This is a genomic window from Simiduia sp. 21SJ11W-1 (genome assembly GCF_024138675.1).
Classification (GTDB): domain Bacteria; phylum Pseudomonadota; class Gammaproteobacteria; order Pseudomonadales; family Cellvibrionaceae; genus Simiduia.
Map to the genome: position 1 here is coordinate 2,322,262 of NZ_CP090959.1, position 57,299 is coordinate 2,379,560.

The window sequence follows — 57,299 nt, forward strand, 5'->3', positions numbered from 1 at the left end:
CAAAGCCTTGCTTTGCCAGCGGGCGCTTAAACCCATGCGGGTGACGGTCACAAACTCCGCCCCACATTCCATGCCTGTAGCTTTGTGGGACAGCAGTGCCCTACACGGCCGCTTTAAGCGCTGCCAGGAAGCGCTTGATACGCTTGGCATTGGCGCCGAGATCGCTGCGTCCAACCCGCGATACCGAGCGCACATCTACCACCGTACCCGCCTCTGTAGTCATCACGCGAATTACCACATCATCTTTAAATCCAAAAAACAGGGTTTCTTCATAGGCTTCAATACGCCCGGCCGCTGCATCTGAGTCAATCAGGCTCCAGCCCAATTCATCAACCACCTCCAGGGCTTTGGCAAAAACCGCATCAGCGGGCGCGGCCAATACCAAAGGCGCAAGCTCCGGATAAAACTCCCGCTGTTGTGTACGAACATCTTCGGCCGGGGCATCCAGGCTGTTCTGGCTGTCGTCGCGCAAAGCATAAGCAGCTTCGAAAGACGGCGGGTTTTCCAGGTCCGTAGAAATGTTGTGTATGGCCGGCACCTTAAGCCCTTGGCCAATCAGCACAAACACCACGACCACAGGCAAGGCACCCAACGCAAGTGTATACAGCGCACTGGTTTTTTGGGTGTGCCAGTTTCGCCACCAGATTAGCGCGCTGGCAAGCACGGCAAAGCCCGTTACCCACATCACGGCTTTAAAGGCATACACAAAGGTCATAAACGCCGGCCGAAAGGGTGCCAATTCAAATTTATTGGCGAGCATGCCCGCCAGCATTACCACAAGCAATACAATCTGCAGAACCAGCACCCAACGCATCCAGGGCTTTGCCATAATGTTTTCCTTTACTTAGCTGTTTAATTGGTTAATCGAAAACCGTAAGCGACAGCATACGGCTGATGTGTGCCAGCGGTTTACCGGATTCGCCGTGCCACTGGTTAAAAGTGGCTTGCACCGCCTGTAAATCTCGCTTGGCCGTTGGCACTTTGGTAATCACACCATCATAAATGAGCCCGGCTACCACATCGTTGGTGAGAATGAAGGTATCTTTACCCACCATCCGTAAAAAACGTGCGGCCGAATGGCCACCCAGCTGGCTGCCCTGCTTTTTCAGGGTTGCCCACAAGGTCACTATGTCGGTCACCGGCCAATCGGCGACAAACGCCCCGAAACTGCCGTGCGCTTGGGCGATTTCCATCACCATGGCCGCGTTCGCCCGCACTGAGCGAATTTTCCCCAAGTGCCGGATAATTGCAGGGTTAGTGGCTAGCCGCTCCAGCTGCTCGTCAGACATCAACTGCACCTTTTCAGGCGCAAAGCCCCAGAAGGCCTCTTCAAAGGCGGGCCACTTGGCATCCACCATGGCGTGTTTGAGGCCGGCCCTGAATACGCGACGGGCCATATCAGAGAGATAGCGATCATCAGGCTTGGTTTTAAGCTGATCTTGGCTCAACACACTGGGCATCAGTGCATCTACCGCGCGAGCGCCACCCTTGTGGGTTTCTGCAATGGCCCGAAGCTCGGCAAAGGTGCGCATTACTTGCCCTCTGGCTGGTCTTGTTCGTGCACTATGGATGCCGAATTAATACAGTAGCGCTCGCCGGTGGGTTGCGGGCCATCAGGAAAGACATGGCCTAAATGGCAACCACAGTGGCGACAAGTAACCTCGGTACGCACCATACCGTGGCTTAAATCCATAATTTCCTTGATAGCCGATTTCTCAAGTGGCGCATAAAAACTGGGCCAACCACAGCCGGCATCAAACTTGGTATCTGCATCAAACAGCGGCTTGGCACAACACTTACACAGGTAGGCGCCAGGGCGCTGCTCATTCCAATAGCGGCCGGTAAAGGCGCGCTCAGTGCCCTTTTCGCGGCAAATGCGGTATTCCTCGGGCGTTAACTGGGCGCGCCAAGGGTCATCGTCATTTTTGCGTTCATCTGCCATAATCGCTCCCCAAACACAATAAGTGCGCTGTTAACGCACAAAACACACTATTTTATTTCACAGAATTGTTACGGGCAGTCTACTGCATATGGACCACATCTATAAATCCAACAAGCTCCACGGCGTGTGCTACGAAATTCGCGGCCCCGTGTTAGAGCACGCTCACCGGCTGGAAGAAGAAGGCCACCGCATCCTGAAACTCAACATCGGCAACCCCGCCCCTTTCGGCTTTGAGGCGCCAGATGAAATTATTCTCGATGTAATCTACAACCTGCGCAACGCCCAGGGCTACACCGAATCCAAGGGCCTGTTCGCCGCCCGCAAAGCCATTATGCAGGAATGCCAAACGCTGAACATTCCCAACGTGGAAATAGACGATATCTATCTTGGCAACGGCGTTTCAGAGCTGATTGTGATGGCCATGCAGGCGCTGCTAAACAATGGTGACGAAATTTTAGTGCCCGCCCCCGACTACCCCTTGTGGACGGCCTCGGTAAAACTTGCCGGCGGCAACCCTGTACATTATTTGTGCGATGAAGGTGCCGACTGGTACCCGGACATCGACGACATCCGCAAAAAAATTACCGACAAAACCCGGGGTATTGTCATCATCAACCCCAACAACCCCACCGGTGCCGTGTACAGCCAGCAAATGCTGGAAGACCTGGTAGCACTGGCGCGCGAACATAAATTGATCATTTTTGCGGATGAAATCTACAGCAAAATCCTCTACGACGGCGCCGAGTTTATTCCCCTTGGGCGCCTGGTAGATGATGTGCTGTGCTTAAGCTTTAACGGCCTCAGTAAAAACTACCGGCTGGCAGGCTTTCGCGCAGGCTGGATGGTGCTCAACGGCGCAAAACACAAGGCCAAGGGCTACATTGAGGGGCTGAATATGCTTGCTTCTATGCGGCTGTGCGCCAATGTACCGGCAATGTTCGCCATTCAAACCGCACTTGGCGGCTACCAAAGTATTAAAGAATTGGTAGCCCCCGGTGGGCGGTTGCATGAACAACGCGAAGCCGCCTACAGCGCGCTTGCTCAAATTCCCGGTATCAGCTGCGTAAAGCCCAAGGGCGCGCTGTATATGTTTCCGAAAATCGATTTGAACCACAAATCCATTAAAGACGATCAACAAATGGTGCTCGACTTCCTGCTGCAAGAAAAAATACTGATTGTGCAGGGCACGGCGTTCAATTGGCCCACTCCCGATCACTTCCGTGTGGTATTTTTACCTCGTGAAGATGATATAAGCGATGCACTGCAGCGCTTTGGCCGGTTTATAGGTAAGTACAGTCAAGACTGATGAGCGACATACACATCGATGATTTTTACAAAGACAGCGGGCTCATATTGAGCCAGCTGTTTGCGTTCTTCCCTCGCCCATGTGCCGTATACGTGGAAGATATTGCCGGGCCAGACACCCCCGACGACTTCGGACTGCACAGCCAGCGCCACATGGCAGCCTTCAGCGCCATGCTATGGCTGGCAACGGCGGGCTACCTCACCTACCAGGATACCGTGCGCCAGGAAGCGGTAGATCAAGCGGTGCTCAGCCACAAAGGTTTCACCTTGCTCTCGGCACTGTGTGAAGATCAAAAAAGTACCGAGCGGGTGCAGCAGTGGCGCGATGAAAACCCCGATGAGCTACCGGCGAGTGTTGCCCAAGAGCGATTTTCCAACATCAATGTAATGCGCCAACTCATCAAGCAAGGCACCTCCGGTGAGCTGCGCCATTTCATGCTGTATTTGTTCAATACCTCGCGGGCACAGTAGCAAGCAGCTATTGGGGCCGATAGGAAAAATGCAATAATTTTAACGCCCGCTCTGGCTCGCGATCCGGAAACTGCGCACTGGGCTGAAGCCTGCTAACAAGATGCGCGCCCGGGCATTCGCGCTCAAATACGGCCTGCAAAAATTGCGTATCCAGCTCCGGCGCGTTCAGGCAAGCCAGCACCTCGCCGCCGTTGGGCATGAGCTCCGGAATGCGGCGCACTGCCTTGGGGTAATCTTTTTCGGCAATGAAGCTGCCGCGCTGAAAACTGGGCGGATCTAAAATCACCACGTCATAGGGCCCGGGCCTGCGAATACGCCCCCAGGATTTCAAAATATTTTCAGCTAAAAACTTTACCTGCTCTACCGGCTGGTTGTTTAATCGGTGATTTTCTCTCCCTCGGGAAAGTGCGCCCCGGCTCATATCTACATTCACAACCGATTGCGCACCGGCGGCCAGGGCCACCACGGAAAATGCACAGGTATAGGCAAATAAATTTAATACCCGCTTGCCCTTGCAGTGCGCCTCCAACCATTGCCGCCCCGGCTCCATGTCCAAAAAGTAGCCGATGTTTTGATGCTCTGGATCATTGAGGGTAAAGCGCAACTCGCCACGGTGTGCGAAAAATTCGCCCTGGGATGCAGCCTTCAACACATCTGTAGGCCAGTGGCTTTCATAGCGATGTTGAATACGCACTTCATCTGCCAGCGCAAAAACCCCATGGCTTTGTATGAATGCCGTAAAGCCCGCAAGCCAGCCTGCCGGTGGCGCTTTAAACAATGTGACAAGCAATAGCGGATCAAACCAATCCACAGTAACAAAACCCAAGCCCTCAAAACACTGGCCCCGGCCGTGAAATACACGCCTGCTATCGCTGGGGCGTGTGCCACCCAGCTCTTCAAGCAGCGCATCCAGTGCACTCTGTATAGGTGTTCCAAAAGCTTGGGCGGTTATTTCTTCACTCATGGTTTTGTACATCTTCGTGATCAGGTTTGGCCTGTAAATCAGCTTCTGGGTTATTCAAAGCCGCATAGCCGAGCGGGTAAAGCACCGCATCTCGGTAGCCGGTGATAACTTTGATGTAGCCCTGCCACTGGTGGTCTAACTCGGCATCATTGGTGTCTATCAACAGCGGCCGCCCATTTAAGGCTGCGAGCTTGGTTTTAGTGGCAACCAGCAGTAAATTATCACGCCCAATGTGGCGCAGCAGTGCCGGGCGCAGCTGCTGGTTACCTCGGCCAAAAATATGGCCCTGCCCACCAATGGCTGTGAGCACAAGCTTTACCGGGCCCGAGTGGTTAAACACATGGGCCTCAAGGGTTTGCGCATCTGCATCGGCGGCAACCAAGGTGTTGTTCAATACCAGATCCACGCCCAGCAATGTGGGCGCCACGCCAAAAGCCTGCGCCACCGCAAACGTGGTAGAACCCGGTGCAAAAACGAGCAGCGTATCGGCGCTCACGCTTTCTGTGAGCTCCGCGGCTATGTCGTCTAGCGCCAATGCCTCCACTTCGCGCCCGCCCTCTTTCACCGCTTGCACATAGCGTGGCTCGGCAGGCACTAACAGTTCGCCATAGTAGCGCGACTGCACGTGCCCTTCGCGAAAAGCCTGCTCGTCTATATCGCGCACCTCGCCCATATCTAGTGCAACCAGCGCGCCGCTAATCAGCTGCTTTATCACCAGTGCCGCGGCCTCGGGCGCAATGGCGTATACACCCGAGTGCATCTTCACGCCACTGGGCAACCCCAACACCGGTTGATGAGGGCTTACAGCCTCAACCATGTTGCGGGCAGTGCCATCCCCCCCTACGAACAAAATCAAATCGCACCCTGCCGCCTCACACGCTTTGGCGGCTGCCACTGTATCTGCGGCCTCAGAGGGTGATGTTTTGGGCTCGCCTAAAATATTTACCGCTAAGCCCGCCGCATGCGCGATGCTCGCGCCCATTTCACCGGCAAAGCAATACACATCTACCGGCTCCCCCACCAACGCGGCCAATGCGCGTCTGGCACGCTCCGGGGCACGCAGCTCGCTTGTGGAGGCCAGAGCCTGGGTGCGAATACTTGTGCCATCGCTGCCCTTAAGCGCCGTGGGGCCACCTAAGCCCGCGTAGCTGTTAATCACCAGGCCCAATTTAAATCGCCGGCCCAGCGAAGAATATTTCTGGTTGCTCATATCAAAAAGTAAATTCCTGCTGCGTGGTTTTCTTGGCAAAACAGCCTAACACTGAAACCCAATGGCGCGAGCCATAGCGCGTGCGGGCTCAGACAACGCCTCTGTAACCGGTTGATAGAAACGGAACTCACGGCGCACGGGGTAGGTTTTGCGCAACAGGTCGAAACCTGTGGCAATGGCTTCATCAGGCGCGCCGGTTTTGAGCGCTGCCGCCACCATATCGCGCAAACGTTGATCATCAGCGGCTATGTCATAGGCATTGCACACAAGCCTGCGCACCTGCTGCCAATCGGCATCGCTTAATAGTGCAAGCTTCGGCTCGTATTCTGGGCACCCGGGAGCTTGCGTGTGCGCGCCATTAACTTGATGGGTTTTACCCCAATGGGATGCGAGCGCCTGAAAAACCTTTTCAGTACCGGCCACTTTGCCATCGTAGGAGTAACCGGCAATATGCGGCGTGCCAATGGCGGCGCGCGCAAGCAATGCCTGCGGCAACCAGGGCTCATGCTCCCAAACATCAAGCACCAAACGCAGGTCGGCACGGACATTGGCAAATGCCAGTAGCGACTCATTACACACCACGGGCCCCCGGCCTGCGCTGATTAATGTGGCACCTATGGGCAAATGCGCCAACAGTTCGCGCCCTATCATGTGCCGCGTAGGGTAAGGGCCGCTCGTGGTTAGCGGCGCGTGCAGGCAGACGATGTCTGCGCTGAAAACCTCTTCCAGGCTCACCAGATTGGGGAAGGCTCCCGGGGCAAGTAATGGATCGTAGGCTGCAACCTGTGCGCCTAAGCTCGCCAATTTTGCATATAAACGCCCGCCTACATTGCCACACCCCACAATGCCAACCCGTTTGCCCTGCCAGTTAATGTTCAGTAAGGCCAATGCGGCAAGCACATACTCCACCACACTATTGGCATTACAACCGGGCGCATTGGTATAGGCGATATCACGCCTATCAAGCCAAGCGGTATCCAGGTGATCAATACCAATGGTGCAGGTGCCTACAAAATTGACCTTGCTTTCTGCGAGCAATTGTTCATTAACCTGTGTTACCGAGCGCACTACCAACGCATCGGCATTTGCCAAGGTCTTGGCACTCACATTGCGGCCGGCAAAGGTATGCACCTCTCCCAGTTGGCCGAAGAATTCTTCCGCTTTCGGCACATTTTCATCAACAAAAATTTGCGGCTTACTCATAAAATTAGTGGTCAATAAAATTGTTTTGGTTTTAATTTAGTGCAGCCTGAACCTGAAGCCAGGTCTACACCCTAGGCGCCCACTGCGCGCGCCAATTTTTTCCGTAAACCGCCAATGCCATAAAATGCCAGCAGCTCTGCAACTTGCACCTCATCAATGGGTTTAGGCACCAGGCATTGGTGACTTTTGACGAGTGCCACATCGCTAACAATCGCTGCCAGTTGCTTGGCCAGCGCGATTTGCTCACGGTACTCGGCAAGCTTTTTGGCCATTGAGCGGGCGCCACGAAACGTCATGGTTTCAAACTGCGCAGGCTCTGCCAATAGCGTGTCCAGCGCCATGTTATTGGCAAGCATTTGGGCTGCGGTTTTCTTCCCTACACCGGCCACACCGGGAATATCGTCACTGGCATCACCCACAAGCGCGAGATAATCCACCAATTGCTCCGGCCAAACACCGAACTTTTCAAAGATGTCGGGCCGGTAGAGCGTGGTATCTGCGGCGTAGTCCCAAAGATAATCTTGTTCTCTTACCAGCAGCTGCCCAAGGTCTTTATCGCGCGTGAGTATGGCAACGGGCGCAGGCTCTTGTACCAAACACTGCAATAGGCAGCCTATCAGGTCGTCTGCCTCATATTCTTCACTGGCAAAACAGGCAAATCCCAGGGCCTCGGCCATGGCTCGGCAAGCGTTTAACTGATAGGCCAAGGCCTCATCGGGCAAGGCCCGGCTGGCCTTATAGTCGGGGTACAAGCGGTGCCTGAAGCCTGTTTCCAGGCCTTCATCGAAACACACGCCTACGTGGCTCGGCTGCTTTATGCGTAAATCCAGCAAAAAGTTGGTAAATCCGTACACTGCCTCGGTATCAAAGCCGTCACGGCTTTCCCAGTTTGGGGGCAGCGAAAAATAGGCGCGGAAGATGTAAATAGAGGCGTCTACCAGCCAGCGTTTAGCGGGCGGCTTAGATTTTTTTGTTATAACCATGAATTTTCAAGCGTAGACTGGGAACTGTAGGTCTTTGCCGGCCTGGCAATACCCACGCGTGTGCCCATTTTTTAAGCAGCCCGCGCGCGAGCACGGCTTTTATGGGCGCCTAACGGCCAACCTTTTAACTGGTTATAAAAAGTTGGAATAACGCAAGTATGGCGCAATCATCGCCACTTGTGTAGCGCCCAATGAAGCAGTACCGTTACCCAAGGTGCAGTCTGAAAAGACCTGTATTCTGCCCGATCAGCCAGGCACTGCGAGTGGCCCTAGCCACCCAAGCGCCGACTCAGGAGGTGGTTTTATGCGATGCTCACCTGACCGACCCAATGGCAACGTCATTGATCTCTTTACTGGCAAGCCCTTACTTGAAGCCCAACGCGAGCGCATTATCCGGCTTTCACCGGAACTCGACGGGCTGGAAATGCTCTACGCCAACGACACCGACAAACAAAAACTGTTTAGCCTGAAAATCCTCTGCTGGGCACTGCGTGAAAACGGTGAGGTAGTGGGCCTGGTACCCTGGCTGAACAAAGTGATTGCCTGCCCCGCCATCAACGACCCGCTCAACGGGAAATTTGAAGGCTACTACGACCCGGGCCTTGAAGAGATATTTTTCGACCCGCCCATCCACAAAATCGTTGAGCTGGAATCTGCTGCAGAATATTACGAAAGCAGCGCCGACTCACCCGATGCGGTAGTGCAGGAAATTCCTGATACCATTGGCACCCACGCAGTGCTCTCTGAACGCGGCTCACACAGCATGACGCTCTCTGAGGTGGTGAGCTGGCAGCTCCATTACGACGGGCAACTCAGCGGCATGCTGGTAGACCCAGACAAAGTAGCCAGCACCCCGGTTTTACCCGGTGACGACTGTTTGTTTGCCGCTGAAACCTGCCCCATTTTCCGGTATTACTTCCAGCACCAAATCGCCAACAAAATAAAATCGCAAGATCCGGAAGCCATTGCCGCCATTTCAGCACTGGTGGATGAAAGCAGCTCCTAAAATAGCGCTAAAAGCCGCTAAGTGGTATTGCGAACGCGCAACAGCTTCAAGCGCACCTGCGAAATGCCTGCATTTTGCGGCCGTGCTGCTTGATGCCCCAGTAAGCTACCAAAGATTGGGCTAATTAAATTTTTTTGGGGGGGTTAAGAAGCTAGGTGGCCGCCTTTACCAACAAATACACATACTGATCGCCCTCAACGGCCTGTGCCTCGAGAGCATGGCCAAGAAACTGGCAAAATTTCGGAATATCGCGCTCGGTGGATGGGTCTGTGGCAATCACCAGTACCCGCTCACCGGGGGCGGCTGCGCGCATGGTATTGTGTAACATCATCACAGGCTCCGGGCAGAAAAGACCGGAGGCATCTAATTCATGCTGCGCAAGCGCCTTCATTTGTGCAAGCTTTTCCACTGCAACTCCAATTTAACTACAGCCCCTTGAAATCACACTTAGGGCACCGTTTAATGGCCGGATAATTTAATCAAAGCCACACGCTGAGTCACACTATGATACACGTTTTAATTGAGCGACTGATCGCAGATGACATGGAAGAAACCTACGAACACGCGGCCCGCTCAACCCTGCACCAGGCCTTTTCTGCCCCGGGGTTTATTCGCGGTGAATCCTTTGCCGATATCAACAACCCTATGCATCGCTTTGTTATGTGCAAATTTCGTACAGCGCGCGATTGGCAACAGTGGGTGGAAAGCGATGCGCGCCACCACATGATGAACCTCATCAACCCGACGCTCGCCGAACCTGAAAAAGTCACCTTGCTTGAAAACTAAACCCCACTAAGCCCTGCGCTGTGCCATGACGGTGATTTCTTCGCGGTCGTGGTAGAGCTGGCGGGCGCGTAGATTTACAGGTTTGCCGGCAGCATCGCAGGCCTCGGCCAAGCGCTGCAACAGCTTTTGCACCTCTTGATAACGCTGCTTCATTGGCAGCTTGAGGTTAAAAATTGCCTGCTGGCAAAAGCCTGCCTCAAACCAACGCGACACCATGGCCACCACGCGGGCAGGCTTATCTACAATATCGCACACCAGCCAATCCACAGGCTTGCGCGGTTCAAATTGAAAGCCATCGGCCTTGTGGTGGGTAACCTGGCCGGTTTCCATCAAGGCCTCTTGCATAGGGCCGTTATCTACGGCCTCTACAAACATGCCGCGCTGCACAAGTAGCCATGTCCAGCCGCCGGGTGCGGCGCCCAAATCCACCGCCCGCTGGCCGCCTTGTAGCTGATGATCCCATTGATCGCGCGGAATAAACTGATGCCAAGCCTCTTCCAGTTTCAGCGTGGCACGGCTGGGAGATTCCTTGGGCAACTTGAGCCGCGGAATACCCATGGGCCAGGGCGCCGAATTTTCGGCCGGGCTCACGCCCACAAATGCGGTATCTGTGCGGGTGAAAAGTATGTGTAAATTGTATTTGGCCTTGGTGCGCTGTAGCCCGCGCTTATCGAGCTGACGCTGTAGGGGGGTGGCGAATTTTTTGGCCAGCCCCGAGAGTTCCTTACCTTCGTTGGTGTCTACTGTTTCCATAACCAACGCACGGGAGTGTGGCAGCTGGCCAATTTCGGCCAATATTGGCGTTAGCCGATCATCAACGGGCAAGTTGGTGAGCGGCTCACCACACATAAACCATTGGCGGGTAAAAATTAAACGCCGGAAATCCAGTGCGCTGATGAGTTGCTCTGCATTTTCTGTAACAAAAATCACATGGGCAGAATGGGGCTTGGCTTTGGCGTATCCATAAATGCCCTGCTCTGCGGCTAAATCTGTAATTTCAGCGGCACACTCGCCCTCAAATCCACCACGGCAATGTAAAAAAAGTTGATTCATAAAAATTCTCGGCTAAAGGTGCGCGTGGATAAACTCGACGGCTGCACGAACAGATTCGGCAATATGGGCGGCTTGATCAAAGCCAGAACGCTTGCGTGGTTTTAAATCGTGATCGCCATCGGCAAACCATTGCACGCTCACAGACGCTGGCAAGGCAAGCTGTTCAAACATTGTACGGTTTCCCAGTGCATCGCGCTCGCCCTGCAGCACTAGCAGCTCGCAGGCGCGCGCCTGCAAGGGCGCTAACCGCTGCTTTTCAGGTTTACCTACTGGGTGCAAAGGGTAACCCCATACCAACGCGCCCTTTACGCCCGCGCTGTTGATTACTTCCTTTGAAAGTGACGCACAGGCTCGCCCGCCCATGGATTTGCCGCCCACAAACAGCGGTAGCTCCCCGGCCCATGCCGCTACGCGCGCTTCAAAATGGCTCACAATGGTGGCAAAGGGGCTGGGCGGACGACGTTTACCCGTTGTGCGGCGCAGGGCCATATAGGGGAACTCGAAGCGCACCACTTCTACATCAAACTGGCATAAGCCCTGTGCCACGGCGTTCATAAACTCGCTGTCCATGGGCGCACCGGCACCGTGCGCCAGCAGCATGCGCGCCTTTGGCGTGCCTGGGGTGTTGATCAGGCAATCATGCAAGAGATCTGCGTGTTTTAACGTCATCGCATTTTGGGGAAAAATAAAAAAGAGAGGCATTATAGCCTCTCTTGATGGTTAGATCTTGATAGAGTCAGATCCGGCAACGGCCGCTAGTCTTCGCCCCCGGCCGCCTTTAGCTCTGCAAGCCGTTGCTGATAATCCTCTTTGGTCATCAGGTTGGCCTGCTCGGCACCCAAGTCAAACACAATGAGCACCTGTTTGCGTTGCAATTGCAGCTTTAAACTCGCCACTTTCGATGCCAAGTCCACCTCTTGCTCACCGTAATCGGTGCCATCGCGGGTGGCAAACTCCTCCAGCAAGGCGTCTAGCGTGTCTGCAGGTAACTGTTCAGGTGCAATAACAATCATCGGGTTTACTCTGGTTTACGGAACTTCAAGGTCATGCGGTCACTTTCGCCAATCGCCAGGTACTTTTCGCGATCTTCATCTTGCAGTGCCAAGGTGGGCGGTAACGTCCATACGCCTTTGGGGTGCTTGGCGGTATCTTTAGGGTTGGCATTAATCTCGCTGCGAGATTCCAACACGAAGCCCGCGGCCTCAGCCAGGCGAATTACCTCGGCCTCGGTAACGTAGCCCGAGGTTTTCATGGTTTCCATGCTGGTGCCGGGCTTGGCTCTGTGCTCTACCACACCCAGTACGCCGCCGTCTTTCAGCAACGCGTAAAACGCACTGAAGGCCTGCTCGCCAAAGCCGCCTTTAATCCAGTTGTGTACGTTACGGAAGGTCAAAACCTGATCAACTTCGCCCACAGGGCCCATGGCAGAAGGCGTTTCAACAACAAACTCAGTGACCTTTACCTGATCAAAAACCTCCGGTGTTGCGGCCAGCTTTTCCAAAAACTTCTGGCGTGAGCGCTGGTAGTAGCCCACATCGGATTTGGCAGGAAAGTGTGCCGCGTACAAGGTGCCCTTATCGCGCACATAGGGTGCCAGAATATCTGTGTACCAGCCGCCGCCCGGGGTCACTTCAACCACGGTGTGAGTGGGCTCAAGGCCAAAAAACGCCAAAGTTTCAGCGGGATTACGGGCGCTGTCGCGGGCAACGGCTGCCTCTGCGCGGTGCTCGCCTTTTAGCACATCCTCAAGCTCGGTGGCAAACGCCACAGGGCCGCACGCCATCAACAAAGCGGCAACACAGGATTTAAAGACATTTTTCGACATGGAGTTAGCCTCGTTTATTGGAATGAATTAGCAGGGTGCACAGTAAACCGTGTGCCAGCGGGCAAGTCAAAGCCCTGATTTGTGTCTTATCATAAGGTACACTCAACTCATCTGTTTGAGGATCACATCATGAAACAACACTTGATTGTTACCGTTATAGCCAAGGATCGCCCGGGCGTGGTAGAAACGCTGGCGGCAGTGGTTTGCCAGCACGAAGGCAACTGGGAAGAAAGCCGCATGGTAAACCTGTGTGGCAAGTTCAGCGGCCTGATTCTTATCACCGTAGACGACACCAAGCTGGAAGATCTCAAAGCTGACTTGAGCGCGCTCAGTGAAAAAGGCATCCGCACCCTGGTAGACCTGGCAGATAGCACCGAAGAACCCCAAAGCCTGCGAGAAATCCGCTTTAACCTGGTGGGTAACGATCGCCCCGGCATTGTACGCGAGGTAGCCCAGGCACTGGCTGCGCGCAACATCAACGTAGAAGAGCTCGCCACAGATTACTCAAGCATGCCTTGGTCTGGCGAGCCCTTGTTTGAAGCCAACGGTATTTTGCAGATTCCGGCAGATAGCGATCTTGACGAGCTGGCAGACAAACTTGATCAAATTGCCGATGAACTTGCGGTAGACATCGAACTGGAAATCCCGGAGCCCACGGTAACCCACTAGCCAAACTGCCCAGGTGCGGCCAGGGCATCGCTTGCACTCTACATTGCCACTGGCCGCAACCCATGTATACGACGTTTAACCCAGCTGCTGTAGATCACCACAATCGACTCAAGTTGAACGCGTAATCGCCTCAAAATTTCCAAATCGCTGCGGGCTTTCGCAGTTAAACCCGTAGAACCTTTGCAGCCACCCTTGCACTTTTGGCGTTAATTTGGGCCGCAACAGTGCGCCTACATTCCCCAAGGGCTACAGGCGTTCGCGCCAGAAAATCACCCGGTCGTGGCCACGGTAGGTTTCAAAATTTACGGTAAAGCGCGGCAGGGCTACATCGCTGTAATCGCCGTCTGCATCCCAATCGAATCGCAAATGCGGATAGTTCGCAAGAGACACCTCAATGGGGTAGCTCACAGTCACCCCCGTGGCTCCATAGGCAACACCGGCTCGCCCCTGGCAAAACCCCACCGCCAGCGCGCTGAAACACACCTGTGAACCTAATGGGTCTGAAAAATCAAAACGGCTGGTTACACCTGCGCGGGTAACGTCGATTGTTTGTGCGGCAACATCCAGACTTGTGGTGGCGCCAATAAAGTCAATTTGGCTCAAGGCAATGGCCGTGCAGTTGTCGTTTGCCGAAACAGTAAATTGTGCACCATCGTACACCTCCGTTTGCCAGAACATCGGTATTGCCGCCGACTCAGGGCCAAAAGCATCTTTTGCCCGCAAGCGGCCATAACGCTGTATGGAACGGCCAAGCAAGCCGTGCTCGAAGCTGCCATCATTGTCTACATCCAAGTCGAGCGCCGCGCTTGCTAGCGCTACACCGTCGGCATCTTGCACCTGCAATCCAAAATCCAAATCCGTGAAAGGCCCATCAGGCGCGCCACCTGCCTGACGCGTAAACGTGGCCGGATCAACTTGCACAGCGCCCACGCCCGCACTCCAGCTCACACTGGTTTGCCAGGCTGCCAGCCGTGCACTTAAATCGTCACTTGCGCTGCGTGCACCGTAGGCAAAACTCCCGAGTGACGCCCCAAGCTTTGCAAAACTGCCTTCATAGTTTGTGGTAACGGCAGGTGTGGGGCGCGCGTTCAAGGCAGTCAAGGTGTAATCCAATGCAAAGGCCTGCTCCATATAGGTGAAACCCGTGCACCCCTCTGCAAGGCTACCGGGCTGTAGCGCAAAGGCTGCAGGGTAAAACCGGCCCACATACGCCGAGCCGCGAATCTTTTGTGTGCGTGCGCTCCCCATAGCCAGGTAATTGCCATCGGCAATTTGGCTGTTAAGTTCAATGGCGCCTACCTCACCAAAATAAAGGGCGCCACTGGTACCACTACCGCCGGTGAAGCTTGTGAGCAGGCGCCCGTCGCCTGCACTTTCACCATTACCCAGGCCCGGGTCTGCCCCACCGGCTGGCGCAATTAGCCGCGAAGTAAGCTGCACGCCCTCGGCGCTGCTTTCCTGCCCGAAAGCCGGCGCTGCCGCATTATCTTGTAACTGGGCACCTGTACTCGGGTTACCATCAGCGTGGCCATCGGCTACACCGTCGTCATTGGTGTCGTCCAGAGCCTGCCAAAGTACCGCGCGCGCCGTTGCCGAAAAGTTTTGCCCAGCCGGTACAAACGCAGGGCCGCTCGCACTTACCCCTGCGGGGTTAGCTGTGGCACGCACATCAAAGGCAAAAGGGCGCACAATTTGTTGCGCAGTGGCGCCGGTGATGGGTTGGTCTGAAAAGCTGCCCGAGGCATCTTTAAACTGAGTGATGTACTTGCCAACATCAGTGGTTAACAACTCAAAGCTCGCAGTTCCAGCCACAAAAGGCAAAGTTACATTGGCCGTGGCGGGCTCGGCATTTGGCAATGTGTAAACGCCGCTTGCCGTGCGCAACTGTGGCGCACTGCCTGCAGGGTCGTCTGTGTTGCGCGTAACCCACGCCTTGACATTAGCTACCTGGTAATTAGTGGCTTGCCCACAACTGCCGGTGGCCGGATCTCTACGCAGCATATCAATGCGGTAATCGTGATCGCGCCCGGCCACGATGTCTGCACCCAGGGTATCGGTGGTTTGAATATCAAAGGCGTTTTCCGAGAATGTGAGCGACGCACTGGTTGAACTCACACCTGAATTGCTATCTGCCACTGTAATGGTGAGTTGCTCTGCGTGTTGGTTGCTCAAAAAAAGCGCCACCGCACCGCCATCATTACTGCCGCCAAAGGCGTAACTCGCGCGCCCGCTATCATTAGCACCGGGCACAACGGCATTAAACGGAGGGTCTGAACTGGGGTTGCCATTACTTGTGGCCGACCAATCGCCATTACCAGTAGACGTAGTGAGCGCGACGTTGCCACTGTAATAAGGGATAACCGCGCCTGTTGTATCCCGCGCGATGATCGAAATTTCTTTGGGCGTACAAACACTGGCAGTACCGCCACCGGTGTTAATTTCAAAACTGCCGAGGCTTGCCACGTTTATACAGGGGTGGGTTTGGTTCATGAGCAATGAAACCTGGCCTGCACTCAAGGTTTTATCGTACACCACCACCTCATCAATACGCCCAATGAAATTGCGGCTGTTATAATTTAGATCTGTGCCAATGAGCAAAGGGTCATTATTCAGCGTCATACTACCGTTGTAGTTAGTCGCCGCACGCTCAACGCCATTTATATAAATTTTTTGTTCACCCACGGCGTAGGTAATCACAATGTGGTGCCAGGTGTTTAGCGCAAGTGCGGTGCCCGTAGTGGTAAGTGACCGGCTGCCACCGCCCCACCACCAATAGACTTCCCGGTTGGCATTTAAATGAAATTCGAAATTTTCATCTTTTGAAACAATGGTGCGTAAGCCGCTACCTGCTACAAACGTTGGGTATATCCAAACGCCTACACTCAAGGCACTTGGCAAATCCAGCAGGCTGTTGTCTTCAATTCGCAGATGCCCGGTATTCGTGCCGTTGAAAATGCCGTAGCGGCAGGTGCCCGGGTCGCCGGCTATGGCAGGCGATGCGTTACTGCTGGTAGGGTAACCGGAATTGTAATAGATAGCGCGGCCATGTAGGCCATTGGGGCCTGAATCGGTTACTTCACCACCCAAGCCCGTCCAGTTCGGATTCTCCAACCGATACTCTGCAACGGGCACAGGTAAGGTTTGCGCGCCTGTACAAAATGTACCAAAGTCTATTGACGCCACTTTGCTGGCATCAAAGGTAACGAAGCTCGCACTCACCAGAAGAATGTCATTTTTCGCGGTAGCGGCACCATATATATGGGCCAGGTTTGCTAGTGTCACATCACCCTCTGCATAGAGCGCGCCGTAGAAAGTAGAAGGCGATCCGAAGTTAAATGACTTGACGGAATACATAAAAAAGTGACGGAATGTTGATGCCGTACCGATTTGGGTTTGGGAATTAAGTGTTAGATTATCCTTGAACCAAAGTCTTACCGTACCATCGGAAGAAAGCCTGATGGCGCTTTTTGAAAGCAATGATGATGACTTGCTAAAGGTGTAATCGCCCGGCGAAAGCAACAGTACCGCCTCGCTATTTAACTGTAACTGGCCGTAGTTACCCGGCGCCAAGCTGAGTGTTTGCTGAAAACCCACAGTGACATCCGAACCATTGGGTATAGTAAGCGGATTACCGGTGGGTACTATGCTGTCAGATTTTGTACAAATCTGGCCATTACAGCTTAAATTATTGTAAGTTGGCACACTGAGAGTGCGGGTATCAAGAATATTATCCGGCGAATTAAAAATAGTAGAACTGTCTGCCAGTGTGATCTTCCCGCCGTTGTCGCTGTTCGATACAGCATCCGGAAATATCGCAGTGCACAATTGCGCAAACGCCGATAAAGAAACCGTGCTTAACAATACAAACACCAAAAAACGCAACATTTTCTTCATCGCATAAACGCCGATACTTGCACGGAGCGCTGTGAATTGATCACCCCATCACCACAGCTGGCATCACTGCTTAAGGTATAGTAGCTCGTTACATTGGCAGGCCCCGCACTCACACTGCAACTTAAACTGGCACTGCAATTATTCAAGCCTTGCGCGCTATAACTTACAAGCTGCCCGTTTATCGCGTTGCAGTTAGCATCAACCTGGGTGCGCGTAAGCTGTGCTGACTGGGAGTAAAACAGTTGATTCATACCAAACTGGGCACCGGAATCTGCCGCGTAAAATGCCTGTATTGCCACCATTGCTTGCAGAGTAGAGTTACTGGACTGTGCAATGTTTCTGGAAACCGCGATAGCCAACACGCCCATTGCGATCACAATAAAAATCGCAAGGGGCATTAAAAACCCCTGCTCACGGGTTAATCCACGGTGGAGTGCAGGCGAACTAGGGCACATTGCGTAATTGCACCTGATGATTTACCGAGAGGGTCTCGCCATTACGGGTTATGCCAAAGGCTATGGTAATTAATGAATTGCGGGTTTCTGTGGCCGGAGACAACACAAAAGTAGGCGAACCGGGTACCACGTCATTGGCCATAAGTGCGCCCACGCCGCCTGGGTCTGCGTCATTGACACTGCCTGTAATTAATCCATAGTTGCTGAAATGTTGCATTTGATTGGCCAACACACAAAACCGCTCAGGGCTTTCTGTTACATATACCCGCTCATTAATTGAGTTACGTATAAAACGATGGTTAGCCGCCAGGTTAATTCGGGTAACGGGGTTACCAACGGTTGCGGCCACAGTTGCTCGAGAGGCCGTTGTACTTGTGGTATACACCTCGCCTGGTGCCATAGCCCCCACGGCCACATGCACCGCTCCACCGAGGTTAAGGCTAAAAGGCGCGGTATCAATAGTCGCTACTGCAGCAGCTCCATTATTGGTGTCTGGCAAGTTGCCAAAATAGTTGGAGCCGCCGGTAATCTGCATAAACTCCATACACTGGCCACTGCTACTCACCCGTACCGAATAAGGCAACGCCATGTGCAATTGCCGCGCTATTCGTTCGATAACCGCGCGACTTTCATTCACCAGCCGCGTGCGCTCAACCGATTGCGAATAGGATTCAAAAGAGCTCGCCACAAAGCCCGTACCCAGCGCTGCAATTACGGCAAACACCACCAGTACGGCAATAAGCTCCACCAGCGTAAAGCCACGGGCGTTCAAAAATTCACCTTATAACTTGAAAACTGAAACGTTTCGCCATTGGGCATGGCTACCTGCACGGTTATGCGGCGGGCCTGATTGGCAGCCAGCCCTATCTCACCGCCCGCCTCTACCACTTGGGTAGTTACTGTGTAACCTGTGACGGAAGTATCTACCTGGCCTGAAAAATCGCCCACATCATCAAGGCCTGCCTCGGGTGAAATACCTGCACAGGCCACGGCCCCAGGTTCGGCAGAGCCACACGCGGGCACCCCGCCGGTGGGTGTGTTTTCATCGAATTTTCGGGCAAGAACTTCGTCGAGCTTTGCCTGCGCAAGCTCCATTGCCGTTAAACGCACAATTGGGTCAACACTGTTGGCCACACTTTGCCCAAACACCGATAGCAAGCCCACCAGTGCCACGCTGATGATCACAATAAACACAATCAGCTCCACCAGTGAGACGCCGGTTTGCCGCGTTGCCGTATTAACCGTGTCAGTAGGCATAGCCTGCCGCCGACACAGTAACCGTGGCGGTGTTGCCTGCCCCGGTTAATACAAAACTTACAGCACTGGTTTCACCCAATCGGTTAAAGCTTAAGGTGGCAGATGGCGAGAGTGAAACACTGGCGGGAAGATTCAAAGGATATTGCACAGCACCCTGTACTACCGGTTGGCCATTGCGGTGCACGGCAATACTGCTGGAAGATGCAATAAATGTAATGGTTGCGTTGGTATCCATGGCCATCTGCTGCGCTGTGCGCAAGGCACTTACCACATCGGATTTACTGGCAAGTACTGCGGTACTTGCATCATCAAAAAAGCGGCTGCTGACTGCGGTACCAATAATGCCAACAATAATCAGTACCGCAATCAGTTCAATTAACGTAAAGCCCCGGCAAGGCCCAATCACGGCGTGGCGTATACCAGAGAAAAGTTAACAGTGTTTGTGGTGGCATCCAGCGTTAAGGTGCAAACCGCCGTGTCGCCAATTGTGGGCGTGCCCGGGAATGCCGTGGTTTCTGAGATCACATACTCACCCGTTGCGGTGGTATCGGCTGCCACCAAATTGGCAATGGCATCTCGCATCAAGGAATTCACCACCGCTACAGTGCAGCCTGCCGAGGTATCAACAATGGTGGTGGTACCCGCCGACACGCCAGCGGCTTTTACTCTGGCAGCGGCTGCGTTTAAGTCGCTACTGCTGGCCACCGCGCCGGCAATGCCCTTCATGGCGGCGAAGCTTGCATCATCTTGCAAGTTTATAAATTTGGGCACGGCAGTGGCTGCCAAAATCCCCAAAATAACAATTACGGCAATCAACTCAATTAAGGTAAAACCCGATTGCGCCTTTTTCATGGAATGTCTCCAAAACGTTTCAAACACCAAAAGCCCAACTAAAAATTATAAAAAATATATTTTTATAACCCTCTGTAAAGGCATATTCCCCAGTGATCTCCCTCAAGCTCGCACAATCACGCGATTCTTCACTCAAGCATAGTAAATATGGCCAGTTATTCCATTTCAATTGCGCCATACAGTAACAGCTATCGGCCGGTTATCAGATCTCTTGACCCCGCATTATGGGCCTTCACCACTTCAGCGCGTGGCGTGGGTGGTCACCTCTCCGGTTTTTACGTCGTAGTCAAAATAGTGCAGGCCAAAACCTTTGGCATGCATGGCAAACCGGCAGCGGGATTCGCCAACCACCTTCACCTGCAACGCCCGTGTGTCTTGCCAGGCGCCGGTAACCACAAGTGCGGGGCCAGGCTTTTGCATCACCGCATTCCATACCGCCAGGCAGCCGCGCGCTTGCAGAGGTTTGCGGCTATCAGCTGGGTCCAGATGCGTGGGCCAACCGTAGCGATTTACAAAGATAACCTCACCATCAAGCGCCACGCCCGATGGCTTGTTACCTTCCGGCGCGCGGTAATTTACCCCCCGCTGCGCCCAGCTCCAGTGCAACAAGCCCACGGTTTTGGCAAAGGCCTGGGCTTGCGTTTCAAGGCTCACGGCCCAGGCGGCATCAGTAATTTGCGCCAGGTAGCGCATGAGCGCTGCACCCAATAGTGCAATCACTATAAGCACAATCACAAACTCGAACAGCCCGTGCTTGCCGGGCTCGCGGCGCGTCATCGCTTTTGAACGTCGTACATACTCCACATCGGCAGGAATATGCCCAACGCCAGTATCATCACAAATACTGCCATGATGACAATCAATATTGGCTCAATGCGGTCGCCGATTTTTTTCAGATCGTAATCCACTTCACGCTCGTAAAATTCTGCCATTTCCTCAAGCAAGGCATCCACCTGACCGCTTTCTTCACCCACGGCAATCATCTGCATAACCAGCGGGGTAAACATTTGGCTGGCCTGATGGGTGCGCACCAGAGATTCCCCGCGCTCAATACCCGCGCGAATGTTATTGATTTTTACCGCCAAGTAAGGGTTATCAATGGCTTTGGCGCACAGGTCCAACGCTTGAACAATGGGCACGCCGGATTTCAACATTAGCGCAAAGGCCCGGCAATAACGGGCAACTGTGGCGCGCTCTAAAATATCGCCCACAATGGGCAGGCGCAGTTTATACCGACCCCAGCCAAGCGCACCCTGCTCCGTTTTTAAATACTGGCGCACGCCTACAATGGCAATGGCCAGAGCCACCAATAGATGAGGCCAGAAACTCACAAAAAAATCAGACACAGAAAGTAGAATTACCGTAGGCAGCGGCAACTCGGAATTAAACTTGGCAAACATGGCCGCAAAGGCCGGAATCACCCAAATGTTAATTGCCACCATGGCCACGGCCAGTGCAATCATCACAAACATAGGGTAACGCAGCGCCGCCTTAACGGATTTTTGGGTTTCCAGGTCGCGCTCTAAGTAAAAGCTCATCTGGTCAAACACCTGCTCAAGCTGGCCACTGCTCTCGCCCACTTTCACCATCGATAAAAAAAGCGAGCTGAATATATCCTTATGAAAGCGCATAGCCGTAGACAAATCGATGCCCGATTCCAAGCGCTCTACTATGTCTTCCAGCGCGCGCCGAAAATGCCGATGATTCATGGATTTCGCCAGCCCCTGGAGGCCCTGCATCAAAGGGATACCGGCTTTGGTAATGGTGTACATTTGCCGGCAAAACATCACGAGATCTGCTGTATCCACCACCTTGCTGGCCAGGCTTTCGTTAAGCTTTTCTACCCAGCTTTCAAATTGCGCCGCCTCTTCCACTTGCAGGGGTGTAATGCCTTTATTAAGCAGGGCCGCTGCTATGGCATCACTCGATGCCCCCTCAAGCATCCCTTGTACTTTGCCGCCGTTGTTGTCTCTGCCGGTAAATTTGAAGGTTGGCATTAACCGCCCTCTTTATCTACTGGCGCCACTTGGGAAGCGGCAAGCTCTATTTCAGGCTTTTCATCTTCAACCTGGGCCGAAACTCGCATCACCTCTTCAAGGGTGGTGATGCCCTGCAATGCATATTCAAGGGCTGAGAACATCAGGGTTTTAAAACGAGGATCTTTGTGCACCACCTCGTTAAATACACGCACGTTGTTATCGCGCAGTGCATCGGCCATGGCGTTATTCACTTCCAATAGCTCAAACACACCTATTCGCCCGCGATAGCCCGTATTAAAACAGTGGGGGCAGCCCTGGCCTTTCATTAGTTTGATTTGGGTGCCGGGGAAACGGCGCTCGCCCAGGGCCACCAATTGGCGCTCATTGGCATTTGGCTCATAGGGCAAGGTGCAACTTTCACACACCCGCCGCACCAGCCGCTGAGCCACAATGGCCTTCACCGAGGCCGCCACCAAATAGGGATCTACCCCCATGTCGATCAATCGCAAGGCCGAGGAAACCGCATCGTTGGTGTGCAACGTAGAAAGCACCAAGTGGCCTGTCATGGCGGCCCGTAAAGCAATTTCAGCCGAGCCGCTGTCGCGGATCTCGCCCACCAGCAAAATATCCGGGTCTTGCCGCAAGGTGGCGCGCAGCACCCGCTCGAAGGTGAGGCCGATTTTTTCATGTAGCTGCACCTGGCTAATGCGCGGCAGCTGAAACTCCACCGGATCTTCCACGGTAATAATTTTTTTATCGGGGGTATTTAGCTCACCCAAGGCACCGTAAAGGGTGGTGGTTTTACCACTGCCTGTAGGGCCTGTTACCAATATCAAGCCGTTCGGGCGCTTGATGAGATTGCGAAAGGTGGCAAGTAGCGCCGGTGGCAAGCCCACTTCATCAAGCGAGCGCACGCCCTCCGAGTGGTCAATCAAGCGCATAACCACAGATTCACCAAACTGCACCGGCATGGTAGATAAACGCACATCAATGCTGCGGCGCTTAACCTTGAGGTTAAAGCGGCCATCCTGGGGCAGGCGCTTTTCGGAAATATTCAAGCCAGACATCAGCTTTAGCCGCACCACCAACGCGCCCGCAATGCGACGCTCGTTCATCACTTGTTCGGTAAGCACGCCATCTATGCGCAAGCGGATGCGCAGCACCGTTTCATCTGGCTCTATGTGTATATCAGAGGCCTTGGCATTAATGGCATCTTCAAATATGTGCAGCAACAGTTTAACAACAGGCGCTTCTTCCTGGCCTGCGTCTGTCACTACATCGGCAAGGTCTATGGCGCTTTCTTCAAGCTCTGTGTCCAGCTCTTCAGCAAGGCTTGCGATTTGATCCTGGTGGCTATAGGCGATGTCCAGTACATCCAGCAGTTCGGCCTCGCGCACCACCGCCGGATGTAACGGCTTCTTGAACATTCGCTGTAATTCATCCAGCGAGAAAATGTCGGTTGGGTCTGCCATACCCAACAAAATGCCGTCTGGCGTTTCTTTCAGAGGCATTACCCGAAAACGGCGAGCCTGGGTTTCCGGCAGGGTTTGAATCAATTCTTTGTTGAAGCGAAATTGTTTGAGTTCAACGAACGGGATTTTAAGCTGGGTGGAAAGCAAGGTCAGCATGGCATTTTCATCCACGTAACCCAGCTCAACCAATGTGCGGCCAAGCTTGCGCCCGGAGAGTTTCTGCTCGGTAAGCGCCTGCTCCAACTGGGCCTCGGTGATCATGCCCTTGGATACCAGCAAATCCCCTATGCGTATTCTTTGGCGCGTTTCACTCACAATACTTACCCCTAACTTTGGCCAAGTTCACGCAACCGCTGTAGCGCGTAATCGCGCGCGGCATCTTGCTTGGCCAGCGTTTCTGTTGCCCGCTCAAAAGCTCTACGCGCCTTTTCATCCCCTTGGGCATCCAGCGCTACGGCATAACCCAGCCAGTAGCTACCGAATTGGGGGTTTAACGATAACAGCCGCTCATAGGCTTGTTCGGCATCTTTAAAACGCTGGGCTTTGTAATAGAGGCCCGCCAATAAACCGTAGTAGTCTGGCGCTTGTGCGTAGCTGGGTAAGTTGCGCTCAAGTATTTCAATAGCCTGGGTGAGATTGCCGGCACCCAATAGCTCGGCCGCCTGCATGCGCGCCAAGTGAAACCCCGGCACCGTACCTTGCAAGGTTACCCGTAAGTTGACGGCATCTTGTGTGCGGTTGGCGGCAAGATACGCTTGGTGCAACACCTCTACCAATTCACCGTGAGTGGGCGCTGCGGGCAATTCAGCCATCAGCATACTGATAGCAGCCTCCGGGCGCTGGTAGCGAATTTCACTGCGTGCTTGCTGAATTACTTCGGCAAGCCTTGCCTGCTGCGATTGGGTAACGTGGCTCGCCTGTGAGCCTGCGCGCTTGGCGGTTGCGGCATTAGGCTGCGCGGGTTTTTCACCTATCACACCTTGCACAGCTGCGTGCGCGGGTTGCGAAGCGGGGGCAACTGGAGCTTGATCAGCATCTGCTATGGATGCAGCGTTGCCTGTTTCAATGTAGTTTTTCCAGGTCAGCCCCGCAGGATCTAACGCTTGGGCTTGCGCGAGCATGGTTTGCGCCCTGCCCGTTTCGCCGCGCGCCATCAGGCGCTGGTAGAACTCCGCATAGCGGCTTGCCACGCGCAAGATTCCCGCGCGCGCTAGCGGATGGTCCGCTTGTAGCGCGAGCATATTTTGGAAGTAGTGCACGGCATTGTCATTTAAAGGTGTGGTGAGCCTGTCGCGCGCAAACGCCGCTTCTGCCTTTTGTAGCAACAGCTCCAGTTGTAACTGCTGCAGTGTTTGCTCTTGCGGTACCTGTGCCAAAAGCGCCCCAGCCTCTGCGCCAGGTGCGCGTGATAGGCGGTTTGCAGGCATCGCTTTCCCAGTGCCTGCGGCAGGCGGTAATTGCAACGACTCTGCGATATCAGCCTCCCAAGCGCTACCAGTAACAGCCTCGCCTAGCGGGCTTTGGCTTGGCGTTGCTTTGCGGTTCGGGTGCGCGTCACCCACTTCGGCAAGCGCTGGCAACTGGTTTGGATTACCGGCCAGCGTATTTTCATTGCCAGCGTTCAAGGCAAGTTGGGTACTTTGCGCTGCCGGTTTTAACCCGGCAACACCCTCTGTTACCTCGCTGGTAATGTCGCCGGGCGCTGTTTCGGCCTGCAATCGCTCAACCTGGCTTTGTGCACTTATAAAATGCTGGTGGGCTGCAAAGCTCAGTGCAAAGCAGCAAAGGCCACTGAGCATCAACCATTTTGGGCCGCGGTTGCCGGGATTTATGGCCAACACCTGTGCACCCTTGCCGGGCACAAAGGGTTGTAAATCTTCAGGCTGCAAAGATGGCTTGTTCATAAGGCGCCCCCGGCCATCAGGCTCGATGCCAAAATACCGCCTGCGCCCCCGAGCACCGGCCACAACCAATGGGCACCCAATGCACAGGCGCGGCCGGTGCGGGTGGCCTCTGGGGTATCTTGCAATGCTGTAGCCAGGTGCCGGCGCTGTACTTGGGTATCGCCCGCGTTAAACGCCACCAACATTGCCTTGTGGGCAAGTAAATTTACAAGCCTTGGGATCCCCGCCGACCCCACATAGAGCAAGAACAAACTGGCACTTGAGAATAACGGTGCCGACCGGCCGGCCGAGCAAAGGCGAAAGGCTACGTATTCATTGACCCCGGTGCGCGTTAGCGGTGTGAGCTTCGCTGAAAATACAATGCGCTGCGTAAGCTGACGCAGATCGGCCCGTGCAAGGGTAGTGTCCAGCTCCGGCTGGCCGATGAGTACTACCTGCAAAAGCTTGCGCTTATCGGTTTCAAGGTTGGTGAGCAGCCGCAGCGCCTCTAAAGTGTCGCGCGGCATGGCCTGGGCTTCATCAATGATTAACACCACCTGTTTGCCAGCCTTATTCAGCGCCAGCAAGCGGCGATAAATTGCACCCATCAGCTGGTATGCGGGCATAGACTCATGAAAATCCGCGCCCACTTCCACCGCCACAAAGCCCTTGAGTTCATTGGGTGTGAGGTAAGAGTTAGGGATGTATACCACCTGATAGCGGCTATCAAGTAACGAGAGCAGCTTGCGGCACAGCAGGGTTTTACCGGTACCTACTTCACCTACAATTTTTATAAAGCCCTCGTTATTTTGAATGGCGCCCTGCATGGTGTTGAGCGCGTTTCGATGGCTCAATTTATTGAAAAAAAACTGGGTGTCTGGCGTGAGAGCAAAGGGCTTTTCGTGCAGGCCAAAAAATTCGGTATACACAGGCTACTCCTTGTCGAATATTTCGCGGTAGGTGGCCCCTAGCGCGCGTACTCGCTCGTTGGATTGTTCTACATCGCGCTGATAGGTAGAGGCATCCACCACCGTGGGGCGCAGCAGTATTACCAGCTCCGTTTTAACTTTACGGTAATTTTTTTTGCTAAAAAATGCCCGCACGCCCGGCACACTGCCCAGCACCGGTGTCTTGCCGTCTACCTCTTCCAATGCCTCTTGCATCAAACCACCCAACACCACCACCTGGCCGCTTTCCGCGCGCACAATGCTGTCGCTTTCGCGAATATCCCTAACTGCCAATGGCAGTGAGAACTTTTCATCACCAATGGTGAGGTTTTTTTCCTGGTCTTTTACCTGGCTTACCACCGGGTGAATATGCAACACAATATCACCGGTGGCGGCAATTTGAGGGGTTACATCCAGAGCAATACCACTGAAGAAACTGGCCAACTCAATATTGGGCGTACTGGTGGTAGAAGATGCGTTAGAGGTGGTGTTACTGGAAAGCCCGGTTACGAAAAACTCATCAGACCCAACCCGAATCACTGCCTTTTGGTTGTTGACTGTAGAAATGCGCGGGCTGCTCAATACCTGCACGTTACCTTGCTCTTCCAACAGGTCTAGCAGTTGCGAAATATCATTCACTTTTATGAGCGAGGAGAACAACTCACCGGTTTCAGCAGCCTGGGTAATATTTGCAGGCGATTCAAACTCAGTAACATTGCGCGCCAGTAGCAATTGCCCGCCAATGGCATTCCAGTTAATACCGGCATCGAATTGATCACGCAGCCGCACCTCCAGGATTTTCGCCTCAATCACCACCTGGCGCTTAACGGTCATTTCCGAACGCTCCAGAAATTCGCGCACAGAAAATAGCTCGCCCGGCAGGGCCTTTACAATTACCATGCCCGCCTGGGGTGAAATCATCACGCGGCGCTGTTCGGTTTCGCCACCAATTATGGCCACCAGTGTTTCCCGCAGCGATGTCCAGAAATCTGTTTTGGAGAGCGTTTGCACCTGTGAGCCAGCCGACAGGTTGCCACCCTGCCCCTCACCGCCGAACATGCCCAACAGGTTGGGATTGGTAGAACCGGCCTGATTAGACGAGCCACCACTGTTATTTTGGCCATTGCCGGAACTGGAATCCATGCGGCCTACGGGCACAGAGGTATCCGAAATACCCACACGGCGTATATCCAAATAATTTATGGGAAACATTTCCGTGCGGTATTCGAGCGGGTAAATGGTATAGATACCGCCGCGCTCTTTAAATTCGTAGCCGTAAATATCGCGCGCCACTTCCAGCACTTCATGCACAGTCACGTGTTTAAGATTTAAACTGAGTGTGCCCTCAACACCCGGGTGCACCACCACATTGGTTTGGGTTCCGTCTATCAAGCCCAGAAAAAAATCCCGTGCCGGCACATTGCGCACAGACACATCAAAGCGCGGCTCCGTTGGCGCGGCCACACTGTGCTTACCCAGCAGCGTATCACTCACACTTGCAGGCACAGCTTTTGGGGCAGTTTTTTGTTGGGCTGCAACCACCGCTGCCATTTCCGCCTCAACGGGAAAATGCTCTTGCTTGGCGGCAGATGTACAACCCACCAGCAGCGCCGCGAGCACCACATAACCACCATAGAGCCCCCTGGCACCGGCTGATTTTGACGCAGTTGTCGTATTTCTAATCACCGTTCATCCTATGGCGTGGAATTCGCACGCTTTACCTGTTGATGTAATCGCAGCAAGGTTTCACCTTTGGCCGTTTGCAGGCGCACAAAATTGGGCTCAATGCGCACTACCCGGGCCTGGCTTACCCGATCACCTTCTCCCACCAGCTGGCCATTAATAATTGCACGCTTACGCTGTTGAGATATGAATATAGAACTTAACTGCCAGCCCTCTGCAACGGGCTTTGCAGGCTGGTAGTGCAGTGGTTGCGTGGGGTCTGAAAGCGCTGCCGCCCAAGGGGTTGATGGCAATACAACCATCGCAACCATCAACGCCTGCATACTTACCTTACGCACCGAAGTTGCCTCGTTCCGTGGTGAGGGTGTACACCTCAAGCTCTACCTTGGCGCTGGGGTAGCCTTCAACCACATAGCGCATTTCAGACCAAAAGAAACGCCAGTCGAGGGCCTCAAGGGCCACCAGATAATCAGCCACCTTGAAGTAACTGCCCGCCAAGGTGATTTTTACGCGATGTTTAAATACGCCGGTCACCAAATCTGCATTGGCATCTACAGATTCATCGTTGAGCTTTAGTTGCTCAATGGGCAGTGTCTGTAAACTCACAAGCCTTAATGAATCGGTTTTAAGCAGTACATTTTCCAATACACGGGGCAAATCCGCAGCGGCAATGAGCCCTACGCTGAGATTGGCCAGCTGATCATCAACCTGTTTTAAATCAAGCCTTGCCTGTGCCAGCTGGCGGCGCATTTCTGCATCGGGATCTTGGCTTTGTTTATTTTCAAGGTTGCGAATTTGCACAGTTTGGGATTGCAAGTCGTTTTCCAGCTGCTGCACCTGGGTTTCGAGACTTACAAATTTCGCTGTTTGGCTGCTGCCAATGAGCAGGCTCCAAAGGCCGTAGATAACAACCAGCGCCACACCCAATACCAATGCGCGTTCGCGCTGTGAAAGGGCTTCAAATTTGGCGCGATAGGATTTAAGGGCGTCCATTAGCGCCTCCTGCCAAGCTCACCTGTGCTTCGTGGCTCACCTGAAACTGCACAGCTTTGGGGCCGGTTCGTTCAATCAATAAATTGCCAAACACCGCCTGCTTGAACGCCGCCTCAAATTGCAGCCGTTGCAAATATTGCGGCACCGCCTCAGGTGTTTTTGCATTGCCCGCCAGGGCCACTTTCTGCCCGCCCATTAGCAGGCCAAACCCGGTTAGTGAAAGCTCGGGCTGGTGCTGGCGGGCCATGGCCATGAGTTGCTCTGAAAACCCCGCGCTATTGCCAAGGTTCTGGCGCTGAATAAGTTCATAAATGCGCTCGCGCCGGGCAAGCTCGGCACGGGTTTCATCCAGCTCACGCTGTAAGGTGGCAGCCTGGCTACGGGGCATATTCGCCAACAGCTCGTCTATGTGTTGTTGCCCTTGTGTAAACTCCGCCTGCAACTGGCCAAGCTCTGCTTTCAGCCGGTTGGATTCGAGCCAGTCGAACCCGCTCACCAACGCACACAACAGCACCACTGCAACCAAAGACGAAACCGCAGCTTGAGTGGTAATCAGTTCACGCTCTGGCTGTAGCTCCGGCAAATAAAGGTTTACTTGCTGCCAACTCATTGCACGGCCTCCCGGCGCAAGCTTGCACCAATCACAGACGCACAATGCTGCAAGATTGCCTCGTCGTACTGCTCATCTGGCGCTACCAAGTCCGCGATAGAAAGCACACTGAATTCAACGCCAAAAAAAGCCTGCCGCAGCGATTGGGTAATTTTGTCGGCCGTTACGTGCTCGCCATACAAACAAATTTGCGCTGGCGGCACCTGGCCAAGCTGGCGTTCGTAGTAATCAAATGAGCGCTGCAGCTCAAGAATGAGCGCATCTACGGGGAGGTCATCCAGCAGGCCACCGCTGTAGTTGAGCGCAAAGTTGCGCGACAAATACAGGCAGTCGTCTTTCACCAGCGTCATGGCGCCGCGACCTTCATCTATGTGTACCAATGCCACACCACGCGGGCCAGGTGCAGCAGCAAGTGCCAGGTTGCGCGACGACATTTCATCAATATCAATACTCGAAAGCTCGAGCTTCGCAGCCAGCACGGTATCAATAGCGGCGGTAATAAAATCGCGCTTGGCTACCACCGCATACACAAGCTTTTGCCCGGCCCGGCCGCAATCATCCGGCAGAGGCATCACGTCGATCACGGCATCTTCAAGGGGGAAGCTGATTAAATCTTTGACCTTCCACTTGATGGCGTCACGCAGCTCGTTGCCGGGCACCTTGGGTGCTTCCATCATAAACAGTTGGTAGCGCTCGGGCTCCAACACCAAATTACAGCCCACGCCGCCAAGGCTCAGGCCTTTCACGCGCTCGCTTAACAGGCGGCGACGCGCGGGCCAGTCGTCTTCAACCTCCAGGGTTTCACACACCTTTAGCCGCGCATTGGCGCCTTCGCCCATGCACAGCGCAAGATTCATTTGGCCTTCACGAAATTGCAGCCCGGCCAAACCCGGCGGCTTTGAGCGTGTCCACAAAGATTTCAGCAACTTGCCCCCAACCCTGTTAGTGGTTTATTTGGCAGGTTATCGGCGTGAGATCAAAAACTTGATGTGCAAAGGCAGGCTGGCCACCGATGACACACACCCAAACAAGGCCTGGGTTCATTCACCATCAGCGATGGCAACAACACTGGCAAAAGCCAGCCACGGGTAACGACGGTGAGAAAAGGTGCCGATTACCGTAAAATATTCACCAATTCGTTATAACTGTAGTTTTATCAATAACTTCCCGCAAGTTGGTCAGGTAAAAACTCAAGCCGCCCTCACCAACTGCCAGCTATGGCCCTAATAAGGCCGATAAAGAGACATAAATGCTAAATATTGTGCTTTACGAGCCAGAAATCCCCCCAAATACGGGCAACATCATTCGCTTGTGCGCAAACATGGGCGCGCAACTGCACCTGGTTGAACCCTTGGGCTTTGAGCTGGATGACAAAAAGCTGCGAAGAGCAGGCCTGGACTACGGTGAGTGGGCAAGGGTGAAGCGCCACGCAAACTGGGCCGCACTCTTGGCGGAGGCGCCATCGGAGCGGATGTTCGCACTCACCACCAAAGGCCAGCGCGCACCCAGCCAGCAGCAATTTGCGCCCGGTGATTGGCTGGTATTCGGGCCGGAATCGCGGGGGCTACCCGCCGAGGTGCGGGCGCAATTTCCCGCCGATAACCTGCTGCGTATCCCCATGGTGGCCGAGTCGCGCAGCCTCAACCTATCAAACGCGGTGGCCATTGTGGCCTATGAAGCCTGGCGCCAATTAGGTTTTACCGGAGCGCAATAGGCTCTAAAATGCCCGCCTTTAAAACCGATAGAGAAGCGAGATGGCCAAAGTAATTGTATTTGTAGGCACCGTCATGGGCACAGCCGAAGGTGTGGGCCTTGCCATGGCAAAGCAGCTGGAATCTGAAGGCCATAAGGCGCGGGTAGAAATGAGCCCGCGCGCGCAGGACTTGCTGGAAAACAAAGACGCGCTGTGGATCTTCTGCACCTCCAATACCGGCGCTGGCGATCTGCCAGACAACATCCAGGATTTTTACGTGCAACTTACCCAGGAGTTTCCGGCCATCGCCGGCCAGCACTACCGGATGGTGATTTTAGGCGACAGCTGCTACCCCACCTTCGCCGAGGCCGGGCATCGACTGGATGCAGCCCTCGCAGACATAGGCGCAGTGCGCGATGGTGAGCCACTGGTGCTTGACGCCATGACCGGCGAAGACCCGCAAGAACAAGCGCTCACCTGGCTTAAGGGCTGGGCAGAAACCCTATGACCGACACCCCCATCGGCCTGTTTTACGGCAGCTCAACCTGCTACACCGAAATGACTGCAGAGAAAATCCAGCAGCGCTTGGGCGCAGATTTGGTAAGCATATTTAACATTGCCGACACCCCCATCGAGCAGGCCAATGATTACGCCTACCTGATTTTAGGCATCCCCACCTGGGATTACGGCGAGCTGCAAGAAGATTGGGAAAACATCTGGCCAGAGCTTGATGCCGTGGATGTGGCGGGCAAGCACATTGCGCTGTTTGGCCAGGGTGATCAAATTGGCTACCCCGAGTGGTTTTTGGATGCCATGGGCTACCTGCACGATAAACTGGTGGCCGCCGGCGCCCTGCCCGCGGGCTATTGGCCGGTAGCGGGTTATGAATTTGAAGGCTCTAAAGCGTTAACCGAAGACGGCCAGTTTTTTGTGGGCCTGGCGCTCGATGATGAAAACCAGTTTGAAGAAAGTGCCGCGCGCATTAATGCCTGGTGTGATGACCTGCGTGAAACCTGGGCGCTCTAGGCGTATTGAATGCTGGGCGTCTGCAAATATGGGTATTTGAAGAAAAGCGTTTGAAATTACAGGGGCGATAAAGCCCGGCCCGTGAGCTACCCCGTAAACGCAAAAGGCCCGCACGCGGCGGGCCCAGAGTGGCGGTAAAGCGCTGTGCATTGCGCAGTTTTACAAACCCACCAAGCGCCATAAAATCAGCACCGAGCACCCAAGCATCATCAGCCAGTTGATCAAGATGCCAAGCTGGCGGGGTTTGGATGGCCCGGCACTGCTGCCCAGGCCCCACACGTGTAGCAAGCGCGCCACAAACAAGCTGCAACCAAACAGGTGGATTAACCAGTCTGCGCCGCCGGTCACCTCAAGGGCCACCAGCAGCAGTAATGAAATAGGCACATATTCGGTGGCATTGCCATGCACGCGAATCACGCGCTCAAGTTCCGGATGGCCGCCAGCGCCCACACCCACGCGGTGCTTTAGGCGATAACGCACAACCATGGCCGCCAGCACGAGAATCAGCAGGCCGCACAGGGCGATGTACAAGGGTGAAACAAGCAATGGGTAACTCATAACGTTGGGTCCGATCTTCTTAGTGTTATCTTGGCGGGCTCACACCCGGGGCATAAACCAAAATCTACCCCATTAAACGAAAAAAAACAGCGCTTGCACACTGTTGCCGCGTAATTAAACCCACAACTTGATCAAGGTCACTAAGCGCAGGCTGCCAACGTGGAAAAAACACCGCCCGATTTACACACCCATACCACACCAGGCCTATGCTGGCGCGATGGCCAACCCTTCTCAACGGCCTTTGATGATTTCTACTTTTCATCCACCGATGGCCTGGCAGAATCGCGCTACGTATTTTTACAGCACAACCAGCTGGCCGAACGCTGGGCCGCACTCACAGAGCCCGCCTTTACCATTGGCGAAACAGGGTTTGGCACGGGGCTTAATTTTTTAGCTGCCGCCACCTTGTGGTTGGCAACGGCACCTGCAAGCGCCACCTTGCACTTTGTAAGCCTTGAGAAATACCCCCTAAGCCGTGCAGAACTCGCCCAGGCGCTGGGCCTGTGGCCGGAGTTGAATGAATTGGCCCAGCAGCTCGTTGCCGCCTACCCCCATCAACCGGAGCAAGAGATCTACGCCCTGAGCCTGGCCGGTGGCCGGGTGCGGCTTACACTGATGATTGGCGATGCCGAGCTGGCACTGCGCTACCAAATACACAACCAGCACCCGCAATTTGCCCACCCCAAAATGCAGGTAGATGCCTGGTTTCTTGATGGCTTCACGCCGGCACGCAACCCCGAGATGTGGTCTGCCGCGCTCTTTGACACGCTTGCCGCGCTTTCCGGGCCCAGCACAACACTGGCCACCTTCACTGCGGCAAGCGCTGTGCGCCGGGGCCTGCAGGCTGCGGGCTTCAACATTGCCCGCCACAAAGGCTTTGGCATAAAGCGCGAAATGCTGAGCGCGCGCTTCACCCCAAGTGCACCCAATCTGGAAAAGGCCACAGAGCCACACGCAATTACAGAGGCTAAGGCCCCAATAGAAAACACCATTAAACCCGTTGCCAGCGCGGAACCGCAGCCTGCAAAAACGCCTTGGGCGCTATACACCCAAAAACCCGTCGGGCGCAGCTTGCTGGTAATAGGTGCCGGTATGGCCGGCTGCCACACTGCCCGCGCCTTCGCACGCCGTGGCTGGCAAGTTTTGGTGGTAGATGCAGCAAGCAAGCCTGCCAGCGGTGCCTCGGGCAACGCCCAAGGGGTGGTGTATGCCAAGCTCTCCCCCAAGCGTCACCTGGCAGCGCGCTTTAATTTAACGGCGCTGCAATATGCACTGAACGTGTACCGCGACTTCTGGCAGGCGAACCCGGCGCACGGCCAAGCCTGTGGCGTTTTACAACTCGCCCATGAAAAAGATACCCCAGAGCAACACCAAGCCGCTCTTGCCACCCTGCCCCAAACCTTTGCCCGCTGGCTTAGCCAAGCCGAGGCCGCTCAAGTGGCCGGTGTGGATGTCTCTGGCGGCGGAACCTGGCTGCCCGAGGCCGGCTGGCTTGACCCCGGGGTGTTGTGCCAATGGTTGTTGACGCACCCGGGCATTAGCACCCACTTTAACGAAACCCTGCACACGCTCACCCCGTTGGCCCGGGGCCGCTGGCAGGTAACGGGCAGGCAGCAGCAATGGCAGGCAGATGCTGTGGTAATTGCCTGCGCCCACCAAAGCCTGCAGTTCGAACAATGTAAAACCCTGCCCTTAAAGGCGATTCGCGGCCAGGTTACGCGGCTGCCAAGCAATAACACGCTGGCACCGCTGCGCTGTGTACTCACCCGCGAAGGCTACCTGGCACCCAACTACCAAGGGCTGCACAGCCTGGGCGCCACCTTTAATCTGGGCGATACCCGCACAGAACTGTGCGAGCAAGATCACCAGAGTAATTTGCAGATGCTGGCCCACACCCTGCCACGCCACGAGCGCCCGCAGGCTGCATCACTCGGTGGCCGTGTGGGGTTTCGCTGCACCTCGCCGGATTACCTGCCCATCGTAGGGCCAATGCCCAATATAGAGGCCTTCACCCAAACCTATGGCGCCATGCGCCGCAATGCCCGCGCAGCCATTGCCCAGGCACCCGGCTACTGGCCCAACCTGTTTGTGAACCTGGCCCACGGCTCGCGTGGCTTGGCCTACAGCCCCCTGTGTGCAGAGCTGTTGGCAGCCTACGCAGATTCAAGCCCATGGCCCATGCACCCGGCGCTTGCCGAGGCACTGAACCCCGCGCGTTTTGTTATGCGCGATATAGCCCGCAACAAGCGCTAAGGCACAGGGCGCGCCTACGCCCTGCGGTTACATCTTCTACACTCTGTACACCAACCACAGAGGATAAAGCCATGCTCCTACACGCTGGACGCCGCAGATCGCAACTGCCCGCAGGCGTAGACTCCATTCACAATTACTATGAATTGCAGGTGCTGGATGAAATTGCCAATCGCAGCAGCCGCGCATTGGAAGATGCAGACTTCATGGCCGATGTGGCCTGCGTGGCGCTCAATCACCTGCCGCCGCGCTACATCCGCCACGATGTAGACATGAGCTTTTTTCTCTCGCCCCAAGAGCAGGAAGAAATGCAAAAAAAGGTTCGCAAAGCCGTGAAAGATGCCCTGAAATATGTGCAGAAACGCGAGCAAGACAAAAGCGAGGCAGACGCAACCGAGGCTTAAGCCGGCCGGTAACCGGCGCGCATCAGGGCGCGCCGGGTGTCGTGTTTGCCTGTGGCATCAACACCTGGGAGCCGGCGCCGCAGGAAATAATGGTACGCATGGCAGCCTCAACACTGACCGCTGGCAACAGCTCTATGCAGCTGGCCGGCAAGTGGTACACCACCCCAGAGGTAGGAATGGGGGCGGTGGGCATAAACACCGTGAAATCGCCGTTGGCGTGCTTGGCTGTAACAATCACGGTTACCGTAATGGGAACGGCTGGCCCGTAGATGCGCGCCAACGCCACTTCGCCAGCCAGTAGTGAGCTGGTAGAGCCACCGCCCAAAAATTGCCCCACCACATCGCTGATGGTTTTATAGCCGGGCGCTATACGTTTAAGCACCCGCTCCAACTGGGTGTGAACCCACGCACCCACACTGGTTTTTACCAACAAACCAATCACGCAAAAGCACAGCAGCAAACCCGCAATCACCAGCACATCGGCAAGCCAGCCGTAGGCGCCCAAGCGCGGAGCCAAATCGGCACTGATGGGCGCCAGAAAATCACTTAACAGCGTATAAAACCAGTGCGCCACCAACAACAAAATACACAGCGGCAGCACCACGGCCAACCCACCTAGCAAGGTCAGCCAGATAAATGATTTAATGCGATTCAAAGTCTCACTCCTAAGGAAATTCGCGTGCCTAATGTACTGGCTATTGCCTTGCTTGTCATGACATGCGTGGCAAGCGCTGCGCCGGAAAAGCTGCAATACACAGAACGCGGCACGCGCGCGCACCCAAACCTTGCCTTTACCCAGGGGTTATTTATCCATCAGGCGCAATTTTGGGAAACCAGCGGCGGCTACGGCAAATCTTTCATTCAGCGCTACCCGCTTTCGGCTGGCGCAAATCAAACGCAAGTGCGCCACCTGCCCCGGCGCGACTTTGCCGAGGGGCTCGCGCTTACCCCCAATGGCCTGTGGATGCTCACCTGGCAGCAGGGCTTGGCCAAGCGCTTAAATACCGAGGATTTTGCCGTAGTTGGGGTCGCGCACTACAAAGGCGAAGGCTGGGGCCTCACCTACAACGGCACCCACCTGATCATGAGCAACGGCTCCAACGAGCTTGCCTTTCGCAACCTGGCGTTTGAGCAAACACACACACTGGCCGTCACCTTTAACGAACAACCCCTGCACCGGCTGAACGAACTGGAATACGCCCATGATTTTATTTGGGCCAACGTATGGTTTGAGCCCATTATTGTGGCCATTGCCCCCGCCACAGGTAAGGTAGTTGCCTATTTGGATTTGTCGGCCATTGTGGAAAAAGAAGCAGCGCTACACCCGCGCGGGCTGGCACCGGAGGCCACCCTAAACGGCATAGCCTTTGATGCAGCGCGCAATACCCTGTGGGTAACGGGTAAAAACTGGCGCAACCTGTACGAATTGGCACTGCCCAAATGGCCAGCAAGCAGCCCCGGCGCCTAACTGTTTCATCACAGGCGGCGGCTAGTGAAGCTGCAAATAGAAGCGGTAAATTGAAACGGTGAATTGAAACCGTGAGCGGCTGGCAGCAGCGCTATTGCACAACCAAAGGCTGCCAGCGCACGCCGTTGCGGCCGGCTTTTTTCACCAGGTACATAGCCGCATCGGCCTGACGCAACAGCGCCTCGGCCAGCGCTTCAACGGGAATTTTGTGCTTGCGTGGCTCCCAGCTGCACACCCCGATGGAGGCCGTAAGCGGCACCGGCTGGCCCTGGGAGGTTTCCACCCGCATGGTGGCTATGGCCTCACTCACCCGCTGCGCGGTTTCCATGGCTTGCTCTGCATCGCACACCGGCAACAACACCACAAACTCCTCGCCGCCAAAACGCGCCAGCACATCGGTTTTGCGCAGCTCTTTTTGCAGCACCGCGGCCACCTCGCGCAGGCACACATCGCCCACCGAATGGCCGAAGTTATCGTTAATCTTCTTAAAGTGATCCAAATCCACAAAAAAACAGCTCACCGGCTGATGATTGCGCTCAGCGCGTGCAAGCTCCAGCGGTAAATCCTGCTCAAAGGCGGCGCGGTTGCCCACTTTGGTGAGCGGGTCTTGGCGGCCCTCGCGGCGCAATTGCTCCCGGGCGACACAGTGCTCGATACACAACGCCAAAATAGCCCCCAAATGCTGAAGAAAATCTGCCGCTTTGTCTGGCGTGAAGCGCTCAGGCTGCTCACTGGCCAAGTGCAGGCTGCCCTGCAAGCGCCCCTGGGTGCGCAGCGGCAACAGCGCACAGCTGCCTATGGGGCCAGCCCCCGGAAACAACCGCCCCAGTGACAGCGTATCCACCTCGCCCAACACCGGCTGCTGGCGCTGGCCGTAGAGCTGCTCGAAAAACTCCTCGCGGTGGCGCAGCTGCACCTTGGGTAGCCAGCGCTTGAGGTTTAGCGCGTCAAACAGCTGGGCCAGCACATAGTCTTTATCAAACAACACCAGGCTTACCGCCTGCAATTGAAAGTGCCGGGGGGCCTGATCTATTAGCACATCAAACAATTCAGGCAGGGAGGCAGCTTCCAAAAGCTGGAATTCAAAGGCCTGAAACCGCTGTGCGATGCGCTGATTGTCATCAATGCGCGCAACTAATCGGTCAATTAAGCCCTGTAGACGCTGATTTTCGGCTGCTAAATCCAATTGCTCTCACTCATAAACCACCACATCAGGAATATCGGCCAAAGCACTGCCCCCTCAAGGGGATTCGGTTAGAATAGCGCCGATTTAGTATTAACGTATGAGTTACCCCATGACCGAACTACTCTCCCCCGCCGGCACCCTCAAAAGCATGCGCTTTGCCTTCGCCTACGGCGCCGATGCCGTTTACGCAGGCCAACCGCGCTACAGCCTACGGGTGCGCAACAACGAGTTCAACAAGCTCGAGAATCTTGCCGCCGCGGTAGAAGAGGCCCATGGCATGGGCAAACAGTTCTATTTGGCCTCCAACATCGCGCCCCATAACGACAAGGTCAAAACCTACCTGCGCGATCTTGAGCCGGTAATAGAGATGAAGCCAGATGCGCTGATCATGTCAGACCCGGGCCTGATCATGCTGGTAAAAGACAAGTGGCCAGAGCAGCAGGTACACCTCTCTGTGCAGGCCAACGCGGTGAACTGGGCCTCGGTAAAGTTCTGGGGCAAGCAGGGAATCTCGCGGGTGATTCTCTCGCGGGAACTGTCGCTGGATGAAATTGAAGAAATCCGCAGCCAGGTGCCCGAGATGGAGCTGGAAGTGTTTGTGCACGGCGCCCTGTGCATTGCCTATTCCGGCCGCTGCCTGCTTTCGGGCTACATGACCCACCGCGACCCCAACCAGGGCGCCTGCACCAATTCCTGCCGCTGGGAATACAACGCCCACGAGGCCAAGGAAAACGAGCTGGGCGATTTGATTGCCGTAGACAAACCGCAACTGTTCGACCCCAACGACGAAGTGCAACCGGTGCTCCTGCAGGAAAAGAGCCGCCCCGGCGAATACATGCCCGCCTACGAAGACGAGCACGGCACCTACATCATGAACTCCAAAGACCTGCGCGCCGTGCAGCATGTGGAGCGGCTGGTAAAGATGGGCATTCACTCGCTCAAAATTGAAGGCCGCACAAAAAGCCACTACTACGTGGCCCGCACCGCGCAGGTGTACCGCCGCGCCATCGATGAAGCCCACGCCGGCAAGCCCTTCGATATGAATTTAATGCAAGAGCTGGATCACCTGGCCAACCGCGGCTACACCGAAGGCTTCTACCGCCGCCATGTACCCAGCGAATACCAAAACTACACCCAAGGCAACTCCGCCAACGTACACCAGCAATTTGTGGGCGAAGCGCTAGAAGTAAAAGACAATTGGCTCACGCTGGATGTAAAAAACCGTTTTGAACAAGGCGACCAGGTGGAATTGATTACGCCTAACGGCAACCAACGCTTTCACCTCACCGCCATTGAAAACAAAAAAGGCCACGCCATAGACGCAGCCCCCGGCTCCGGCCACCAAGTGCGTATTCAATTACCCGAAGGTGTGCAACTGGGCGATACGGCAGATTACGCGATGTTAATGCGGTATATGTGAGCATGAATTGCGTGGGTGGTTGAGGAATACCTACGGGAGATATCCGGGGAAGTCTTGCCATGGCTACATCCTTGTCGGCAATGAAGTGAGAGGTGAATGCAACACAGGGGTTAAGGCGGTATTACCGAAAGATGAATGATGCGCCTTAATTCTTATCTGACCCCGATTATTCACCCCGATTATTCGATGTTAATGCGGTATATGTGAGTGATGTAGCAAGTATCAGCCAGGTGCCCGCCACCTCTACTTTATGAGCTGGCACCTAGCCACTAGGCACCTAGCCCAAAAAAGGAATTCAATAGAGCATATGGACACAAAGCATACAGCCATTAAATTTTATGGCATTTACCTCATCGTCGCAGTCATCACAATTGCGTGTTTGCTCATGAATGGCCCCATGCGCGGTGGCCTTCCCCTAGATACAACAGTTGTTGAGCGAATTGCTTTTATCTCTGAGCACCGCGGGATTTGGGCGCTGTCTTGGTTTTGCTGGATGCTTTCAGCACTGGGGCTTTTTGTATTCTGCGCAATTCTTGCCGATGAACTGAAAGCCAGCCTCGCGCGCACTGTAGGTTTATCATTTGTTGGCATGGGCATAGCACCAGATTTAATTGCGGAAGTTATCTACGCATTTGTAATCCCCAAGATTATCGCCCAAAGCCAAGACATTCCTCTCATAGAAGCACTAGAAATAATCGCCATGCATCTTACGGGCTATCTTGGCAACGGCTTATACAACCTCGGTGGCCTGGTGCTTACCTGCGCAGCCTTGGCACAAGGCCGGCTTGAAACCTGGGTAGCCATTTGGGGCATCTCGGCCTGGATATTAGGATTGCTACTCTCGTGCGCCATTGCTATTGGCGCACTGGGCGCTGCAGAATTTTTTACGGCCACCGCCATGGTATTAAGTACCAGCTGGATGCTGATTTTCGCCCACCGGGTACTTAACAAGTGAATGACTACGCCATTGTAAAAATTATTCACCTGGGGGCACTTATATTTTGGATTGGGCCGGCGCTTGGTGCCTGGCTTGCGCTAAAACTGGTATCAGACCAAAGCTTTCAAGCACATTCTGATGCAGAGAAAGTAAGCAGGGCCTTCTTTATTTGCATTACGCTGGAACACCTGGCTTTTGCCCTGCTATTGGCCAGCGGGCTTTACCTGGCAATCAACTATCAAATGTTAGGTTCCCCTTGGCTTGAGCAAAAACTGCTTCTCGTACTGTGCATTGTTGTGCCATTGGAAATTGCAGATATTGCACTTGGCAATTGGTTAGCAGCCAAGGTAACGAAAAAGCTTTATGCAGGCAATAAAACCGCCTCTTGGGAAAGAAGGTGTCTCAGCTTATACCACGGCGCCTTTACCAAATTGGCGCTGGCGGTATTGCCCTTAACGCTGCTCGTCATTATGTACCTTGCCACAAGCAAAACTGCCATTAGCTTTTGAGTTGCTTACACGCGATATATTATGAAGCATACTCTGCGCAAACCGCATGGGCCTAACCTGCACCCGAGCACAGTGACTCAAGGGCACTTCAGAACAGCTGCCCTACCGCCGCAACAGCCCAAACACCTTATAGCCCCGCCAGCCCATCATGCGCACCGCTGCCATAACACCGCCCATCAGCGCACCGCCTACGCCTGCGGTGACTACATCAGCACCGGTCAGGTAGAGGTTTTTAATGGGGGTTTGTGTGTGTAATTGCGGTTGGTCAAATCGTGCGGGGGTGTGATCCAGCCCGTAAATCTCGCCTTCCTGATTCCATTGAAACCATTGGGTGGAAAGCGGTGTGGAAAGCTCATAAAAATCGAGCGCCGCGCGCAGTTGCGGGCGGTGTTTAAACAGCACCGCCAACAATCGCTCACCTAACTGCTTTTTAAGTGCATTGTAATCTTCACCACGCTTGCTCCACTGGCTGCCTAACCAGGGCTCAAATTGTTTTATGCTGCCAATGGTGACAATTTCCACGGTAGATTTATCCGGCGAGTGCTGGGCCCACTCCGGGTCTTTGGCAGAGGGGAAAGAAATATACACCAGCGGAAAATCGGCATCGGGATTTTGCTGGTGGGTGTGTACATTCAAATCGTGATTTTCGTCCGGGTAGATCCACAGATTAGTGGTATCTAAGCCTAAGCTTTTGGCATCGCCTTTAAAGCCTGCATACACACACAAATGCGCCGATGAAAGCGGCACGGCCATTTGTTCCAGTGCGAACTTCTGACTTTCACATTCTGGCAACAGCTTATTAACCGTGGGTACAAAGCCCACATTGCTCACCACCTGGGCTGCGGTTATTACATCACCATTGTGCAAACGCACCCCGTGTGCACGGTTTTTTTCTACCAGAATTTCACGCACTGGCGCGTAGGTGAACACCTCGCCGCCGGCGGCCTGTATCACCGGAATAATGCCCGCGGCAATTTTCCAGCTGCCGCCCACCGGGTATGCGGCACCGGCCAGGTAGTGCTTGGCCACCATGGCGTGCATTAAAAAGCTCGATTGTGCTGGCGGCAAACCGTAATCACCCCACTGCCCGGTAAGCACGGAAATGAGTTCTTTATTTTGGGTAAGGCCATTGAGCACGTCACCCGTGGTTTGAAAGGCGCAGGCAGGCAGCAACACCTTGCGCAGCCTGCGGTAGAAACCGGCAAACCCGCGCGGCATGGCCTGGGCTGCAAAAAACAACGGCACCTTGCGGCTTATTTTTTGAAGCAACGCCAGGTAGGCATCAATGGCTTGGGTATCTTCGGGGAAGCGTGCCTTTAAGGCTTGGGCAAATTGTTCGCGCCCGGCGGGGAAATCAAACTGCCGCTCCCCCAGCACTATGCGGTCGTAGCAATCATCCATGGCCTTCCACTTGATGCGCTTATCGCTAATGGCATCGAATATGCGCCGCAACACAGACCAACGCTTGTGCACCTCACCTATGTAATGCACGCCTACATCCCACTCGTAGCCCGCGTTTTCATAGCTGTGGGTGTAACCACCGGCGGTGTAGTGCTGCTCCAGTACACACACGCGCTTGCCAAGCTTGGCAAGCAGCGCTGCGGTGCACAGGCCACCAATGCCCGAGCCCACCACAATGGCATCGTAGTGATTCGCGGCGCGCCCGGTGCGGTACCGGCGGCCCGTGCGAATGTTGCGCTTTGCGGGTTGCGTTGCTGCGTTCATAGGGCTCTCCAGCCGTAGCATTATTCTGGGTAGGGCTTCGTGCCCGTAATTATTGCAGGCCACAAAGCCTGGCATATGCAACTTTTTGCATAAAATAGCGCTTGCGTGTGTGATATGCAAGAATTTGCATACCTTACGTTGGCCAGAGCCTTAAACCTATGTCGTTAAAACACAGTTTGTTGGTACTACTGGCCGATAACCCGGCCACCGGCTACGACCTAAGCCAGCAATTTAAGGGCTCGGTGGGGTTTTTCTGGAACGCCAGTCATCAGCAGGTGTACAAAGAGCTCAAGCAGATGACAGAGGCCGGCTGGCTGGCCTGCGACACCCAAGCGCAAACCGAGCGCCCCGATAAAAAAATCTACAGCGTCACCCAGGCCGGGCAAGCGGCATTGCAAGCCTGGCTAAGCCAAGCCGCCAAACCCCACAAATACAAAGATGCCTTTTTAATCAAACTCTACGGCGGCCGGCACATTCCCCGCCCTGCATTGGTTAAAGAGCTGGATGAACACATAGCCCATCATAAAAAGACCCTCCACAAGCTACTGGAGATTGAAAGCGAGTACCATGCACTGAGCCACAGCCAGCAAAAAAAATTCGAACTGCCCTACCTCACCCTGAAGCTCGGTATCAGCAACGAGCGCAACTGGTTGGACTGGGCGCAAGAAACACGGGAGGCACTCAATGCCTAAAATTGTAATTCTCACAGGCGCGGGTATTTCTGCGGAATCGGGCTTGAAAACCTTTCGCGATAACAACGGCCTGTGGGAAAACCACCGCGTAGAAGAGGTAGCCACACCGGAGGCCTTCGCCGCCAACCCGGATCTGGTGTACCGGTTTTACAATTTGCGCCGCGCCTCGCTCGCCGAAACCCGGCCCAATAGCGCACACGCAGCACTCGCCGAGCTGGAGCAACATTTAGGTAGTGAAGATTTTTTGCTGGTTACCCAAAACGTAGACAACCTGCATGAACAGGCGGGCAGCCAGCGATTGCTGCACATGCATGGCGAGCTCACCAAAGCCCGCTGCACCGCCTGCCAATCTGTGCACGAATGGCCCAACCCTCTCGATGCCACCAGCCGCTGCCCGGCATGCCACAACACTGCAAGCCTGCGCCCGCACATCGTGTGGTTTGGCGAGATGCCGTTGTATATGAGTGAGATTTATCAGGCGCTGGCTGAATGCGATGTGTTTGTGTCTGTGGGCACCTCGGGCAACGTTTACCCGGCGGCAGGCTTTTACCAAGAGGCCAAGGCCTTTGGTGCCCGCACAATTGAGCTCAACCTGGAGCCCTCCGCCAATGCGCGGGATTTTGATGAAGGCCACTATGGCCCTGCCACAAAAGTGGTGCCTGAATTTGTGGCAAAGGTGAAAACCGGCGCTTACGGTTAGAGCGCAAAAGCTTAGCGGGCAGAGGATTACTGCGGGGGCTAGTGGCCTTGGGTGACCAGCACGCGGTGTAGCCTGTCTGGGTAGTCGGTAATGATGCCATCTACACCCAGGGCGATGAGCCTTCGCATTTCATCTATGTCGTTAATCGTCCACACATGTACTTTCAAGCCTTGGGCGTGCATGTCCGCTACAAAACTTTCGTTCACAATTTCAATGCCGCCCGATGCCACCGGCACCTGAAGCGCCACACCCGGCACATCGTACAGGTGCGCCAAGCGCAGCTTTTGCAGCAACACAAGATTGGTTACTTCATCTTGCGACATAGAGGTCGCCACTTCCGGGCAGGCAGCCCTAAAGGCTGCCAATGGCCCGGTAAAAAACGAGCCCACCAACACCTGCGAAGAAAGCTTGTGCGCGCGCACCAACTCACACAGCTGCTCTGCAATAGACGGGGTGAGCTGCTTTATTTCAATGATGTAACGGGCATGGGGCAATGCGGTAAATACATCGGCAAGTGCCGGAATTTTTACACCCGTGCCTGCCAGGGGAGCGCCTTCATCGCGCCTGAAGCCTTGGGCGGCATCCAGCGCTTGCAGTTCGGCAAAGGTTTTTTCACGAATGAGGCCGGTGCCGTTGGTCATGTCGTCAACTGTGTCGTCGTGGCTTAACACCAGCACACCATCAACACTTGCGTGTATATCGATTTCAATAATATCGGCGTCCACGCGATCTGCCATGAGCGCGGCTTCCAGCGTATTTTTGGGCTGCAAGCCTTGCCCTGCGCCGTGGGCAATCACTTCAAAGGCGGTGTTATCAAAGTAGCTGTGCGAAACGGCCGCCACGGGCACCATAAACCGCAACACGCTGTATACACATGCCAATACAGCCAGCGTTACTACAAACCCTTTGAGAAAGCGCCCCATGAGCCCACCACCGTGATCGAAAGGCGCAATGCTAACCCGTCACAGGCACGCTGAACACCCCTGCCCGCGTCGGCACACCGTGAGTATTAAATTTTGATAAAAATTTTGCGCTTGTGCAGCCACCAGGCAAGCCCCCACAAAGGTAGAAGATGTGCCAGCGCAAACATCAGGCTCGCAGCCTCAAGGCTTGCAAAGCCTGAAAACCATTGGTAAACCGTTTGGTACAAGGTGCCCTCTTCGGTGGCTATCAAGCCGTAGCTACGCACCCACACCCACGCCAGAATATAAATAAACAGCGGATTTTCCCCAAGCACCACCAAGGGCTTTTGCAGCCGGGCACCAACCCACCAACGCTCAAGCAGCAGCAATGACGCCAAGCACACAAGCCCCAGGCCACCGGTAAGTAGCACGTAGCTTGAAGTCCAAAGGGATTTGTTGATTGGGTCTGGCCAGAGGTAGGCACTCCCTGTTAGCACTAACCCCACGCCTGTAAGCCCTGCCATTAGCACCCAAAAGCGCTGCCCCGAGCGCAGCCAGCGGGCGGCCTCGTAACCGATCAACACCGTGGCAACGGCAGGCAATGTACTTAATAAACCCTCTGGATCAAAGGCAACGCCTGCGCCCGCCCACAGATGCGGGGCACCCAAGAGCGCCACATCCAGCGTGCGCACAAGGTTGCCCTCCAGGCTAAAGGGCTCGGCTGCAGTGCGCAGCAACACCGAATAGCCCACAACAATCACGGCGATGAGTGTGGTATTGGCAAACATCTGCGCGCGTGCAGTCATCGGCTGCCAAGCCAATTGCGCACAGGCCGCCAGCCCATAGGCCAAACCAATGCGTTGCAGCACACCGGGCAGGCGCAAATTCTCGAGTGGTTGCTGAAAGGGGTAATACTCAAGCAGCACGCCAATTAACACCAACAGGCCTGCGCGCTTGGCGATGCGTAACAGCTGATGGGTTAATGGCACCTGCACTTGGGCTGCGCGGCTGAAAAAAAGCGCCGCGCCCACAATAAACAGAAAAAACGGGAACACCAGATCTGTGGGCGTCCAACCGTGCCACTGGGCGTGGCGCAGGGGCGCGTAAATATGCGCCCACGAGCCTGGTGTATTCACCACAATCATCAACGCAAGCGTAAGGCCACGCATTGCATCCAAAGCCAAATAGCGCTGCTTCACTATATTTCACCTGAAAAAAAGGCCGGTGATTAACCGGCCAATAATATGCAATTAAATTTTGCTGGCAGTTTGCGCTAGCGCCACTGGCGCAACTTGTGGCCTTTCAACGCGTAGAACAAAATAAACAGGTAGCAGGGAATCATTACCCAGTAAGCCACTTGGCTGCTGCCCGAGGTATCGGCAAAGTGCCCATAGGCCAGCGGTAAAATGGCGCCACCGGCGATACCCATAATCAACAGTGCACTGCCGGTACCGGTGTATTTACCCAGGCCTTCCAATGCCAGCGGCCATACTGCAGGCCATACAAGTGCGTTGGCAAAACCGAGCAATGCTAAAAAGGTGACGGTATCGGGCACGGTGGGAATGCCCATCCAGCCAAACATAACGGCGCTGATTTGATGGGATTCACCCGAGCCGAACATCACGCCTGCGGTAAACAACAAGCCCAACAAGGCAGAGCCCAAAAGCGCACGCTCTTGCGATAAAAAGCGCGGAATAGTAAGCACACCCAGGCCATAACCTATAACCATAAACGTCATGGTGTAAGAGGTGAGCGCACCAAAGTGCGAGACACCCAGCGAGCGGCCATACAGGCCGATGGTGTCGCCGGCAATAACTTCTACACCCACGTACATAAACAAGGCAACAGCACCCAGTATCACCTGCGGGAATGCAAGAATGCCGAGCTTGTCGTCTACTTCACTATCTGGCTCTTCAAGCTCCAACTCCTGCAGGGGCGAGAATTTTACAAATGCCGCCAAGCCAACCAAGGCAATGGCCATGTAGATGTAAGGCATTACCAACCGGCCAGACAACTCGGCCAAACGGGCCTCGCGCTCGGCAGCACTGAGTGCAGCCAACACGGGTTCTTCAAATTGATCCATACCCGTGAGAATCCAGGTTGCAAACAGCACCGGCACCACAATGCCCGCGCCCTTGTTAACCAGGCCCATCACACTGATGCGCATGGCGGCACTTTCACGGGGGCCGACACACACGATGTAGGGGTTAGAGGCGGTTTGCAGCAAGGTTAAGCCCGCACCCAATACAAACAGGGCCACCAAAAACAATGCATAGTGGCTGGTTTGGGCTGCGGGAATAAACATCAAGGCGCCCACGGCCATCACAATCAAACCCAGCACCATGCCCATTTTATAGCCGGTACGCTTGAGCACCGCAGCCGATGGCAAGGCCATAAAGGTGTAGGCAATGTAGAACGCAAAGGTAACAAACAGCGCCTGGAACTCGTTGAGTTCACAAACAATTTTCAAAAAAGGAATGAGAGATCCATTCAGCCAGGTAACAAAGCCGAAAATGAAAAACAATATGCCGATGATCAGCATAGGGATTAACGTGCCGCCACGGGACTGTTCAGATACTGCGATTGAGCTACTCATAGCAATCTACCTACATCGTTATTATTGGATAATCAGTTCATCTATATAGAGCGTTGCAGGCACGGGTTTGCTTTTCTCGGTTGAAAAGCGCTCGGCCCGGTTTTCAGCAATAACTTTGAAATACTTGGCAGCCACGGGTGCAAACTCCAGTGTAACCGAGTTGCCCAATTGAGGCTTTGCATCATTGGTGAAATCTTGGCTGGCTACCGGCTGCCAGGATGATTTGTCGTCTGAGGCCAAAACCACCAACTTGGTTGGCCCGAAGAAATCGCGAAAGCGCCCGGGGTTAAAACCCAAATTTAGCCGCTGCACGGTTTGTGCGGTATCAAAAGACACAATGGCCTCAAAATCTACGCCGTTGAAGGTTGCCCAGTCGTCAAGCTGGAAAATTTGATCGCGAGCCAGCACGCCATCTACCAGGCTCAACTCCGGGTGAGTATTCCAGGCGCGGTCTGCCTCGGTGAGCACCTCAAGGCTTGCGTGCAAACCCAAATGGTCCACCAGTGTTAAGCGACGTTCGGCATACAGCTCACCCGTTTCGGTATTCAAAGCGCGCGCGCGCACTACGCCGCCGTTTTTAAGCAGCAACGGCTGTTTGTACACGGGGCTTGTATGATTGGGTAGCGAGCCATCGGTGGTATAACGGATTTTCGTGTTCGGCATATCGCTGGTTAAAATCACCTGAAAGCCCTGCTGGGTGTGCGCCACTTCAGAGGTCACGGCATACACCGTTTTCGCCACATTCAAACCTTTTTGCTCAAAGCGCTCGATCATGGCGGGTAGACGCTTGGCGAAATCATTCCAGCTGCGGCCTTCATCGCCCGTCCACACCACTTCGGCCAGTGCCGACATGCGCGGCAAAATCATGTACTCGGCTTTGGCCGGGGTGCGTACATACTCCGTCCATAAATGGCCTTGGGCGCCAAGTATGCGGTTGGCGGCCTCGGTGCCTTTTAGCTCATCTGGCATCACCTGAAAGGCGTAGGTTTCCTGCACAGGGGTCAAACCATGAATAGCCAGGGGTTCATCTACCGAGCGCGATTGGTAGTGATCAAAATACAGGTGCGAGCCGGGCGCCATGATGGCATCGTGGCCGGCCTTGGCGGCGTGAATGGCACCCTCCACACCGCGCCAGGAGGTAATTGTGGCACTTGGCGCAACGTCACCTTCAAGAATTTCATCCCAACCGATGATCTTGCGGCCCAACTTGTTAATAGAGGCTTCAACGCGGCCTATAAAGTAGCCCTGTAGCGCGAAGTAATCTTCAAGGCCTTCACGCGCCATTAATTCATTGCAATAAGTGCAACTGGCCCACTGCTCTGTTTTTACTTCATCGCCACCCACATGCAGGTAAGGTGATGGAAACAACTCCGCCACTTCGGTAAACACTTTTTCCAAAAACGCGAAGGTTTCTTCTGTGGGGCACAACACCTCGGGGAACACACCAAAGTGCTGCTGCACATCGAAATCTTTCTCAACGCAGGCAAGCTCCGGGTAGGCTTTTAAAATGGCAGAGGCGTGGCCTGGCACATCAATTTCGGGAATGATGGTGATGTTTCGTGCTTGGGCGTAGGCCACTATGTCGCGTATTTGCGCCTGGGTGTAAAAGCCGCCCAATTGCTGATTGTCGTTCAAATAGGTTTTGTCGTAGGTGTGGCCCACTACGGTGCCACTGCGCCAGGCACCCACCTCGGTTAAGCGCGGGAACTGTTTAATTTCAATGCGCCAGCCCTGATCATCGGTTAAATGCCAATGAAAATAATTGAGCTTGTGCATGGCCATTAAATCCAGGTACTGCTTAATGAACCACACGGGGAAGAAGGTACGGCTTACATCCAGGTGCATGCCACGGTATTTAAACGCCGGGGCATCTTTTATGGCAACACCGGCTACCGGCCAATAGGCGCGGTTAATGGGCGCATTGGTTTCAATATCTGCCGGCAGCAATTGACGCAGGGTTTGTACACCCCAAAACAAGCCCACGATATTTTTGGCGCGCAGGCTTATCTTGTTGGGTGCTACTGTCAGCTCGTAGGCTTCATCTTGCTCAATGGCTGGATCTATCACAAGCGCAATCACTGAAGGCGCGCCATCACCTTGTGCCAGTGGCAAAGTGTAGCCTGTGGCCGGGCCAATCAATTCACGCAGGTATTGCGCAACAGGCTCTGCACCTGCAGCAATGTGTAACTGCGTTGCCGCGGTTAATTTAAACTCACCGTCAAGGGGGCTTACCGATACAGGTTTGGGCACAATGGCAACGGGTGCCGCCGCTAAGGGCTGGGTGTAATCGGCATCCAGCGAAAGTACGGCTTGCGATTGCGCCTGGGGCTCAGGTTCGCCACAGGCCAGTAAAAATAAAAATGACAGCGAAATACCGGCGGCTTTTATCAATTTATTGTGCATGGGTAATCTACACCTAGGCCGTTTTAACTAATTGCTTAAGCTGTTGCTTGGCGTAAAGCAACGCACCAAACTCAGGCGAGAACTGTACCTCACTTAAGCGCACGACAATTTCCGGCGCCATCCATTGCTGTAAGCGCGGGGCCAAGCCGCCCAGCATCGAAAGCCGTTCAGGCCCCTGTGCCAGCAGCTTTTCAGCAACCTGTGAAATGTAATTGGCGCCGTCTTTGGCAATGGCAAGGCTCACCGGGTCGCCGGCTTCGGCAAGCTCGAGCACCAGGGGTGCCAGGCGTGCGTAGCGGCTGGAGGTGGCGGTAGCCATGCGGCCTACCATATCGATGCCCTTGGCATCCAAATGCTGCTCAACACGTGCTTGCAGCGGGCTTTGGGGCGCCAGGCCGTCTGAGGAAAGCAGCGCATATTTCAATGCTTCCAGGCCCATCCAGGCGCCGCTGCCTTTATCACCAAACGGGAAGCCGTGAGCGCCCACAATCAAGGTGCGATTTTTAACGTTGGAATAACCACAGCTGCCGGTTCCGGTAATGATTACCGCACCATCACCACCACCGTGTGCGCCCAGGCACGCGATGTGTAAATCTGTGGTTAGAAAGAAATCCGCAAAGGGATGCTCCCATTGATCTACCACCTGATAGAGGTCTGGCAGATTCACGCCCGCAAGGCCTGCGCCTACAATGAGGTTTCTGATGTGGCTACGGGGCAGGCCCGCATCTTCAAGGGCCAGCTCGGCAGATAATCTGATAGAGGTAAAGGCCTGCTCTACGCCGTGCAGCGGGTTGGAAGGCCCGGCGAGCCCGGTACCTATAACTTCATTAGCTTCGTTAACTAGAATGGCCTTGGTTTTACTGCCACCACCGTCAATGCCAAGGTACATCACACCTTCTCCTGTTGGCACCTGTCCCATTGTTCACCTCAGCCATTGTTACTTATTCTGGATTATTGGTCAGCCTCGGCCGAGCCATGTTCAACTCTCATGCTGAAAAAATCGGGTTGGCACTGACAGGACACCAACCCGTTCAAGAGCATAGCTACGAGAGGAAAGAAACAAGAACGCGGGCGGTTGCAAGGCACCGCGATCCTGAAACCCACACTGCGAGAGTGTTTCACACCCTGACAACGTTGTCTAACAATACGAAAGCAAGACAACGTTGTCAAGCGCTTATGGGTGCTTATTTTCCAAGATTTTCATAAGCCTTGCGAAAGGCCCGCAAGTACTCCCCGTGGGAGGGCAAGTGGTTCACGAAATGTTGCCGGTGCCGGTCTAATTGGGCCACTTGTTTGGCCAGCCGCGAGGCGCGTTCACCCCCCATTTGAGGCGCCTGGGTACCAAACCCCATGCCGTAAAGCACGTAGAGGTAGTTTTCCACATCAAACACCTCAAACTTGCTGTCGAAGTCTGTAGCCACTGGTGAATAGTTTTGCCATAGCGCTAAGCGAGCAAGCAGGGTTTGCGAGCAAGTTTGCGGGTCGCGATTTTTTTCCCAGAAGGCAGAGTCATCCCGATCAGACAAAAAGTAATGCAGCTTAATGAAATCAACCATGCGCGCCCAAGCGTATAAAGTGCGCTCGTTAAAGCGTTCGCTCAAGGCTTCCAGCTGAGAGCGGTGGAGAGGAAAACGATCAGCTAATAAAGACGCAGCAAAATCCGTAAAAAGTATTGAAGTGGCTTCCAGTGGTTCTAGAAACCCCTGAGCAAGCCCTAACGCCATACAATTGCGCCGCCAAAACACTTGCCTACGGCCAATATTCATTGGAATTTTACGAAAATTTAATCCAATACCTGCAGGGCCCAGGTAGGCCCTGAACAATTCTTCTGCCCTTTCATCACTCATATAATCGCGCGCGTACACAAAGCCTGTACCACGCCGATTAACCAACGGGATATCCCAGATCCAGCCCGCCTCATGGGCAGTAGCGCTGGTGTACGGAGCAATTTCATCGCTAGCTTCAAGCGGCACTTGGGCTACCAGCGCAGTATCAACTAACAGTTGATCGGCGTGCGACTCAAATGGCACATCCAGCGCCCCACCAAGCAGCACAGCGTGAAAGCCGGAGCAGTCAACAAAGAAGTCAAAGGCTTCGGTATCACCACTGGCAAAACCAAGAGACGCAATAGCGCCAGTATCGTCCAGATTTACCTTGGCCACCGTCGCCTGCAGGTATTTCACGCCCAGCTTTTGGGTTGCATTGCGCGCAAGCAGTGCGGAAAACTTGGCAGCATTGAAATGATAAGCATAGGTAGCTTCACCCTCATATTCATTCGCCCCCTTTGACTTGGGGCATCGCATTGTTTCACACAGCGCGCCTTGAATTGAAACGGTATCGGCATATTGGCTGCTAGTGTTATTCAGCCAATGTGGCGTTAGATCTTCACCAAAGGGAAAGGGAAAATCGAACAAGTGATGGTAAAAGCTTTGATCGCTCCCGGGCTCAGCTTTTTTCCAATTTGCGAACCTGATAGATTGCTTGAAAGTGGCATCACAGTGGTAGAGAAATTCCGCCTCAGAGATACCAAATTTTTTCAGGGATTTGCGTATGCCGGGTACGGTACCCTCCCCCACGCCAATGGGCTTTATATCTGGGCTTTCAACGAGGGTAATATCAACACCCCGGCCCTGTAGCGCTACCGCTAAATGGTTTGCGGCCAGCCAGCCAGAGGAACCGCCGCCCACGATGGCCACACGCTTGATCAACCCATGCTCCGCAACACTATTCAAATCAACCTCCAAGCCACTCTGCAAACCAGCCATTCAATAAAACAAAAAACCCAGCCGAAGCTGGGTTTATTTTGAAGCAATTTGGCAAACTTAGAAACTCAAGTTTGCACCAACTGTCATGCGGGTTTCGCCCAGGTAGTTGTAAGCCGGGTAACCGTAAGACGTACGCTGGTATGTAGCATCACCTTTATCACGACCGATCTGCACGCTGTCTTCACCGAACAAGTTGGTCACTTCGGCAGTTAAGCCCAGCAAGTCTGTTACCTGATACGCGAAACTCAGATCAACTGTACCGAAATCCTGGTGCTCACGAGCACCGTAGAAACCGGTTTCGCGGATCATATAAGCTGAACGCCAGTTATAAGCAACACGCGCCGAGAAGGTATCGTTCTCATAGTAACCCACCAGGTTCATGTAGTGCTTGGAACTGTCGGTGAAAACACCATTACCATCAGAGAAGTTAGAGGCATCGGCCGCTGCATCCGCGTAGGTGTAGTTTGCAATCGCACCAAAGCCGTTATCGAATGCATGTTGTAATTGCAGTTCGATACCGTCAATGTAACCACCATCGCCTACGGTGAGAGATTCAACAGTCCAGCTATCTACACCAGAATCAGGGTCTACCAAGCCAATTTGCTGATCAAGCTGCACATCAGCGGTGGTGAAGCTGGTTACTGATTTAGTGTAGTAAGCAATAGATGCCAGGTTACCTTCGCCGTAGTAGTACTCAAGTGCGATATCTGCCTGATTAGCCTTATAAGGCTTCAAGCCAACATTACCTTTAATGACGCGCTCATTACCAGGGATAGTATCGTTGTAGCCTGCCAAGGCAGAGTTACCGAACATATCGTTGTAGTTGGCACGGGCCATTACTTGAGCAGCACTGAAACGCAAGACCATTTCTTCAGACAGGTCAGTTGCCAGCGTAATACTAGGCAGAACGTCGCGGTAACCTGCCGTATCTTTACTCAGCTCGGTTTCGTAACCGCCGCTCGGGATAGGCGCATAGAACTGGGTGGCCGCATCGGTACTGATGTAGCGCAAACCAAAGTTACCACGCAATGATTCAGTTTCAATCTCGGCCATTACGTAGGCTGCGAAGTTGTCTTCCTCAATGGTGGAGTAACCTGAGCGATCCAAGATCCAGCCGGTCAATTTCGAGTTGGTGTAGGCAATCATTTCTGATGCATTCGGCTTTGGAATAGTCACCCCGTGGCCAGCCTCGATGGTGCCATTGGCAAAGCGTGAACCGTCAACCACCAAGGACTCGGCTGCGCCGTCGTAGCCTGCGAACTCACCGTTGTATTTGGTTTGCATCACTTCGTGCTGAGTTGTGCGCACACCGGTCTTGATGGTTTTTACTGCACCGAAATCAACATCAAAGGCGATGTCGGCCTGAAAGTATACTTCCTCATCGGTGTTTGGTTGCTGAACAACAGCACCGGTTTGCAAACCTTCCCAACCACCGTACTCACCAGCGCCTGGCAGATCGCCCGGGCCGAAGTTCGGATCAGTCAAGTCATACTTAACCGTGTCACCGGTAGAATCGATAGTGCCATCAGTAATGCCAGCTTTTTGAATACTGAGGTAACCGAAGTTAGTTTCAAAATCGGTGCCACCCTCTGCTTTAGTAGTACCAACCTGGGCAGTAAACAGGAAGTTCTCGCCAGAATATTCCATGTTCAGATCAAAAGTCTCTGAGGTCATGGTGGCGTTGCGAGGGCGAACGTCCCAGTAGGTGTTGCCGGCAGAGCCATTGCTCGCGGTACACTTGATGGGAGCGCCCTGATCATTGAACTCACAGTTGTTCAGATCCTGTGGAATCCAGGCTGCTGAGTTGACGTTGTCGGCAGTAAGTTCCAGGTTCATGTAATGAGCACCAAACTCCAGTTGCTCGCTGGGGCGGAACTGCGCGGTTACATCAAACGCAGTGCGCTGGCGCTCTTGGTGGAAATGCGTGGGCGCAATGCGGCCACCCCAAGCGGGCAATGCTTCATCGCCACGACGGGTCAAGGTGTAATCGGCCTGCGCAACGGACGCCAGAATACCGAAGGTTTCGGAGTCATTCTTAAAGCTGTACAAGCCGGAGATTGCGGGATCCCACTCTTCAGATTGATCAGAGTAGGTACCTTTAATAGAGCCGCGAACTGTGTGGGCTTCTAAATCCAGCGGCTTGCGGGTTTTAACATTTACAGTACCACCCACACCACCTTCAACGAGGTCTGCCTGGGATGACTTGTAAACGTCAATGCCAGAGATCATTTCTGGCGGCAGCATGGCGTAGTTAAAAGTACGGTCAATTGGCTGCTGAGTGTACCAACCGGTAGAGGCAACAGACTGCCCGTTAAGGGTGGTTAAAGTCAGCTGGTTAGAGGCACCGCGAATAGAAACCGCGTCACCACCACCGAACTGGCGAGATACCGCAACACCAGGGATTCGGCCGAGTGATTCGGCAACGTTATTATCCGGGAATTTACCTACATCCTCAGCAGTAATTGAATCGATAACCGCTGTGGAGTTGCGCTTATTTTCAATAGCTGATTGAAGTGCGCCACGAATACCAAGCACCTGAACTTCTTCAATTTCAGACGCTTGATCCTGCGCAAACGCAGGTACTGACACCATAGAAAGTGCGCCCAATGACCCGCAGGTAATCAAGGCGCGATTTACTGTTTTGATCGCATCGCTAAGTTTTATAGACATGTCTGTCCCCTTCTGTTCTAACACTTGTTATTTATATGACCTAGAACTCCTAACAACTGCTGTGCGCCTCTTCGAGCTTTCTAGACAACGTTGTCGGAAGGTTGACAGTATGCCGACCGGACAACGTTGTCAAGCCTTTTGATGAAGTTTCTTTCCGAGCCATTGGAAATACCTGAAAGCGCAGAGTTTCACTGATTTAGACGCAAGACCGCCTGTCGGATCAAGCGCTTTTTGGGCCCACTTTTATACTAATACGGCCCGAACCAGGGGTACACGGCCACTGCCCATCCAGGGCCTCGGGGCTAAAAACCGGCCGTGGCGCGCCTGAATGCTGGTAAAGAAATGGGTGGGAATGCAAAGCGATAGGGGTTCAGCCAGTGCCTGCAGCCTGGCTGCTCAAAACAATAACAAAGGCCAAGCGGCTCGCCAGAAAGCATGCCGCGGCCGGTATAAATAGCAAAAGACCGCGGGGCAAAGCCTGCCCTGCGGTTTATTCCCCCTAGGCTGAGGGCCTGCTATTCACTGGCGGCAGGGCGACTGCCACCTGCCCCAAAGCACGACCCGCCTTGCACAGATCTTCGGCCTCTGAATGACCCGCCTCGATAATGAGATAGGCACTGTCATTGCGCAGTAATACCTTTATTACATCCCCGGGGTAGATTTTATCGGGGTTGGTTACATTGGGGTTTTGCTTCCAGAGGTCTGGCCACTTGAAGGGGTTTTTCAAAAACTTTTCGGCAATATCCCAGAATGTATCGCCTGCTTCAATTTTGTAAGAAGATTCATACCCTTCTTTAAGCTCAGGCTTCAGTTCATTGGGCACTTCCAGCAGAATTTCTTGAGCGCCTTGTTCTGATTGCCCGGATTTCTTTTTACGCTCGTCGTCTTCCCCTGCAGCGGTGGCGTCTGCGGGTAGCAACACACCGGCAACCAACCTGAATTCACCACCGGCCAAGGCATTGGCGCTGGTGCTATAGGGGCTTACCGCTTCAAAGATGGCCGGGTCTACTTGGGCGAAATCTTCCACCGCGGTTTGCACGGCGCTCTTCACACCCTGGGCGGCCTGAGCGCCATAGATAGACTCTTGGCGATTACCAGTGAAACTGGTCAGCTGCGGAATAGAGCCAAAATACAAAGGCTCAACATAGTCCAGCGAGATAAACCTTACGGAATCTGTTGCCTGAATTCGCGCAGGATTCAGAACACTACCAATGCCAATAAACAATGAGGCCTCGGTACCGAGCTGCACATTGCTGCCAATAAGGTTTACTGCATCCGGTGCAAAACTGAGTGAACTCAGCGCCGTACTGGTTAGTAGAATATTGCCTGTGCCTGCGTCAATTGTCTGGATTGTAGTATCGCCTGTAACGGCCAACGAAACATCAATGGCATTGGATGTTCGGCTGATATCCACCAGATCAGATGTAACCGTTAGATCTACATTACCGGCAGCCGATAGCTTTAGATCAGCCACAGTCACATCGCCAGTTATTGCATTGCCCGTGGCACTGGAGGCAAAGTTTAGAGAATCAGCTTCGGCAAAACTTAATGTCATACCACCGGTGGTTACGGTTTTGCCCGTAAAGTTGGCAGCAGCCTGAACGTTTGCCTGAATAGCGGCACTGGCATCAACCAGGGTTTCAAACCCGGTAAAACTGTAGCCACCCAAGGCATTACTTTCATTAACAGAGGTTAACGCCCAGCCAAGCGCGCCGCCTGAAATTAGCGAGTCCGCTCCGTTATTGCCCTCGAAGCTGGCGGGCGCCATACCACCATCGGCAATGGTCAACACATCATCACCAGCTCCCAGAGCCAATGTGTCCAGGGAACCACCCAGCAAGCTGACCTGATCGTTACCTGCACCGGTATTAATCGCCGTAAAGCTTCCGCCTGTGAGGCTTACTACATCCTGCCCTGCGCCAAAATTCAGTGAGCCAACGCCGCTAAATGTAA

Annotated in this window: 56 protein-coding genes (1 of these 56 running past the window's edge); 16 read left to right on the plus strand and 40 right to left on the minus strand. The window is 54.1% G+C overall.

Annotated elements, in window-relative coordinates; genetic code table 11:
• Window positions 1–100 precede the first annotated feature (100 nt).
• From L1F30_RS10315 to msrB, 3 genes are read right to left on the minus strand one after another with little or no spacing between them, the layout of a single operon-like run.
• A complete protein-coding gene (locus L1F30_RS10315) occupies window positions 101–829 on the minus strand; it encodes a DUF1499 domain-containing protein (RefSeq protein WP_253355981.1) in 729 nt (242 codons plus the stop codon).
• Between the two features lie 31 nt (window positions 830–860).
• Window positions 861–1,532, minus strand: coding sequence for a DNA-3-methyladenine glycosylase I (locus L1F30_RS10320; RefSeq protein ID WP_253355983.1), 672 nt, complete (start codon window positions 1,530–1,532; stop codon window positions 861–863).
• On the minus strand, window positions 1,532–1,942 hold the full coding sequence (gene msrB, locus L1F30_RS10325) for a peptide-methionine (R)-S-oxide reductase MsrB (RefSeq protein ID WP_253355985.1): 411 nt from the start codon (window positions 1,940–1,942) through the stop codon (window positions 1,532–1,534). Before msrB ends, L1F30_RS10320 begins: the two co-directional genes overlap by 1 nt.
• 88 nt (window positions 1,943–2,030) lie before the next feature.
• On the opposite strand from msrB, the gene L1F30_RS10330 reads away from it, so the two are divergent.
• Both L1F30_RS10330 and L1F30_RS10335 read left to right on the plus strand, forming a co-directional pair.
• A complete protein-coding gene (locus tag L1F30_RS10330) occupies window positions 2,031–3,248 on the plus strand; it encodes a pyridoxal phosphate-dependent aminotransferase (protein WP_253355987.1) in 1,218 nt (405 codons plus the stop codon).
• On the plus strand, window positions 3,248–3,718 hold the full coding sequence (locus L1F30_RS10335; protein ID WP_253355989.1) for a hypothetical protein: 471 nt from the start codon (window positions 3,248–3,250) through the stop codon (window positions 3,716–3,718). Before L1F30_RS10330 ends, L1F30_RS10335 begins: the two co-directional genes overlap by 1 nt.
• Before the next feature lie 7 nt (window positions 3,719–3,725).
• Here the strand turns inward: L1F30_RS10335 and L1F30_RS10340 are convergent, their stop codons facing one another.
• The 4 genes from L1F30_RS10340 to L1F30_RS10355 form a co-directional block, all read right to left on the minus strand.
• Window positions 3,726–4,682, minus strand: a complete 957-nt coding sequence (locus tag L1F30_RS10340; protein WP_253355991.1) for a class I SAM-dependent methyltransferase — start codon at window positions 4,680–4,682, stop codon at window positions 3,726–3,728.
• Window positions 4,675–5,892, minus strand: coding sequence for an ATP-NAD kinase family protein (locus L1F30_RS10345; protein ID WP_253355993.1), 1,218 nt, complete (start codon window positions 5,890–5,892; stop codon window positions 4,675–4,677). The genes L1F30_RS10340 and L1F30_RS10345 overlap by 8 nt, the downstream gene beginning before the upstream one ends.
• A gap of 45 nt (window positions 5,893–5,937) precedes the next feature.
• Entirely contained in the window at window positions 5,938–7,095 is a 1,158-nt protein-coding gene (locus L1F30_RS10350) for a 4-phosphoerythronate dehydrogenase (RefSeq protein ID WP_253355995.1), read from the minus strand.
• A 71-nt stretch (window positions 7,096–7,166) separates the two neighbouring features.
• Complete coding sequence (locus tag L1F30_RS10355) at window positions 7,167–8,078, minus strand: 5'-3' exonuclease H3TH domain-containing protein (RefSeq protein ID WP_253355996.1); 912 nt, start codon at window positions 8,076–8,078, stop codon at window positions 7,167–7,169.
• Window positions 8,079–8,382: 304 nt separating this feature from the next.
• On the opposite strand from L1F30_RS10355, the gene L1F30_RS10360 reads away from it, so the two are divergent.
• Window positions 8,383–9,084 (plus strand): hypothetical protein, encoded by a 702-nt coding sequence (locus tag L1F30_RS10360; protein ID WP_253355998.1) that lies wholly within the window; start codon window positions 8,383–8,385, stop codon window positions 9,082–9,084.
• Between the two features lie 151 nt (window positions 9,085–9,235).
• On the opposite strand, the gene tusA is transcribed toward L1F30_RS10360, so the two are convergent.
• Window positions 9,236–9,475, minus strand: a complete 240-nt coding sequence (gene tusA / locus L1F30_RS10365; protein WP_253361810.1) for a sulfurtransferase TusA — start codon at window positions 9,473–9,475, stop codon at window positions 9,236–9,238.
• Between the two features lie 113 nt (window positions 9,476–9,588).
• On the opposite strand from tusA, the gene L1F30_RS10370 reads away from it, so the two are divergent.
• Entirely contained in the window at window positions 9,589–9,870 is a 282-nt protein-coding gene (locus L1F30_RS10370; RefSeq protein ID WP_253356000.1) for an antibiotic biosynthesis monooxygenase, read from the plus strand.
• 6 nt (window positions 9,871–9,876) lie between these two features.
• Here the strand turns inward: L1F30_RS10370 and rlmM are convergent, their stop codons facing one another.
• Genes rlmM through L1F30_RS10390 form a run of 4 tightly spaced genes read right to left on the minus strand, consistent with a single transcriptional unit; the run spans window position 9,877 to window position 12,748 of the window.
• Entirely contained in the window at window positions 9,877–10,923 is a 1,047-nt protein-coding gene (rlmM, locus tag L1F30_RS10375) for a 23S rRNA (cytidine(2498)-2'-O)-methyltransferase RlmM (protein ID WP_253356002.1), read from the minus strand.
• A gap of 12 nt (window positions 10,924–10,935) precedes the next feature.
• Window positions 10,936–11,625 (minus strand): alpha/beta family hydrolase, encoded by a 690-nt coding sequence (locus L1F30_RS10380; protein WP_253356004.1) that lies wholly within the window; start codon window positions 11,623–11,625, stop codon window positions 10,936–10,938.
• A 53-nt stretch (window positions 11,626–11,678) separates the two neighbouring features.
• The gene (locus L1F30_RS10385; protein WP_253356006.1) at window positions 11,679–11,936 is read right to left on the minus strand and encodes a YheU family protein; all 258 of its coding nucleotides are present in this window, start codon (window positions 11,934–11,936) and stop codon (window positions 11,679–11,681) included.
• Window positions 11,937–11,941: 5 nt separating this feature from the next.
• Window positions 11,942–12,748: a class I SAM-dependent methyltransferase gene (locus L1F30_RS10390; protein ID WP_253356008.1), complete on the minus strand. Its 807-nt coding sequence runs from the start codon at window positions 12,746–12,748 to the stop codon at window positions 11,942–11,944.
• A gap of 129 nt (window positions 12,749–12,877) precedes the next feature.
• Between L1F30_RS10390 and L1F30_RS10395 the strand changes: the two genes are divergently transcribed.
• Window positions 12,878–13,417 (plus strand): glycine cleavage system protein R, encoded by a 540-nt coding sequence (locus L1F30_RS10395; protein WP_253356009.1) that lies wholly within the window; start codon window positions 12,878–12,880, stop codon window positions 13,415–13,417.
• A 246-nt stretch (window positions 13,418–13,663) separates the two neighbouring features.
• Here L1F30_RS10395 and L1F30_RS10400 read toward each other — a convergent pair whose 3' ends face one another.
• The 16 genes from L1F30_RS10400 to pilM all read right to left on the minus strand — a co-directional run bounded on the left by L1F30_RS10400 (window position 13,664) and on the right by pilM (window position 30,368).
• Window positions 13,664–17,311 carry a LamG domain-containing protein gene (locus tag L1F30_RS10400; RefSeq protein WP_253356011.1) on the minus strand — a complete coding sequence of 1,216 codons (3,648 nt, stop codon included), beginning with the start codon at window positions 17,309–17,311 and terminating at the stop codon, window positions 13,664–13,666.
• Window positions 17,308–17,709: an MSHA biogenesis protein MshP gene (locus L1F30_RS10405; protein ID WP_253356013.1), complete on the minus strand. Its 402-nt coding sequence runs from the start codon at window positions 17,707–17,709 to the stop codon at window positions 17,308–17,310. The genes L1F30_RS10400 and L1F30_RS10405 overlap by 4 nt, the downstream gene beginning before the upstream one ends.
• A gap of 46 nt (window positions 17,710–17,755) precedes the next feature.
• Window positions 17,756–18,538, minus strand: coding sequence for a type II secretion system protein J (locus tag L1F30_RS10410; protein ID WP_253356014.1), 783 nt, complete (start codon window positions 18,536–18,538; stop codon window positions 17,756–17,758).
• The gene (locus L1F30_RS10415; RefSeq protein ID WP_253356016.1) at window positions 18,535–19,023 is read right to left on the minus strand and encodes a type II secretion system protein; all 489 of its coding nucleotides are present in this window, start codon (window positions 19,021–19,023) and stop codon (window positions 18,535–18,537) included. Before L1F30_RS10415 ends, L1F30_RS10410 begins: the two co-directional genes overlap by 4 nt.
• Entirely contained in the window at window positions 19,013–19,429 is a 417-nt protein-coding gene (locus L1F30_RS10420) for a type II secretion system protein (RefSeq protein WP_253356018.1), read from the minus strand. The genes L1F30_RS10415 and L1F30_RS10420 overlap by 11 nt, the downstream gene beginning before the upstream one ends.
• On the minus strand, window positions 19,426–19,875 hold the full coding sequence (locus L1F30_RS17570) for a prepilin-type N-terminal cleavage/methylation domain-containing protein (protein ID WP_305879903.1): 450 nt from the start codon (window positions 19,873–19,875) through the stop codon (window positions 19,426–19,428). The genes L1F30_RS10420 and L1F30_RS17570 overlap by 4 nt, the downstream gene beginning before the upstream one ends.
• Window positions 19,876–20,115: 240 nt before the next feature.
• Window positions 20,116–20,652 carry a hypothetical protein gene (locus tag L1F30_RS10430; RefSeq protein ID WP_253356020.1) on the minus strand — a complete coding sequence of 179 codons (537 nt, stop codon included), beginning with the start codon at window positions 20,650–20,652 and terminating at the stop codon, window positions 20,116–20,118.
• Window positions 20,649–21,872, minus strand: coding sequence for a type II secretion system F family protein (locus L1F30_RS10435; protein WP_253356022.1), 1,224 nt, complete (start codon window positions 21,870–21,872; stop codon window positions 20,649–20,651). Before L1F30_RS10435 ends, L1F30_RS10430 begins: the two co-directional genes overlap by 4 nt.
• On the minus strand, window positions 21,872–23,587 hold the full coding sequence (locus tag L1F30_RS10440; RefSeq protein ID WP_371922662.1) for a GspE/PulE family protein: 1,716 nt from the start codon (window positions 23,585–23,587) through the stop codon (window positions 21,872–21,874). The genes L1F30_RS10435 and L1F30_RS10440 overlap by 1 nt, the downstream gene beginning before the upstream one ends.
• Window positions 23,588–23,652: 65 nt before the next feature.
• A complete protein-coding gene (locus L1F30_RS10445; protein ID WP_253356025.1) occupies window positions 23,653–25,230 on the minus strand; it encodes a tetratricopeptide repeat protein in 1,578 nt (525 codons plus the stop codon).
• The gene (locus L1F30_RS10450; RefSeq protein WP_253356026.1) at window positions 25,227–26,138 is read right to left on the minus strand and encodes an ExeA family protein; all 912 of its coding nucleotides are present in this window, start codon (window positions 26,136–26,138) and stop codon (window positions 25,227–25,229) included. The genes L1F30_RS10445 and L1F30_RS10450 overlap by 4 nt, the downstream gene beginning before the upstream one ends.
• Window positions 26,139–26,141: 3 nt before the next feature.
• Entirely contained in the window at window positions 26,142–27,842 is a 1,701-nt protein-coding gene (gene mshL / locus L1F30_RS10455; protein ID WP_371922629.1) for a pilus (MSHA type) biogenesis protein MshL, read from the minus strand.
• Between the two features lie 8 nt (window positions 27,843–27,850).
• Window positions 27,851–28,177 (minus strand): MSHA biogenesis protein MshK, encoded by a 327-nt coding sequence (locus L1F30_RS10460; protein ID WP_253356027.1) that lies wholly within the window; start codon window positions 28,175–28,177, stop codon window positions 27,851–27,853.
• Complete coding sequence (locus tag L1F30_RS10465) at window positions 28,170–28,832, minus strand: hypothetical protein (RefSeq protein ID WP_253356028.1); 663 nt, start codon at window positions 28,830–28,832, stop codon at window positions 28,170–28,172. Before L1F30_RS10465 ends, L1F30_RS10460 begins: the two co-directional genes overlap by 8 nt.
• A complete protein-coding gene (locus L1F30_RS10470; protein WP_253356029.1) occupies window positions 28,819–29,442 on the minus strand; it encodes a hypothetical protein in 624 nt (207 codons plus the stop codon). Before L1F30_RS10470 ends, L1F30_RS10465 begins: the two co-directional genes overlap by 14 nt.
• Window positions 29,439–30,368: a type IV pilus biogenesis protein PilM gene (gene pilM, locus L1F30_RS10475; protein WP_253356030.1), complete on the minus strand. Its 930-nt coding sequence runs from the start codon at window positions 30,366–30,368 to the stop codon at window positions 29,439–29,441. The genes L1F30_RS10470 and pilM overlap by 4 nt, the downstream gene beginning before the upstream one ends.
• Window positions 30,369–30,691: 323 nt before the next feature.
• On the opposite strand from pilM, the gene trmL reads away from it, so the two are divergent.
• From trmL to fldB, 3 genes are read left to right on the plus strand one after another with little or no spacing between them, the layout of a single operon-like run.
• Entirely contained in the window at window positions 30,692–31,156 is a 465-nt protein-coding gene (gene trmL, locus L1F30_RS10480) for a tRNA (uridine(34)/cytosine(34)/5-carboxymethylaminomethyluridine(34)-2'-O)-methyltransferase TrmL (protein WP_253356031.1), read from the plus strand.
• A 40-nt stretch (window positions 31,157–31,196) separates the two neighbouring features.
• On the plus strand, window positions 31,197–31,643 hold the full coding sequence (locus L1F30_RS10485; RefSeq protein ID WP_253356032.1) for a flavodoxin domain-containing protein: 447 nt from the start codon (window positions 31,197–31,199) through the stop codon (window positions 31,641–31,643).
• Window positions 31,640–32,161, plus strand: a complete 522-nt coding sequence (gene fldB, locus L1F30_RS10490; RefSeq protein ID WP_253356033.1) for a flavodoxin FldB — start codon at window positions 31,640–31,642, stop codon at window positions 32,159–32,161. Before L1F30_RS10485 ends, fldB begins: the two co-directional genes overlap by 4 nt.
• A gap of 159 nt (window positions 32,162–32,320) precedes the next feature.
• Here fldB and L1F30_RS10495 read toward each other — a convergent pair whose 3' ends face one another.
• Window positions 32,321–32,719 carry an MAPEG family protein gene (locus tag L1F30_RS10495; RefSeq protein WP_253356034.1) on the minus strand — a complete coding sequence of 133 codons (399 nt, stop codon included), beginning with the start codon at window positions 32,717–32,719 and terminating at the stop codon, window positions 32,321–32,323.
• A 159-nt stretch (window positions 32,720–32,878) separates the two neighbouring features.
• Here L1F30_RS10495 and mnmC point away from each other — a divergent pair, with 159 nt between their 5' ends.
• A complete protein-coding gene (mnmC, locus tag L1F30_RS10500; protein WP_253356035.1) occupies window positions 32,879–34,972 on the plus strand; it encodes a bifunctional tRNA (5-methylaminomethyl-2-thiouridine)(34)-methyltransferase MnmD/FAD-dependent 5-carboxymethylaminomethyl-2-thiouridine(34) oxidoreductase MnmC in 2,094 nt (697 codons plus the stop codon).
• Between the two features lie 71 nt (window positions 34,973–35,043).
• Window positions 35,044–35,373: a late competence development ComFB family protein gene (locus L1F30_RS10505; protein WP_253356036.1), complete on the plus strand. Its 330-nt coding sequence runs from the start codon at window positions 35,044–35,046 to the stop codon at window positions 35,371–35,373.
• Between the two features lie 22 nt (window positions 35,374–35,395).
• On the opposite strand, the gene L1F30_RS10510 is transcribed toward L1F30_RS10505, so the two are convergent.
• Window positions 35,396–36,028 (minus strand): DUF502 domain-containing protein, encoded by a 633-nt coding sequence (locus L1F30_RS10510; protein WP_253356037.1) that lies wholly within the window; start codon window positions 36,026–36,028, stop codon window positions 35,396–35,398.
• A gap of 24 nt (window positions 36,029–36,052) precedes the next feature.
• Here L1F30_RS10510 and L1F30_RS10515 point away from each other — a divergent pair, with 24 nt between their 5' ends.
• A complete protein-coding gene (locus L1F30_RS10515) occupies window positions 36,053–36,841 on the plus strand; it encodes a glutaminyl-peptide cyclotransferase (protein WP_253356038.1) in 789 nt (262 codons plus the stop codon).
• A gap of 91 nt (window positions 36,842–36,932) precedes the next feature.
• On the opposite strand, the gene L1F30_RS10520 is transcribed toward L1F30_RS10515, so the two are convergent.
• The gene (locus L1F30_RS10520) at window positions 36,933–38,027 is read right to left on the minus strand and encodes a GGDEF domain-containing protein (protein ID WP_253356039.1); all 1,095 of its coding nucleotides are present in this window, start codon (window positions 38,025–38,027) and stop codon (window positions 36,933–36,935) included.
• Between the two features lie 109 nt (window positions 38,028–38,136).
• Here L1F30_RS10520 and yegQ point away from each other — a divergent pair, with 109 nt between their 5' ends.
• From yegQ to L1F30_RS10535, 3 genes are all read left to right on the plus strand, one after another.
• Window positions 38,137–39,447, plus strand: coding sequence for a tRNA 5-hydroxyuridine modification protein YegQ (gene yegQ, locus L1F30_RS10525; protein WP_371922630.1), 1,311 nt, complete (start codon window positions 38,137–38,139; stop codon window positions 39,445–39,447).
• A gap of 307 nt (window positions 39,448–39,754) precedes the next feature.
• Window positions 39,755–40,402: a hypothetical protein gene (locus L1F30_RS10530; RefSeq protein ID WP_253356041.1), complete on the plus strand. Its 648-nt coding sequence runs from the start codon at window positions 39,755–39,757 to the stop codon at window positions 40,400–40,402.
• A gap of 188 nt (window positions 40,403–40,590) precedes the next feature.
• Window positions 40,591–40,893: a hypothetical protein gene (locus tag L1F30_RS10535; protein ID WP_253356042.1), complete on the plus strand. Its 303-nt coding sequence runs from the start codon at window positions 40,591–40,593 to the stop codon at window positions 40,891–40,893.
• A 102-nt stretch (window positions 40,894–40,995) separates the two neighbouring features.
• On the opposite strand, the gene L1F30_RS10540 is transcribed toward L1F30_RS10535, so the two are convergent.
• Window positions 40,996–42,618: an NAD(P)/FAD-dependent oxidoreductase gene (locus L1F30_RS10540; RefSeq protein WP_253356043.1), complete on the minus strand. Its 1,623-nt coding sequence runs from the start codon at window positions 42,616–42,618 to the stop codon at window positions 40,996–40,998.
• 158 nt (window positions 42,619–42,776) lie between these two features.
• Here L1F30_RS10540 and L1F30_RS10545 point away from each other — a divergent pair, with 158 nt between their 5' ends.
• The gene (locus tag L1F30_RS10545) at window positions 42,777–43,310 is read left to right on the plus strand and encodes a PadR family transcriptional regulator (protein ID WP_253356044.1); all 534 of its coding nucleotides are present in this window, start codon (window positions 42,777–42,779) and stop codon (window positions 43,308–43,310) included.
• Window positions 43,303–44,010, plus strand: coding sequence for a Sir2 family NAD+-dependent deacetylase (gene cobB, locus L1F30_RS10550; RefSeq protein ID WP_253356045.1), 708 nt, complete (start codon window positions 43,303–43,305; stop codon window positions 44,008–44,010). Before L1F30_RS10545 ends, cobB begins: the two co-directional genes overlap by 8 nt.
• Before the next feature lie 38 nt (window positions 44,011–44,048).
• Here the strand turns inward: cobB and L1F30_RS10555 are convergent, their stop codons facing one another.
• The 8 genes from L1F30_RS10555 to L1F30_RS10590 form a co-directional block, all read right to left on the minus strand.
• Window positions 44,049–44,933 carry a glycerophosphodiester phosphodiesterase gene (locus L1F30_RS10555; protein WP_253356046.1) on the minus strand — a complete coding sequence of 295 codons (885 nt, stop codon included), beginning with the start codon at window positions 44,931–44,933 and terminating at the stop codon, window positions 44,049–44,051.
• An 86-nt stretch (window positions 44,934–45,019) separates the two neighbouring features.
• Window positions 45,020–46,111, minus strand: coding sequence for an acyltransferase family protein (locus tag L1F30_RS10560; RefSeq protein ID WP_253356047.1), 1,092 nt, complete (start codon window positions 46,109–46,111; stop codon window positions 45,020–45,022).
• 74 nt (window positions 46,112–46,185) lie between these two features.
• Window positions 46,186–47,508 (minus strand): sugar MFS transporter, encoded by a 1,323-nt coding sequence (locus L1F30_RS10565; RefSeq protein ID WP_253356048.1) that lies wholly within the window; start codon window positions 47,506–47,508, stop codon window positions 46,186–46,188.
• A 21-nt stretch (window positions 47,509–47,529) separates the two neighbouring features.
• Window positions 47,530–49,911: a beta-N-acetylhexosaminidase gene (locus L1F30_RS10570; protein ID WP_253356049.1), complete on the minus strand. Its 2,382-nt coding sequence runs from the start codon at window positions 49,909–49,911 to the stop codon at window positions 47,530–47,532.
• Between the two features lie 13 nt (window positions 49,912–49,924).
• The gene (nagK, locus tag L1F30_RS10575) at window positions 49,925–50,800 is read right to left on the minus strand and encodes an N-acetylglucosamine kinase (protein ID WP_253361814.1); all 876 of its coding nucleotides are present in this window, start codon (window positions 50,798–50,800) and stop codon (window positions 49,925–49,927) included.
• A gap of 295 nt (window positions 50,801–51,095) precedes the next feature.
• Window positions 51,096–52,643 (minus strand): tryptophan halogenase family protein, encoded by a 1,548-nt coding sequence (locus L1F30_RS10580; protein ID WP_253356050.1) that lies wholly within the window; start codon window positions 52,641–52,643, stop codon window positions 51,096–51,098.
• 90 nt (window positions 52,644–52,733) lie between these two features.
• The gene (locus L1F30_RS10585) at window positions 52,734–55,346 is read right to left on the minus strand and encodes a TonB-dependent receptor (RefSeq protein WP_253356051.1); all 2,613 of its coding nucleotides are present in this window, start codon (window positions 55,344–55,346) and stop codon (window positions 52,734–52,736) included.
• Window positions 55,347–55,845: 499 nt separating this feature from the next.
• Window positions 55,846–57,299 carry the 3' end of a filamentous hemagglutinin N-terminal domain-containing protein gene (locus L1F30_RS10590; protein WP_253356052.1) on the minus strand. 11,245 nt of this gene lie beyond the right edge of the window, so only the last 1,454 of its 12,699 coding nucleotides appear in the window; the start codon falls outside the window, past its right edge — the gene reads right to left on this strand; the stop codon is at window positions 55,846–55,848.

What these genes read in the sequence shown, in the direction of transcription:
- L1F30_RS10315 (WP_253355981.1), bottom strand. Translation starts at nt 829, where the DNA reads ATGGCAAAGCCCTGGATGCGTTGGGTGCTGGTTCTGCAGATTGTATTG.
- L1F30_RS10320 (WP_253355983.1), bottom strand. Translation starts at nt 1,532, where the DNA reads ATGCGCACCTTTGCCGAGCTTCGGGCCATTGCAGAAACCCACAAGGGT.
- msrB (WP_253355985.1), bottom strand. Translation starts at nt 1,942, where the DNA reads ATGGCAGATGAACGCAAAAATGACGATGACCCTTGGCGCGCCCAGTTA.
- L1F30_RS10330 (WP_253355987.1), top strand. Translation starts at nt 2,031, where the DNA reads ATGGACCACATCTATAAATCCAACAAGCTCCACGGCGTGTGCTACGAA.
- L1F30_RS10335 (WP_253355989.1), top strand. Translation starts at nt 3,248, where the DNA reads ATGAGCGACATACACATCGATGATTTTTACAAAGACAGCGGGCTCATA.
- L1F30_RS10340 (WP_253355991.1), bottom strand. Translation starts at nt 4,682, where the DNA reads ATGAGTGAAGAAATAACCGCCCAAGCTTTTGGAACACCTATACAGAGT.
- L1F30_RS10345 (WP_253355993.1), bottom strand. Translation starts at nt 5,892, where the DNA reads ATGAGCAACCAGAAATATTCTTCGCTGGGCCGGCGATTTAAATTGGGC.
- L1F30_RS10350 (WP_253355995.1), bottom strand. Translation starts at nt 7,095, where the DNA reads ATGAGTAAGCCGCAAATTTTTGTTGATGAAAATGTGCCGAAAGCGGAA.
- L1F30_RS10355 (WP_253355996.1), bottom strand. Translation starts at nt 8,078, where the DNA reads ATGGTTATAACAAAAAAATCTAAGCCGCCCGCTAAACGCTGGCTGGTA.
- L1F30_RS10360 (WP_253355998.1), top strand. Translation starts at nt 8,383, where the DNA reads ATGCGATGCTCACCTGACCGACCCAATGGCAACGTCATTGATCTCTTT.
- tusA (WP_253361810.1), bottom strand. Translation starts at nt 9,475, where the DNA reads ATGAAGGCGCTTGCGCAGCATGAATTAGATGCCTCCGGTCTTTTCTGC.
- L1F30_RS10370 (WP_253356000.1), top strand. Translation starts at nt 9,589, where the DNA reads ATGATACACGTTTTAATTGAGCGACTGATCGCAGATGACATGGAAGAA.
- rlmM (WP_253356002.1), bottom strand. Translation starts at nt 10,923, where the DNA reads ATGAATCAACTTTTTTTACATTGCCGTGGTGGATTTGAGGGCGAGTGT.
- L1F30_RS10380 (WP_253356004.1), bottom strand. Translation starts at nt 11,625, where the DNA reads ATGCCTCTCTTTTTTATTTTTCCCCAAAATGCGATGACGTTAAAACAC.
- L1F30_RS10385 (WP_253356006.1), bottom strand. Translation starts at nt 11,936, where the DNA reads ATGATTGTTATTGCACCTGAACAGTTACCTGCAGACACGCTAGACGCC.
- L1F30_RS10390 (WP_253356008.1), bottom strand. Translation starts at nt 12,748, where the DNA reads ATGTCGAAAAATGTCTTTAAATCCTGTGTTGCCGCTTTGTTGATGGCG.
- L1F30_RS10395 (WP_253356009.1), top strand. Translation starts at nt 12,878, where the DNA reads ATGAAACAACACTTGATTGTTACCGTTATAGCCAAGGATCGCCCGGGC.
- L1F30_RS10400 (WP_253356011.1), bottom strand. Translation starts at nt 17,311, where the DNA reads ATGAAGAAAATGTTGCGTTTTTTGGTGTTTGTATTGTTAAGCACGGTT.
- L1F30_RS10405 (WP_253356013.1), bottom strand. Translation starts at nt 17,709, where the DNA reads ATGCCCCTTGCGATTTTTATTGTGATCGCAATGGGCGTGTTGGCTATC.
- L1F30_RS10415 (WP_253356016.1), bottom strand. Translation starts at nt 19,023, where the DNA reads ATGCCTACTGACACGGTTAATACGGCAACGCGGCAAACCGGCGTCTCA.
- L1F30_RS17570 (WP_305879903.1), bottom strand. Translation starts at nt 19,875, where the DNA reads ATGAAAAAGGCGCAATCGGGTTTTACCTTAATTGAGTTGATTGCCGTA.
- L1F30_RS10430 (WP_253356020.1), bottom strand. Translation starts at nt 20,652, where the DNA reads ATGACGCGCCGCGAGCCCGGCAAGCACGGGCTGTTCGAGTTTGTGATT.
- L1F30_RS10435 (WP_253356022.1), bottom strand. Translation starts at nt 21,872, where the DNA reads ATGCCAACCTTCAAATTTACCGGCAGAGACAACAACGGCGGCAAAGTA.
- L1F30_RS10440 (WP_371922662.1), bottom strand. Translation starts at nt 23,587, where the DNA reads ATGATCACCGAGGCCCAGTTGGAGCAGGCGCTTACCGAGCAGAAACTC.
- L1F30_RS10445 (WP_253356025.1), bottom strand. Translation starts at nt 25,230, where the DNA reads ATGAACAAGCCATCTTTGCAGCCTGAAGATTTACAACCCTTTGTGCCC.
- L1F30_RS10465 (WP_253356028.1), bottom strand. Translation starts at nt 28,832, where the DNA reads ATGGACGCCCTTAAATCCTATCGCGCCAAATTTGAAGCCCTTTCACAG.
- L1F30_RS10470 (WP_253356029.1), bottom strand. Translation starts at nt 29,442, where the DNA reads ATGAGTTGGCAGCAAGTAAACCTTTATTTGCCGGAGCTACAGCCAGAG.
- trmL (WP_253356031.1), top strand. Translation starts at nt 30,692, where the DNA reads ATGCTAAATATTGTGCTTTACGAGCCAGAAATCCCCCCAAATACGGGC.
- L1F30_RS10485 (WP_253356032.1), top strand. Translation starts at nt 31,197, where the DNA reads ATGGCCAAAGTAATTGTATTTGTAGGCACCGTCATGGGCACAGCCGAA.
- fldB (WP_253356033.1), top strand. Translation starts at nt 31,640, where the DNA reads ATGACCGACACCCCCATCGGCCTGTTTTACGGCAGCTCAACCTGCTAC.
- L1F30_RS10495 (WP_253356034.1), bottom strand. Translation starts at nt 32,719, where the DNA reads ATGAGTTACCCATTGCTTGTTTCACCCTTGTACATCGCCCTGTGCGGC.
- L1F30_RS10505 (WP_253356036.1), top strand. Translation starts at nt 35,044, where the DNA reads ATGCTCCTACACGCTGGACGCCGCAGATCGCAACTGCCCGCAGGCGTA.
- yegQ (WP_371922630.1), top strand. Translation starts at nt 38,137, where the DNA reads ATGACCGAACTACTCTCCCCCGCCGGCACCCTCAAAAGCATGCGCTTT.
- L1F30_RS10530 (WP_253356041.1), top strand. Translation starts at nt 39,755, where the DNA reads ATGGACACAAAGCATACAGCCATTAAATTTTATGGCATTTACCTCATC.
- L1F30_RS10540 (WP_253356043.1), bottom strand. Translation starts at nt 42,618, where the DNA reads ATGAACGCAGCAACGCAACCCGCAAAGCGCAACATTCGCACGGGCCGC.
- L1F30_RS10545 (WP_253356044.1), top strand. Translation starts at nt 42,777, where the DNA reads ATGTCGTTAAAACACAGTTTGTTGGTACTACTGGCCGATAACCCGGCC.
- cobB (WP_253356045.1), top strand. Translation starts at nt 43,303, where the DNA reads ATGCCTAAAATTGTAATTCTCACAGGCGCGGGTATTTCTGCGGAATCG.
- L1F30_RS10555 (WP_253356046.1), bottom strand. Translation starts at nt 44,933, where the DNA reads ATGGGGCGCTTTCTCAAAGGGTTTGTAGTAACGCTGGCTGTATTGGCA.
- L1F30_RS10565 (WP_253356048.1), bottom strand. Translation starts at nt 47,508, where the DNA reads ATGAGTAGCTCAATCGCAGTATCTGAACAGTCCCGTGGCGGCACGTTA.
- L1F30_RS10570 (WP_253356049.1), bottom strand. Translation starts at nt 49,911, where the DNA reads ATGCACAATAAATTGATAAAAGCCGCCGGTATTTCGCTGTCATTTTTA.
- nagK (WP_253361814.1), bottom strand. Translation starts at nt 50,800, where the DNA reads ATGTACCTTGGCATTGACGGTGGTGGCAGTAAAACCAAGGCCATTCTA.
- L1F30_RS10585 (WP_253356051.1), bottom strand. Translation starts at nt 55,346, where the DNA reads ATGTCTATAAAACTTAGCGATGCGATCAAAACAGTAAATCGCGCCTTG.